Origin of the sequence: Bifidobacterium sp. MSTE12 (assembly GCF_000513015.1) — a bacterium.
Taxonomy (GTDB): domain Bacteria; phylum Actinomycetota; class Actinomycetes; order Actinomycetales; family Bifidobacteriaceae; genus Bifidobacterium; species Bifidobacterium dentium.
In genome coordinates, this window is sequence record NZ_AZYA01000019.1 from 1 (window position 1) to 57,036 (window position 57,036).

General features: G+C 54.9%; 58 protein-coding genes (1 of these 58 only partly in view). 36 read left to right on the forward strand and 22 right to left on the reverse strand.

The window, feature by feature from the left end; genetic code table 11:
* Window positions 1-89: 89 nt before the first annotated feature.
* The 5 genes from HMPREF1494_RS05170 to HMPREF1494_RS05185 form a co-directional block, all read right to left on the reverse strand.
* Window positions 90-659 carry a manganese efflux pump MntP gene (locus HMPREF1494_RS05170; protein ID WP_003838678.1) on the reverse strand — a complete coding sequence of 190 codons (570 nt, stop codon included), beginning with the start codon at window positions 657-659 and terminating at the stop codon, window positions 90-92.
* Between the two features lie 731 nt (window positions 660-1,390).
* Window positions 1,391-1,885 (reverse strand): inorganic diphosphatase, encoded by a 495-nt coding sequence (locus HMPREF1494_RS05175; RefSeq protein ID WP_003838679.1) that lies wholly within the window; start codon window positions 1,883-1,885, stop codon window positions 1,391-1,393.
* Window positions 1,886-2,197: 312 nt separating this feature from the next.
* On the reverse strand, window positions 2,198-2,749 hold the full coding sequence (locus HMPREF1494_RS11705; RefSeq protein ID WP_231495337.1) for a hypothetical protein: 552 nt from the start codon (window positions 2,747-2,749) through the stop codon (window positions 2,198-2,200).
* A complete protein-coding gene (locus HMPREF1494_RS11710; protein WP_231495338.1) occupies window positions 2,700-3,389 on the reverse strand; it encodes a hypothetical protein in 690 nt (229 codons plus the stop codon). The genes HMPREF1494_RS11705 and HMPREF1494_RS11710 overlap by 50 nt, the downstream gene beginning before the upstream one ends.
* On the reverse strand, window positions 3,365-4,015 hold the full coding sequence (locus HMPREF1494_RS05185; protein ID WP_051404718.1) for a LuxR C-terminal-related transcriptional regulator: 651 nt from the start codon (window positions 4,013-4,015) through the stop codon (window positions 3,365-3,367). The genes HMPREF1494_RS11710 and HMPREF1494_RS05185 overlap by 25 nt, the downstream gene beginning before the upstream one ends.
* A gap of 259 nt (window positions 4,016-4,274) precedes the next feature.
* Here HMPREF1494_RS05185 and HMPREF1494_RS11460 point away from each other — a divergent pair, with 259 nt between their 5' ends.
* The 3 genes from HMPREF1494_RS11460 to HMPREF1494_RS05195 all read left to right on the forward strand — a co-directional run bounded on the left by HMPREF1494_RS11460 (window position 4,275) and on the right by HMPREF1494_RS05195 (window position 5,777).
* A complete protein-coding gene (locus HMPREF1494_RS11460; RefSeq protein ID WP_155807160.1) occupies window positions 4,275-4,586 on the forward strand; it encodes a hypothetical protein in 312 nt (103 codons plus the stop codon).
* Window positions 4,587-4,702: 116 nt separating this feature from the next.
* Complete coding sequence (locus tag HMPREF1494_RS05190; protein ID WP_051404719.1) at window positions 4,703-5,383, forward strand: amidase domain-containing protein; 681 nt, start codon at window positions 4,703-4,705, stop codon at window positions 5,381-5,383.
* A 13-nt stretch (window positions 5,384-5,396) separates the two neighbouring features.
* A complete protein-coding gene (locus tag HMPREF1494_RS05195; RefSeq protein ID WP_003844284.1) occupies window positions 5,397-5,777 on the forward strand; it encodes a hypothetical protein in 381 nt (126 codons plus the stop codon).
* Between the two features lie 143 nt (window positions 5,778-5,920).
* Here HMPREF1494_RS05195 and HMPREF1494_RS05200 read toward each other — a convergent pair whose 3' ends face one another.
* On the reverse strand, window positions 5,921-8,113 hold the full coding sequence (locus HMPREF1494_RS05200) for an alpha-1,4-glucan--maltose-1-phosphate maltosyltransferase (RefSeq protein WP_034520507.1): 2,193 nt from the start codon (window positions 8,111-8,113) through the stop codon (window positions 5,921-5,923).
* Between the two features lie 269 nt (window positions 8,114-8,382).
* On the opposite strand from HMPREF1494_RS05200, the gene HMPREF1494_RS05205 reads away from it, so the two are divergent.
* From HMPREF1494_RS05205 to HMPREF1494_RS05215, 3 genes are all read left to right on the forward strand, one after another.
* Window positions 8,383-10,215 (forward strand): hypothetical protein, encoded by a 1,833-nt coding sequence (locus HMPREF1494_RS05205; RefSeq protein ID WP_034520514.1) that lies wholly within the window; start codon window positions 8,383-8,385, stop codon window positions 10,213-10,215.
* Between the two features lie 194 nt (window positions 10,216-10,409).
* Window positions 10,410-12,179 carry an oxalyl-CoA decarboxylase gene (gene oxc / locus HMPREF1494_RS05210; RefSeq protein WP_034520516.1) on the forward strand — a complete coding sequence of 590 codons (1,770 nt, stop codon included), beginning with the start codon at window positions 10,410-10,412 and terminating at the stop codon, window positions 12,177-12,179.
* An 84-nt stretch (window positions 12,180-12,263) separates the two neighbouring features.
* The gene (locus HMPREF1494_RS05215; RefSeq protein ID WP_034520518.1) at window positions 12,264-13,340 is read left to right on the forward strand and encodes an AEC family transporter; all 1,077 of its coding nucleotides are present in this window, start codon (window positions 12,264-12,266) and stop codon (window positions 13,338-13,340) included.
* A gap of 252 nt (window positions 13,341-13,592) precedes the next feature.
* On the opposite strand, the gene frc is transcribed toward HMPREF1494_RS05215, so the two are convergent.
* Window positions 13,593-14,903, reverse strand: coding sequence for a formyl-CoA transferase (gene frc / locus HMPREF1494_RS05220; protein ID WP_003843361.1), 1,311 nt, complete (start codon window positions 14,901-14,903; stop codon window positions 13,593-13,595).
* Between the two features lie 410 nt (window positions 14,904-15,313).
* Between frc and HMPREF1494_RS05225 the strand changes: the two genes are divergently transcribed.
* From HMPREF1494_RS05225 to HMPREF1494_RS05235, 3 genes are all read left to right on the forward strand, one after another.
* The gene (locus tag HMPREF1494_RS05225; protein WP_269319370.1) at window positions 15,314-16,048 is read left to right on the forward strand and encodes a ParA family protein; all 735 of its coding nucleotides are present in this window, start codon (window positions 15,314-15,316) and stop codon (window positions 16,046-16,048) included.
* Between the two features lie 3 nt (window positions 16,049-16,051).
* Window positions 16,052-16,270 (forward strand): hypothetical protein, encoded by a 219-nt coding sequence (locus tag HMPREF1494_RS05230; protein WP_034520522.1) that lies wholly within the window; start codon window positions 16,052-16,054, stop codon window positions 16,268-16,270.
* Between the two features lie 179 nt (window positions 16,271-16,449).
* Complete coding sequence (locus HMPREF1494_RS05235; protein WP_196321561.1) at window positions 16,450-17,304, forward strand: tyrosine-type recombinase/integrase; 855 nt, start codon at window positions 16,450-16,452, stop codon at window positions 17,302-17,304.
* A gap of 15 nt (window positions 17,305-17,319) precedes the next feature.
* Here the strand turns inward: HMPREF1494_RS05235 and HMPREF1494_RS05240 are convergent, their stop codons facing one another.
* The 5 genes from HMPREF1494_RS05240 to HMPREF1494_RS11465 form a co-directional block, all read right to left on the reverse strand.
* The gene (locus tag HMPREF1494_RS05240; protein ID WP_034520630.1) at window positions 17,320-17,889 is read right to left on the reverse strand and encodes a recombinase family protein; all 570 of its coding nucleotides are present in this window, start codon (window positions 17,887-17,889) and stop codon (window positions 17,320-17,322) included.
* A 174-nt stretch (window positions 17,890-18,063) separates the two neighbouring features.
* Window positions 18,064-18,489 (reverse strand): hypothetical protein, encoded by a 426-nt coding sequence (locus HMPREF1494_RS05245; protein WP_051404720.1) that lies wholly within the window; start codon window positions 18,487-18,489, stop codon window positions 18,064-18,066.
* Window positions 18,490-18,495: 6 nt separating this feature from the next.
* Window positions 18,496-18,918, reverse strand: a complete 423-nt coding sequence (locus HMPREF1494_RS05250; protein WP_034520524.1) for a hypothetical protein — start codon at window positions 18,916-18,918, stop codon at window positions 18,496-18,498.
* Between the two features lie 31 nt (window positions 18,919-18,949).
* Complete coding sequence (locus tag HMPREF1494_RS05255; RefSeq protein ID WP_034520533.1) at window positions 18,950-19,372, reverse strand: hypothetical protein; 423 nt, start codon at window positions 19,370-19,372, stop codon at window positions 18,950-18,952.
* Between the two features lie 43 nt (window positions 19,373-19,415).
* Window positions 19,416-20,051 (reverse strand): hypothetical protein, encoded by a 636-nt coding sequence (locus HMPREF1494_RS11465; protein ID WP_155807166.1) that lies wholly within the window; start codon window positions 20,049-20,051, stop codon window positions 19,416-19,418.
* Window positions 20,052-20,464: 413 nt separating this feature from the next.
* Here HMPREF1494_RS11465 and HMPREF1494_RS05265 point away from each other — a divergent pair, with 413 nt between their 5' ends.
* The 8 genes from HMPREF1494_RS05265 to HMPREF1494_RS05305 all read left to right on the forward strand — a co-directional run bounded on the left by HMPREF1494_RS05265 (window position 20,465) and on the right by HMPREF1494_RS05305 (window position 27,986).
* Window positions 20,465-20,860 carry a MobC family plasmid mobilization relaxosome protein gene (locus HMPREF1494_RS05265; RefSeq protein WP_034520536.1) on the forward strand — a complete coding sequence of 132 codons (396 nt, stop codon included), beginning with the start codon at window positions 20,465-20,467 and terminating at the stop codon, window positions 20,858-20,860.
* A 2-nt stretch (window positions 20,861-20,862) separates the two neighbouring features.
* Window positions 20,863-22,335 carry a relaxase/mobilization nuclease domain-containing protein gene (locus HMPREF1494_RS05270; protein WP_051404726.1) on the forward strand — a complete coding sequence of 491 codons (1,473 nt, stop codon included), beginning with the start codon at window positions 20,863-20,865 and terminating at the stop codon, window positions 22,333-22,335.
* Window positions 22,336-22,440: 105 nt separating this feature from the next.
* Window positions 22,441-23,361 (forward strand): DUF3801 domain-containing protein, encoded by a 921-nt coding sequence (locus HMPREF1494_RS11220; protein WP_231495339.1) that lies wholly within the window; start codon window positions 22,441-22,443, stop codon window positions 23,359-23,361.
* A 21-nt stretch (window positions 23,362-23,382) separates the two neighbouring features.
* Window positions 23,383-23,712, forward strand: coding sequence for a hypothetical protein (locus tag HMPREF1494_RS05285; RefSeq protein ID WP_034520540.1), 330 nt, complete (start codon window positions 23,383-23,385; stop codon window positions 23,710-23,712).
* Window positions 23,709-24,068, forward strand: a complete 360-nt coding sequence (locus tag HMPREF1494_RS05290; RefSeq protein ID WP_034520543.1) for a hypothetical protein — start codon at window positions 23,709-23,711, stop codon at window positions 24,066-24,068. Before HMPREF1494_RS05285 ends, HMPREF1494_RS05290 begins: the two co-directional genes overlap by 4 nt.
* Complete coding sequence (locus HMPREF1494_RS05295) at window positions 24,055-25,740, forward strand: VirD4-like conjugal transfer protein, CD1115 family (protein WP_034520545.1); 1,686 nt, start codon at window positions 24,055-24,057, stop codon at window positions 25,738-25,740. Before HMPREF1494_RS05290 ends, HMPREF1494_RS05295 begins: the two co-directional genes overlap by 14 nt.
* Window positions 25,741-25,898: 158 nt before the next feature.
* Window positions 25,899-26,480, forward strand: coding sequence for an NAD(P)H-dependent oxidoreductase (locus tag HMPREF1494_RS05300; RefSeq protein ID WP_034520655.1), 582 nt, complete (start codon window positions 25,899-25,901; stop codon window positions 26,478-26,480).
* A gap of 282 nt (window positions 26,481-26,762) precedes the next feature.
* Window positions 26,763-27,986, forward strand: a complete 1,224-nt coding sequence (locus tag HMPREF1494_RS05305; protein ID WP_034520549.1) for an alpha/beta hydrolase family protein — start codon at window positions 26,763-26,765, stop codon at window positions 27,984-27,986.
* Between the two features lie 16 nt (window positions 27,987-28,002).
* Here the strand turns inward: HMPREF1494_RS05305 and HMPREF1494_RS11715 are convergent, their stop codons facing one another.
* From HMPREF1494_RS11715 to HMPREF1494_RS11965, 9 genes are all read right to left on the reverse strand, one after another.
* The gene (locus tag HMPREF1494_RS11715; RefSeq protein ID WP_231495340.1) at window positions 28,003-28,704 is read right to left on the reverse strand and encodes a pseudouridine synthase; all 702 of its coding nucleotides are present in this window, start codon (window positions 28,702-28,704) and stop codon (window positions 28,003-28,005) included.
* Window positions 28,705-28,728: 24 nt separating this feature from the next.
* On the reverse strand, window positions 28,729-30,078 hold the full coding sequence (locus HMPREF1494_RS05315; RefSeq protein ID WP_231495341.1) for a CHAP domain-containing protein: 1,350 nt from the start codon (window positions 30,076-30,078) through the stop codon (window positions 28,729-28,731).
* Window positions 30,079-30,362: 284 nt separating this feature from the next.
* Window positions 30,363-32,804: a VirB4-like conjugal transfer ATPase, CD1110 family gene (locus tag HMPREF1494_RS05320; RefSeq protein WP_428890986.1), complete on the reverse strand. Its 2,442-nt coding sequence runs from the start codon at window positions 32,802-32,804 to the stop codon at window positions 30,363-30,365.
* A gap of 28 nt (window positions 32,805-32,832) precedes the next feature.
* Window positions 32,833-33,225, reverse strand: a complete 393-nt coding sequence (locus tag HMPREF1494_RS05325; RefSeq protein ID WP_034520667.1) for a PrgI family protein — start codon at window positions 33,223-33,225, stop codon at window positions 32,833-32,835.
* 18 nt (window positions 33,226-33,243) lie between these two features.
* Window positions 33,244-34,113: a type IV secretion system protein gene (locus tag HMPREF1494_RS05330; protein WP_034520555.1), complete on the reverse strand. Its 870-nt coding sequence runs from the start codon at window positions 34,111-34,113 to the stop codon at window positions 33,244-33,246.
* An 18-nt stretch (window positions 34,114-34,131) separates the two neighbouring features.
* Window positions 34,132-34,386: a hypothetical protein gene (locus tag HMPREF1494_RS05335; RefSeq protein WP_034520557.1), complete on the reverse strand. Its 255-nt coding sequence runs from the start codon at window positions 34,384-34,386 to the stop codon at window positions 34,132-34,134.
* Between the two features lie 266 nt (window positions 34,387-34,652).
* The gene (locus HMPREF1494_RS05340) at window positions 34,653-35,177 is read right to left on the reverse strand and encodes a WhiB family transcriptional regulator (protein WP_081442115.1); all 525 of its coding nucleotides are present in this window, start codon (window positions 35,175-35,177) and stop codon (window positions 34,653-34,655) included.
* 39 nt (window positions 35,178-35,216) lie between these two features.
* Entirely contained in the window at window positions 35,217-36,338 is a 1,122-nt protein-coding gene (locus HMPREF1494_RS11720) for a helix-turn-helix domain-containing protein (RefSeq protein WP_231495342.1), read from the reverse strand.
* Window positions 36,339-36,523: 185 nt separating this feature from the next.
* Entirely contained in the window at window positions 36,524-36,763 is a 240-nt protein-coding gene (locus tag HMPREF1494_RS11965) for a helix-turn-helix domain-containing protein (protein ID WP_034520561.1), read from the reverse strand.
* 90 nt (window positions 36,764-36,853) lie between these two features.
* Between HMPREF1494_RS11965 and HMPREF1494_RS05360 the strand changes: the two genes are divergently transcribed.
* Complete coding sequence (locus HMPREF1494_RS05360; RefSeq protein ID WP_231495343.1) at window positions 36,854-37,129, forward strand: helix-turn-helix domain-containing protein; 276 nt, start codon at window positions 36,854-36,856, stop codon at window positions 37,127-37,129.
* Window positions 37,130-37,182: 53 nt separating this feature from the next.
* On the opposite strand, the gene HMPREF1494_RS05365 is transcribed toward HMPREF1494_RS05360, so the two are convergent.
* On the reverse strand, window positions 37,183-37,545 hold the full coding sequence (locus HMPREF1494_RS05365) for a helix-turn-helix domain-containing protein (protein WP_034520564.1): 363 nt from the start codon (window positions 37,543-37,545) through the stop codon (window positions 37,183-37,185).
* Between the two features lie 107 nt (window positions 37,546-37,652).
* Between HMPREF1494_RS05365 and HMPREF1494_RS10965 the strand changes: the two genes are divergently transcribed.
* The 18 genes from HMPREF1494_RS10965 to HMPREF1494_RS05460 all read left to right on the forward strand — a co-directional run.
* Entirely contained in the window at window positions 37,653-37,949 is a 297-nt protein-coding gene (locus tag HMPREF1494_RS10965; protein WP_081724115.1) for a helix-turn-helix domain-containing protein, read from the forward strand.
* A 508-nt stretch (window positions 37,950-38,457) separates the two neighbouring features.
* Entirely contained in the window at window positions 38,458-38,787 is a 330-nt protein-coding gene (locus tag HMPREF1494_RS05380; RefSeq protein ID WP_034520568.1) for a hypothetical protein, read from the forward strand.
* 306 nt (window positions 38,788-39,093) lie between these two features.
* Entirely contained in the window at window positions 39,094-40,251 is a 1,158-nt protein-coding gene (locus HMPREF1494_RS05385) for a helix-turn-helix domain-containing protein (protein ID WP_034520570.1), read from the forward strand.
* The gene (locus HMPREF1494_RS05390; protein ID WP_034520573.1) at window positions 40,248-40,772 is read left to right on the forward strand and encodes a WhiB family transcriptional regulator; all 525 of its coding nucleotides are present in this window, start codon (window positions 40,248-40,250) and stop codon (window positions 40,770-40,772) included. The genes HMPREF1494_RS05385 and HMPREF1494_RS05390 overlap by 4 nt, the downstream gene beginning before the upstream one ends.
* Complete coding sequence (locus HMPREF1494_RS05395) at window positions 40,769-41,395, forward strand: ParA family protein (protein WP_034520575.1); 627 nt, start codon at window positions 40,769-40,771, stop codon at window positions 41,393-41,395. Before HMPREF1494_RS05390 ends, HMPREF1494_RS05395 begins: the two co-directional genes overlap by 4 nt.
* Window positions 41,396-41,401: 6 nt before the next feature.
* Window positions 41,402-41,626, forward strand: a complete 225-nt coding sequence (locus HMPREF1494_RS05400; protein WP_034520577.1) for a hypothetical protein — start codon at window positions 41,402-41,404, stop codon at window positions 41,624-41,626.
* Between the two features lie 270 nt (window positions 41,627-41,896).
* Window positions 41,897-42,802, forward strand: a complete 906-nt coding sequence (locus HMPREF1494_RS05405; protein ID WP_034520579.1) for a DUF4862 family protein — start codon at window positions 41,897-41,899, stop codon at window positions 42,800-42,802.
* Window positions 42,802-43,800, forward strand: a complete 999-nt coding sequence (locus tag HMPREF1494_RS05410) for an ROK family protein (protein WP_034520581.1) — start codon at window positions 42,802-42,804, stop codon at window positions 43,798-43,800. The genes HMPREF1494_RS05405 and HMPREF1494_RS05410 overlap by 1 nt, the downstream gene beginning before the upstream one ends.
* 94 nt (window positions 43,801-43,894) lie before the next feature.
* Window positions 43,895-44,566, forward strand: a complete 672-nt coding sequence (locus HMPREF1494_RS05415; RefSeq protein ID WP_034520583.1) for an N-acetylmannosamine-6-phosphate 2-epimerase — start codon at window positions 43,895-43,897, stop codon at window positions 44,564-44,566.
* Between the two features lie 377 nt (window positions 44,567-44,943).
* Window positions 44,944-46,494 (forward strand): ABC transporter substrate-binding protein, encoded by a 1,551-nt coding sequence (locus tag HMPREF1494_RS05420; RefSeq protein WP_034520584.1) that lies wholly within the window; start codon window positions 44,944-44,946, stop codon window positions 46,492-46,494.
* Between the two features lie 82 nt (window positions 46,495-46,576).
* Window positions 46,577-47,533, forward strand: coding sequence for an ABC transporter permease (locus HMPREF1494_RS05425; RefSeq protein ID WP_155807168.1), 957 nt, complete (start codon window positions 46,577-46,579; stop codon window positions 47,531-47,533).
* Window position 47,534: 1 nt separating this feature from the next.
* Window positions 47,535-49,565 carry a dipeptide/oligopeptide/nickel ABC transporter permease/ATP-binding protein gene (locus HMPREF1494_RS05430; protein WP_034520585.1) on the forward strand — a complete coding sequence of 677 codons (2,031 nt, stop codon included), beginning with the start codon at window positions 47,535-47,537 and terminating at the stop codon, window positions 49,563-49,565.
* The gene (locus HMPREF1494_RS05435) at window positions 49,562-50,413 is read left to right on the forward strand and encodes an ABC transporter ATP-binding protein (protein WP_034520587.1); all 852 of its coding nucleotides are present in this window, start codon (window positions 49,562-49,564) and stop codon (window positions 50,411-50,413) included. Before HMPREF1494_RS05430 ends, HMPREF1494_RS05435 begins: the two co-directional genes overlap by 4 nt.
* 44 nt (window positions 50,414-50,457) lie before the next feature.
* Entirely contained in the window at window positions 50,458-51,417 is a 960-nt protein-coding gene (locus tag HMPREF1494_RS05440) for a dihydrodipicolinate synthase family protein (protein ID WP_034520590.1), read from the forward strand.
* 75 nt (window positions 51,418-51,492) lie between these two features.
* Window positions 51,493-52,305, forward strand: coding sequence for a glucosamine-6-phosphate deaminase (locus HMPREF1494_RS05445; protein WP_034520593.1), 813 nt, complete (start codon window positions 51,493-51,495; stop codon window positions 52,303-52,305).
* A gap of 17 nt (window positions 52,306-52,322) precedes the next feature.
* Window positions 52,323-53,570, forward strand: coding sequence for an N-acetylglucosamine-6-phosphate deacetylase (locus HMPREF1494_RS05450; RefSeq protein ID WP_034520596.1), 1,248 nt, complete (start codon window positions 52,323-52,325; stop codon window positions 53,568-53,570).
* A gap of 623 nt (window positions 53,571-54,193) precedes the next feature.
* Window positions 54,194-56,464: a sialidase family protein gene (locus tag HMPREF1494_RS05455; RefSeq protein WP_051404723.1), complete on the forward strand. Its 2,271-nt coding sequence runs from the start codon at window positions 54,194-54,196 to the stop codon at window positions 56,462-56,464.
* A gap of 33 nt (window positions 56,465-56,497) precedes the next feature.
* On the forward strand, window positions 56,498-57,036 hold the 5' portion of the coding sequence (locus HMPREF1494_RS05460; protein ID WP_229059266.1) for a FadR/GntR family transcriptional regulator. Its footprint extends 286 nt past the window's final position; only the first 539 of its 825 coding nucleotides appear in the window; it begins with the start codon at window positions 56,498-56,500; the stop codon falls past the right edge of the window.

Sequence of the window (57,036 nt, forward strand, 5' to 3'; positions counted from 1 at the left end):
CAATCGGGGCGCAGTTCAATTGCGGACCCCTTCATCATGAGTGCCGGTGAGCTGGCCGTCGTGGGAAACGCATCCGAGGAAGGATGCCCTTAGAATGCCAGCATTCCCAGATGTTCCAGCAGCACCTTCACGCCAATCAGAATCAGCACTACGCCGCCTGCGATCTGCGCCGGCTTCTGCCAACGCAATCCGAATGCGCGGCCGATATACAGTCCCGCGGCGGAGAACAGGCCGGTGGTCACGCCAATGATGATTACGGAAATCCAAATGTTGAGCGTCATGAAGGCGAAGCTCACGCCGACTGCAAACGCGTCGATGCTGCATGCCACGGCGAGCGGCAGCATGTGGCGCCAATCGAATTCCGCAGTCTCCTTGGCGTTCTCTTCATCCTCGCCGAACGCTTCGCGCACCATGTTGCCGCCAATCAGGGCGAGCAGTCCGAAAATGATCCAATGGTCCACGGCGGTGACGTATTTACTGAAGGTGGAGGCCGCAAAATAGCCGAGTAGAGGGAAAAGCGCTTGGAATCCGCCGAACCACAGCGCGGTTTTGCATGCGTCGATGCCGCGCAGCTTCTTGACGGTCAGGCCTTTGCCGATGGAGACGGCAAAAGCGTCCATGGATACGGAAACGGCGATAAGTAGGGTTTGAATCAACATAGCTGGTAGATAGGTTCATCCCGCCGGTCTCCCCACGGGATGGGCCTCGACGGTTCGTTATTTCCGCCTACGCCTAGGGGTACCGACATAGAACTGCCGCACGCGGGCCAATGGCTTCCAGCGGGCTTTGAATTCAGCGAATACTGTTCGCATGCCGTGAATTACAAGACCCCACTATAGCGCATCTCGCGAAAATATGGCCATGTGGCGGGGCGAATCCTCCAGTCGCTGGATGATTCGGGTCGTTGCATGGGTTCTGAGCGGGGTGATTCCTCCAGTACATGGATGAATCATCCCGTTCGGAGAGGCCTGAGCGGGGTGATTCATCCACCGGCTGGAGGTTTTGGGTCACTGGGCGGGCTTTGAGTGGGATAATTCCTCCAGTGACTGGATGAATCTAGTTGCTGAGTGGGCCTTGAACGGGTGGATTGTTCCAGTGGCTGGCTGATTTGGGCCGCTGAAAGGGCCTTGAGCGGGGTGATTCCTCCAGCGTATGGGCGAATTATCCCGCTTAGGGAGGTCTAGGCGAGATAATCTCTCCAGTCACTGGATGAATCTGGACGCCGGGCGGGGTTTGAGCGGCTAAATTCCTCCAATCACTGGAGGTTTTGGGCCGCAGGTCTGGCCCTGAGCGGGGTGATTCCTCCAGTGTATGGAGGTTTTGGGCCGCTATGGGAACAGAAAAGGCTCGCCGATTGATATCGGCGAGCCTTACTCATTGTGGAAAAGAATCACTTCTCGGATTCTTCGAGGCGCTTGCGGGCGGCCACGATCTCTTCCTCGGCCTTGGCGACACCGGTCCAGTAATCGCCCGGCAGGACCTCCTTGCCCGGCTCCAGAGCCTTGTACTGCTCGAAGAAGTGCTTGATTTCAGCCTTGTGGTACTCGGAAACGTCATCGACGTCCTTGATGTCATCGAAACGCACATCGGCCGGCACGCACAGCACCTTGTCATCTCCACCGGCTTCGTCGACCATGTGGTACAGACCGACGGCGCGGCACTCGACCACGCAGCCCGGGAACACGGAATTCGGAATCATGACCAGGGCGTCGAGCGGATCGCCGTCCTCGCCCAGAGTGCCCTCGATGTAGCCGTAATCATCCGGATAACCCATAGAGGTGAACAGGGTGCGGTCCAGGAACACGCGACCGGTCTCGTGGTCCACTTCGTACTTGTTCTTGGAGCCGCGCGGGATCTCCACCACGACGTTGAAGGTTTCTGCCATTTCGTTTCTCCTTGAGATGGGGCAGGTTGTATTTCCGATACCCACAATACCTCTTTCCGCCGAAGTACGGCAGGCACGTCATGGGTAAAGATTTCTGTGACAGCGGGATGACATGGAGGGGGAATCCCTGCATAATAGCTACGCGTATGAACGACAGTGACGGAAATGAGGTTGAAATGCGGCGTCAAAATCATATCTTGAGACCGTGTATGGGTAAATGGGCGAGCACAGTTCTAACGGCATTGCTCGTCATTGGCTCACTGCAGATTGTCCCTGACGCTCCGGCGCGTGATGCGATGGGAGCGGATACGGTTACTCATTACATTGAGTGCCCGTCGTGGCTGCCGAAGTGGATGTGTTTATGAGTGGGATAGTGACAGTTGCCGTCCATAGGTGGTTTGCGGACCGGATAGTCATTGACCCGCCGTGCGCTTGCAGAATTTCCTGATAACGCAGTAGCCCGATAGTGGTAGGTTCCTCAGATTCGGAACGGGAGTTGATCGGAGCGTCGCATACGGAAATGACGATATCCTTTCCGGGGTTGCCGAGTGTAACGAAATAGCCTTGTTCTGGATCGGCATGTTTGATGATGTTGGAGAACAGTTCGTTGAGAATATCGAATAGCAGCTCGCCGTTTTCTTCGGACAGGCATTGCAGGTCAGTGATGGAGTTGATGATTTCACCTTGGAATGACAGTTGGCCCAATCGATGTCGTGCCTCGGAGATAATTGAGTCCAACTGCCTGAGCTGATGTGTATTGTTCGTAAGTGGCACGGTCTCCGCTGAATCGTCCGCGGCGAGATAGGAGATGACCTTACGCGTCTGTGACAGGGATTTTTGCAAAACAGTTCGGATTTCTTGCATGTCGGTCTTGGAGGGCTGCGTGTGCACGTTCGTCGATGAGCCGAATCGCGTAGGTGAGGTTGTTACATGTTCGGTCATGCAGCTCAATGGCCGCTTTTTGGCGATGCTTGAGTTGCATGAGCTGCCTGAGCCTATCTGCGTTTATCTGTGATCGGTGCAGAATGGAACCGGCGAAACAGCAAAGCATCAACGTCATGAGAAGGAGCAGCGCATCCGACCGATTGATTGGCATATGCCTTGCATAGGTGACGGAAATATGCAAGGCGAAGTATAGAAGGACTGCGCTGATGCCGTATGACAATCGGTTGAAGCCTAGTAGTGTGATTGCCAACATGCATCCGAAGATAAGGGCGGCGGATACGTGGAAAGGAGTGACAAGGCCGATCCAGGAGGTGAGGATGACGAGCCAGCTTCCCGGGATTTTCCATGTTGCCGCCAGCAGAAATACGACCACTTCACCGATACAGAGCATCGTATTCCAGTGTGCATAGGCTGGCATGATTTCCAGTCGTGTCTCGTCGATCAAGAAGATAAACAGGCACAGGAGGTAGAGGATGCTCGTCGCCATGGAGAAGCTGTTGCGGCGAATATGTTGTACCGACTCGCGAATGCGAGTTATAACAAATCGTATTTGTCGCATAATGTCAGTGCCTCGTTGCGGTTGTTGACCTTTAGTTTTCTGAGAATCCGGTGAACGTGGGTGAAGACCGTGTTATGGCTGATTCCAAGATCTTCGGCAATGCCCATGGTTGTTTGACCGCGTTTGTATCGATTCAGGATATCCCGCTCTTGATTGCTGAGTGCGGGGATGGATGCTGATTCACGGCTAAGGAGACGATGAGCTGTTACGGAATCGAGGAAACGATTATCGATAGGTTTTCCCTGAGACACCTGATCTAAGGCCGGGAGCAGTTGCTGCGTGAGACTTTCCTTCGCCAACAGTCCCTGAGCGCCAGCCGAAATCACATCGTTCTCATAGCGTTCCGTGGAGTAGGCCGTAATGCAGAGAAGTCCTATACTGCCGGTTTTCTGACGGATTCTGCGGCATACGATATCTCCGTTGATATCGCCCAAGGCCATGTCGACAATGAGTGTGGTGGGAGTTTTTGGGCCAAATAAACAACGGTGAAGCGTCTCGGCTCCGGAAAGGGAGACCCAGGCGATGGTGTAGTTACTCGTGGCACCGCTTATCCACTGGGACAGCAATCTCGCGGACCAAACATCGTTATCGACCAGTGCGATGTCAGTGCAGCTTTCTCCTATCACAGTGAGTAATGATAATGCGGTTGACAGCCTTTTGCCTGGAGAAGGGGAGTGGGTAGGGGTATTCCTTTTTTGTGTAAAGAAATGCGTTACATCTCCTTCGTGAAATGGAGAATATCGGCTAGCCTGATGGTCGCATCGTTGGTTAAGCACCGTTTGCGGTCATGAGAACATGAAGTTATCCATGTGGATATCGAAATAAAGGGAACATGGCTTAGTTAAGGGGCGATGCTGTTGCAAAGAGAATCTGGAGGGTGGCGAAATGCCAAAGTATATTGCAGCGTTTCTGACTATGGTCTTATTGCTTGGCGGAACAGCGCAAGTTGCAAGCGCCGAGTCTGATATAAGCCAAGGGCAAGTTCAAGAAATTCTAAAAGAATATAATGATTCATTACAATCTGCGTATTTTGCCTCTAACTCTCGGTCCAGTCAAAATGTGCCAGTTACTGAGAGCACACGTCAGGCTGAAGGCCTGCGAACTGAAAATGTAAATATATCTTCAGAAGAAATAAGTGCGCGCCATATTGACGATGGGTATGAAATACAAGCAGATGTCAAGTCGATTCAACCGTAAAGCCTGAGGAAGGGACCATAATCTATACTGCCGGACAGCAGCGTGAAATTATGACGACTTCATGGACGGACAGGCATGTGCTGAAAGTAGTTCCATCGGAAGGGGGATGGGACATTGTGTCTGACAAGACAATTGATGTAGCTGACGAGGGGAATGAGTCTCAGACTTCTGCAGAAGATACGCTTTCCGATGATGCACAGCCATCATCTACCGATGAGAAAGGCGCTTGGTCAAGCAGAGCCTTGGACATGGCTAAAAGAAATTTCGGTGATAATTCAGCCGGGGTAAACTATATAACCTTGTCGAGATACGCTGATACGTGGACGAATAAACAGCATGAAAAACAAATGAATCCCAAATATCCTGTTTTTAAAAACGGGAATTGTGCCAATTTTGCTTCGCAGGCGCTTCATGAGGCAGGCCTTTCGGTGACTCATCTGTGGAATTATTCGACGGTTAGTCCTGAACTTTTGACAACAAAATCGTGGATGAATGCAAACAGTAATTATTACTATATGAAAAAATACTCTCATTCTTACACAAGTCTCGATAATGTTTGGAAGGCTTGGCAAGGTAGCTTATTGTATGTTGACTGGGATTCAAAGGATCAGAAGAATGAGATTAATCATGCGATGGTTGTAATTGGTGTAGTAGTAAAGAACGGGAAAGCAAATCCTGTTATTTGTCAGAAAACGCCAAATAGAAATAGTATAACTTTGACTGAATCCTTGGAAAATGCTCATAAGCAGAAGAGGTATAACATGATTTGGTATGGGCTGCAGTACAAATATGAGTAAGAGACATATCAATATGACTAAGAAACGTATCGTGGCCATTGTGTTGGCGGTGTATTTCTGCCTTCTCGGGGCATCGTATTTCGGGTTACACCGGGCGCAGGATGACTGGCAGATAGCGTATTTGAGGTGGGATCAGGCTACGTTGATTTCCGGTGAAATTGGCGATATCAAAGCATTGAAGGCATCCTTGAAGGAAGCGGGGGCCAGGCCTGAGGCATCGGGATATTCCAGTCCGCCGGATACGAACAGTCTGCTGATTTGGGACGTGTGGATAACATGGTGGAATACACGTAAGAGCTACTACGCCGTCAACGACGAAACCGAGCAGCATCTTGACTATACGGATGCGGTGCTCAACGATCAGTGCCATTTGGAGCAAAACAAGTCGGAGTGACGACAGCAAAGCAACAGGAAATGAAGCGGGTGGCCGAATCGGAATCAACGATTCGGCCACCCGCTTCATTGTGGCGGTTGCGTTCGGGAGGCCGGGCCTCGGAGCGCAACCGCCATGCGTCTTGCGTTAGCGCATCAGCGACATCAGCGGACGATGTGGAGCACGTGCGCCACATCCGCCCATGGGGCGAGCGAGACGAAGTTGTCCCAGCCCCACGCGAAATCACGTCCGGTGAGTTCGTCGCGCACATGGGCGCCCCACTTCGGGTCGATGCCGAAGTCGGGCATCTCCAGGTGAATCACCGACTGGTGCGCGTTGTGCCCGTCGAGGTTCACCACCACGATCAGCGTCTCGGGCTTGCCGGTGCTCGTCAGCTCGGCGGGGGTGTGGCGGGCGAACGCGAGGATGTTCGGGTCCGACGACGGCAGGACGCTCACATTGTGGTAGCTGAAGGCCTCCACGTGTTCGCGGCGAATCCTGTTCAGGCTGGTCAGCAGCTCGGTGATGCCGTACTTATCGGCATCGGCCCAGTCGCGTACCTTGACCTCGTACTTCTCGTTGTCGATCTGCTCCTCGAAGCCGGGGCGCTGCCTGTTCTCGATGAGCTCGAAGCCGTTGTAGATGCCCCAGCTCGGGCTTCCCATGGCCGCCAGCACCGCGCGCACGGCATGGCCCGCCACCCCGTTGTCGCGCACGTAATCGGTGAGGATGTCCGGTGTGGTGGGCCAGAAGGTGTTGTGCTGATAGTAGCCGTCGTCGCCGTTGGTCTCCAGCAGGTACTTCTCCAGCTCCTCCTTGGTGTTGCGCCACGGGAAGTAGCAGTGCGACTGGGTGAAGCCCACATAGCTCAACGCGCGCATCATGCCGGGGCGGGTGAACGCCTCGGCCAGGAACAACGTCTCGGGGTGCTTCTTGGTGACCGCCGCGATCACGTCCTGCCAGAAACGTACCGGCTTGGTGTGCGGATTGTCGACGCGGAAAATGGTCACGCCTGCGGCGATCCACAGGTTCATGATGCGCTCGACTTCCTTTTCGATGCCGGGCATGTCGGTGTTGAAGTCGATGGGGTAGATGTCCTGATACTTCTTCGGCGGGTTCTCGGCGAAGGCGATGGTGCCGTCCCGCTTGGTGCGGAACCAATTCGGATGTTGCCTGACCCACGGGTGATCGGGGGAGCACTGCAAGGCGAAGTCGAGCGCGACCTCAAGACCGAGCTCGTGTGCGCGGGCGCAGAACGCCTTGAAATCGTCCATGGTGCCCAGCAGCGGGTCGACGGTGTCATGGCCGCCAAGCTCGGAGCCGATGCCGAACGGGGAGCCCGGATCGTTCGGGCCTGCGATCAGCGAATTGTTGCGTCCCTTGCGATTGGTCACACCGATGGGGAAGATCGGCGGCAGATACACGATGTTGAACCCTTCGGCGGCCGCACGTTCCAAGCCGGCCAGAGAGGTCTTGAGATTGCCCTGCACGATTTTGCCGTCTTCGCCGTAGTAGGCGCCTTCCGAACGTGGGAAGAACTGGTACCATGCGGCGAAGCTGGACTTCGGACGTTCCACGCGGAACCGCTGCGGATTCGATTCGGACAGGCCGTCTCGTAGCGGATTGGTCTCATGCAGGCGCTGGATATCAGCTGTTTCGGCGGCGGCGAGACGGTCGGCCGGAGACAGTGACTTGTCGGCCATGGTCTTGGCGGCCGCCTGCAGAATCTTCTTGTCGGCCGCAGAGAGTTTGGAATCCTTGGCGCCGGCCCAACGGGCGAGCAGTTGCGCGCCGCTTTCCAACGCGTTCTCCACATCGTCGCCCACCTCGACCTTGATGGCGGCGTCATGCAACCAGGACTGGTACGTGTCCTCCCAGCCTTCGACCACGACATTCCAATCGCCCAGCTGGCGTTTGACGGACGCATAGTCGGTGTCCCAAGGCTTAAGGTCACTGTGTTCACCGATGCTGACCATCGCGGTCCAACGGTCCAGACCGGGGTTCGAGCAGATCATCGGGGTGCGGCTCACTTCACGGCCGCGGGCGCTGCGTACCGACACGGTGGCGCCGGCCTTGGTGCGGCCTTCGATGAATACCTGGGCAGTCACCGTGAATGCTTCCCCGAGCTCCACCCTAGCGGGGAACAGGCCGTTGTCGGCGGCCGGGGTGATATCCATGACATTGACACGACCGAACTGTTCCGGTGTAGTGCGTTCGATAATGGGCGCAGGAGCCTCTCCGACCACCTGTGGTACCGCGGCCTTGGCCTTGGTCGTACGACGTTTGCGGACCGGCTTCTTGTCGGTTGCCGGTGCTGCTTTGCTGGTGTGCGCGGATGCGCTCTTTTCTACTGCCATACCGCCGATTATAGAGGCGTGATGCTCCCGAAGGGAATTCGATGCACCCTAAATCCATTTTTTCGGTGGATAACTTCGACGATTGCGTCGGGTGAATCGTTTTTTGTGGATAACTTGCGTTGTTTCGGCCACCAAGTTATCCACAACACGCCGAAGCAGACGTTGAGGCGTCCACAACCTCCGAAAATCGCCATCATCGCAACGCTCATATGGCACCCTCGACTCACCTCACGAAAAACGTGCGACAACATCTTCACGAAGGAAATGTCATGAATGCGATGAAGCAACGGAGCCTCGCCATCCTCGTCAGCATGGTGCTGGCGCTGATAATGGTCGTGGCCGCGGGATGCCCGACGGCGCAAGCCGCTCAGCTGGAAAAAGCCAGGGCGGGAACCTACTACCCATATACGCTCGATGGCAGGGAATACACCATTGGGGTAAGTGCCCGAGGTACACAAGGGCACAACTACTATTGTCGGCAAATCGCAATGGAAACGGACTACATCACCACCGATTCCGTCGTCATGGCCTCAGACGACACCTCACGTCGTCTGGCATGGTTGATTAACGGCAACCGTCTGAAAACCGATGCATTGCTGCATGCCGCCATCGGCGTACTCGTACATCGCGCCTACGATGATCAGACCGTCTGGAGCCGTCATGAGACATACCTGTTCGGCACCTACGCCGGGCTGGAACAGAAAGTGAACGAACTCTGGAAGGAAGCCGCGGCCAACGTCTGTGATTCCATGGTCGTCACACGGGAGAACACGAAAGGACTGAGTGAGGGCGACGTCAATATCATGGCCCGCAATGCCAACGGTGATTCCTTGGCGGGCATTCGTTTCACCGCCGTCATCAGCGGGCCCGCCGTATTCGACAATGACAAGGCCAAAGTGACGGGTGTCACGGCCAAGGAAGCGCAGAGACTGCATTGGAAAGCGACCGGCAGCGGCGACGTCAATGTTCAGGTGACCTATAAACGGCTTGCTTTGGAACAGGCCACCACCGCACAGCAGATGGTCACCTTCGACGATCAGACGCAATACAGTGCCGACCTGCTGACCTTCGACGTCGCCATGCCGACGCATCCGCGGATTTCGACGACGGTCGCCTCGAAGCAGGTCGATACAGGTCAGGAGGTGCGCGACACCGTACGTCTCGACATGCCTGAAGGCCAAACATGGCCGGAAGGCGCCGCATATCAGGCCACTGGCTGGTATTTCGATGGGCTGGAAGGCGAACGGCTCGGTCAACGCATCGTACCCGATGATGGCGAAGACGCGCAGACGTTTATAGCACGGCTTGCGATGGCCGGATACACCCCTTCGGCATACGGTTCAATCACGTTGAATGCCCAACAACCGCAGCGGGAGGCGCTCGCGGTCACCCAGCCGTCTGGATCAACGGCATATGCGGCGCGAGGTGATGGCGGCTTCGGTACATGGGTGTGGGCCATCGAACGCGACCTGCAGACGGATGCGGTCAAACGGACGTTGGAAGGCGATGTGGTCAGTGCGTTCCTCGACGCCGAGGAGACGAACGTGAATCGTGCACGGCTCGAGGTGCGATCCAAGGCGGATCGGCAAACCGCAACGATAGGGCAGGAGATTTCCGACAGCATCACCGTATCTGGCTTTCCGGACGATCATGGAACATTCTCCGGCAACGAAGACTATGGATTCGGTGCGGATACGCCATATGCGCAGGTAAGTGTGTGGTGGGCCGCCGATGATTGCGAGCCGGACACCCATGAAGAGCCTGAGGAGGATGACAATCACCGGTTGATCGGCACCTGGGACTACCCGGCCGTCAGCGGCACCTTTCGTGTGGGCGACGGTGAAAAGGATGCCCATGGCAATCCGGTGCACATCAGCGCACAGCAGTCGGGTTGGTACGTATTCGTCTGGAAATATGAAGGCGACAGTCGTGTCGGGGCGGCGGTCAGCTCATATGCCGATGAGCTTGAGCGCGTCAGGGTGGTGGCGGCCGACGAGATGCAGATGCCGAAAACGGGAAGCTCGTTCATGCTGGCGCTTGGTATAGTGATCACCGCGCTGGCGACGGGGGCATTCATGCTGTTTGCCGTGCAACGTCGATGAAGGGTGTTTCAATCCATGTGACAGGGGGTACTGTCGAAAGACTTCGGGGAGCCCCCTCCAAAAAAATCAAGCATATGACTTCGATACCGGGAAATCGTTGATTTTAAGCCACTGACGAACGGTTTTTACTACCGACGAATTCACATTTTTGCCTATCTACAATCATGACGTTGTCGTTTTGATTGGAGGTAACAATGACAGACGAAAACGAGAACGTGCAGCGTCAGAATCTGACCGATTCCCCTCACTACCTTGCAAGGGTTCTGATGGAGAACGGCATCAGGAACATGTACGGCGTGGTCGGCATCCCGGTCACCGATTTCGCCCGCATCGCCCAAGGCATGGGCATGCGCTACATCGGTATGCGCCATGAGGAGGATGCGGTCAACGCGGTCGCGGCCGATGGATTCATTACCGGCAGGCCATCGGTGGCCCTGACCGTATCCGCCCCCGGTTTCCTCAACGGATTGCCGGCATTGCTTGAGGCGACTACGAACGGTTATCCGGTCATCATGATCGGCGGATCGTCCACCCGCCACGTCGTGGATCTTTCCGAAGGCGAATATGAGGGTCTTGACCAGATGAGCTATGCCAAGCAGTTCTGCAAGGCGTCGTTCCGCGTGGACAGGATCGAGGACATTCCGCTGGTCGTGGCGCGCGCCATGCGTGTCGCTTCCTCCGGTCGCCCGGGTGCCGTGTACATCGATTTCCCGGACGATACCGTCGCCCAGACGCTGAGCCAGGATGATGCCGACAGGCTGCTGTGGACCGCCACCGATCCGGCTCCGTCCATGCCGCCGGCACGCGAATCCGTTGATGCGGCGTTGGAACTGCTCCATCAGGCCAAGCGTCCGCTGATGGTCGTCGGCAAGGGTGCGGCGATGGCCCGCGCCGAAGAGGAAGTGCGCGAATTCGTCAAGAAGACCGACATTCCGTTCCAGCCGATGTCCATGGCCAAGGGCGTGATTCCGGACGATGATCCGCACAGCACCGCCAGCTGCCGCTCCCTGGCCCTAGGCAGCGCCGATGTGGTACTGCTGGTGGGCGCACGCCTCAACTGGATGCTTTCCTTCGGCCAGGGCAAGCTGTGGAACAAGGATGTGAAGTTCATCCAGATCGACATCGATCCGGAAGAGATCGAGAACGCCCGTGAGATCGCCGTTCCGGTGGTCGGAGACATCAGGTCCGCCATGACCATGCTCAACGGCTCGCTGGCTGAGTTCCCGTTCAAGGCTTCTGAGGAATGGCTCGGCATGCTGAAGGAAGCCGGTGCCAAGAACGTGGCCAAGTTCGCGGCGAAGGAGAACTCCGATCAGGTGCCGATGGGGCACTACAACGCGCTTGGCGCCATCAAGAAGGTCTACGACCGTCACCATGAGGATCTCATCCTCACCAATGAGGGAGCCAACTCGTTGGATGACTGCCGCAACATCATCAATATGTACGAGCCACGTCATCGTCTGGACTGCGGCACGTGGGGCGTGATGGGCTGCGGCACCGGCTACGCCATCGGCGCTGCGGTCTCCACGGGCAAGAAGGTGCTGTACGTAGGCGGCGACTCCGCCTTTGGCTTCGACGGCATGGAAGTGGAAGTGGCTTGCCGCTATAACCTGCCAATCACCTTCGTGGTGCTCAACAACGGCGGCATCTACCGTGGCGACTTCGAAAACCTCGGCAATGATGGCGACCCGTCGCCGCTGACCCTAACCTATGAGGCACACTACGAGAAGATGATCGAAGCCTTTGGCGGCAAGGGCTATTACGCCACAACCCCTGAAGATGTCGAAAAGATGGTCGAGGAAGCGGTCAAATCCGGGCGTCCGAGCTTCGTGCACGTGCAGATCGCGCAATATGCGGGCAAGGAATCCGGCAACATCGGCGCACTGAACCCGAAGCCAGTGGTCGGTCCTCTGGTCGATTCCGAAGTCACCTCGCACGATTACGTCTCCGGTGCACGCATGTAACCAGGTGAGTGCGAGTCCGCGGGCGTGCGAACGGTGGGATGCGTGCGCCCGCGGGTCTGTGCTCCAGATCGAAAGAACTGAATAATGGTAAATATTCTGATAAACGATATTGTGCCGATCATCGTCATCATGGCACTGGGCTATATCTGTGGCAAATTCAGCTACTTTGACGATGATCAGCGTCAAGGTCTCAATAAAGTGGTGCTCAACATCGCCCTTCCTGCGGCATTGTTCGTATCCATCATCAAGGCCACCCGCGAAATGCTCGCACAGGACGCAACGCTGACCGCCATCGGCTTCATCGGCGTCATCGTCATGTTCATGGTCTGCTACTACCTGTGCCGTCTGCTGTTTCACCGCAGCATCCAGGAAGCGGCCGTCAGTGCGCTGATCGCAGGCTCTCCGACCATCGGATTCCTCGGATTCGCAGTGCTCGACCCGATTTACGGCGACACCGTGAGCACGAATCTGGTCATCGCCATCATCTCCATCGTCGTCAACGCCGTGACCATTCCTATCGGCATGTATCTGATCAATCTCGGCCAAGCCAAGGACCGTGCGAAACTGTCCGCCGAAACCGTGGTCGACGCAAAGGGTGATGTCACGGTCGATCCGTCCAAGGATGCCAAGACGGATAAGACGGCTGAACTCCTGGTACACGGCTCCTCGAATGCGGGCAAGAATAAGAACGGCAACCTTCAGGCTCTGCTCAATGCACTGAAGCAGCCGGTCTGCTGGGCGCCGTTGCTGGCCATCATCCTGGTGCTGCTGGGCGTCCACGTGCCGGATCAGGTGGCGCCGACCTTCGACCTGATCGCCAAGGCCAACTCCGGTGTGGCCGTGCTCGCCGCAGGCCTGGCACTGTCCACCGTGAAGTTCTCTCTCGGCTGGGAAACCATTTGGAACACGTTCTTCCGCCTGATTCTCACCCCGGCCGTGTTCCTGGGCGTGGGTCTGCTATGTGGCATGGGCGGCGACATCGACAAGATCTCCATGCTGGTCATGGCGGTGGCATTGCCGCCGGCATTCTCCGGAATCATCATTTCCAGCCGCTACAACATCTATGTCAAGGAAGGCGCTTCGACCACGGCCGTTTCGACCGTCGTGTTCGCAGCCACCTGCCTGCTGTGGATCTGGCTCGTACCGTTCTGCGTGCACTGAACCGTTTCCATAGGTTTGATGAGCCCTGTACCGAAAGGTGCGGGGCTTTTTGCTGCATGCGTGAACAACGCGCATAACGCAGTGCATGCCGATCATATGGTGGTTGCATCAGATGCCAGTGAATGCCCACTGCATTCGAATCGATATGAAAAAGCCACGCGACGTATGGGGCGCCAATCCACGGTAAAACATAAAAAGGGGCCGAACCGAAAGGATTCGACCCCTGAGGAAAGTCGCGACGAGCGGCAAAGGCTACTTCAGATCAGCCTTCACGCCATCATTGCCACCGATGACACCATTGGAAAGCAGCTCGGAGATCTGGTCGTCGCTATAGCCCAGACCCTTGAGGATCTCCTCGTTGTTCTCGCCAAGCTTCGGCGCACGCTGGTAATCAGGCGTGAAGTTGCTCATGGTGAACGGCATGCCGATGGTCTTGAAGTCACCACGGGCATCCTGCTGATCGATGGTGACGATGGTACCGTCATCATTCAGATCCGGATCGTTCTCCAGCTCGTTCCAATCCAGCACCGGACCGACCGGAACGCCCTTGGCGCCCAGCTCCTTGGTCAGCGTGTACTTGTCGTACTGCATGGTGTATTCCTCGACGCGCTTGTACACCTCTTCCTTATGCTCATCGCGGGCGTTGGCGGTGTTGAAACGCGGATCGGTGATCCAATCCTCGAAGCCCATGGCGTGGCAGAAGTTCTCGAAGCCCTTCTTGGACTGCTGGATCACGATATACACATAGGCGTTCTGATCGGTCTCCCAGCCCTTGGCGCGATAGCACCAGCCGAGCACCAGACCGCCCTCGGCATTGGCCGCACGCGGAATGGCCTTGCCCCACTTGTAGTTCGGATAGCAGTCATAATAGGAGAGCTTACCGAGACGATCGAGAATCAGCTGATCACGCAGCTTGACACGGCACAGATTCAGCACGGCGTTCTGCATGGACTGGTAGACGTAGCAGCCCTCGCCGGTGCGCTGGCGCTGCAGCAGTGCGGACAGGATGGCGATCAGCAGATGCATGCCGCTGTTGGAATCGCCCAAAGCCGCACCGGACTGGGTTGGCACATTGCGCTCGCCGTCATACCAGCCGGTGGTCGAAGCCGCACCGCCGGCGCTTTGGGCGACGGGCTCGAATGCCTTCACATGCTCGAAGCGGCTGCCCTTGTTGAATCCTTTGAGGGATGCCATGATGCAGCGAGGATTGATCTTGTGCACTTCGTCCCAGCCGAAGCCGAGCTTTTCGACATCGCCCGGGCCGATGTTCTCGACGAATACGTCGGCATCCTTCAGCAGATCGGTGAGGATCTTCTTGCCTTCAGGATCCTTCATGTTCAGTGTGATGGACTTCTTGTTGGCATTGAGCTGAAGGAAGTACAGGGAATACGATCCGTCCACGTCGTTCATTTCGTTACGCGTCGGGTCTCCGCCCTGAACCTTCTCCACCTTGATGACTTCAGCGCCCATCCAGGCGAGCATCTGCGTGCAGGAAGGACCGGACTGCACCTGAGTCCAGTCGATGACCTTGATTCCCTTGAGGGGAGCGGTATCTTGTGTCATTTGTGACCTCCTTGTTGTAGTCAACGAGGTCAATGTATCCCGTTGAACCTTGGAGATTGCGGGATTTTCAGCCAGTAGGAACAACCTTTGGCTTTGGGCGGATTGCTGAGGCGCGCCACGCGGCTGGATCTCGCAAAAAGCGCGGGAAACCACCTGGTTTCCGTTTTCCGTGATTGAGTGGCCCATTCCCATAAAAAGTGGTCTGATTCCAGCGCTTGATGTCATAGACAGGTCGGTTTTTGTGGAAACGGATCGGTTTTCCGTGGGAATGGGCCAATTTGTGCGGTGATAACGGCGCTATGTGGTGCTGGAGTGTGCAGTACCCGGTCGTAGTGTGAAACTGCCATTGCCGTGAACGAAAAAGCCGCCAGATTATTCATCTGACGGCTTATCTCAATTGGTAGCGGGGCATGGATTTGAACCATGGACCTCTGGATTTGCTTTTATTTCCAATGTCTTACGAATATTCAGAAGAACCTTTTCTTTTCCTTAATAGTAGTACTACAACACTACCGCACTACAGTACTTCTTTACTCTATTACTTTAATACCGTGCAAGGGAAAAATATGAGAATCACAATAGCAAACGCCAAGGGTGGCGTCGGTAAGACCACATCAAGTATCTACCTCGCGGCTACGGCAACAGCGCGAGGCCACGAGGTTGTGCTCCTTGATGCGGATCCCCAGGGATCCGCGAGCCAATGGGCGTTCATGGCGGAAAACGAAAACGATCCTCTTGGTTTCGAGGTTCAGGCAGCGAACCCAGCAACACTACGCCGTCCGCAAAAAGAAAACGTGATGGAAATCGTGGATGCCGCGCCAACGGGGCAAGGATTGCAGGCGGCATTGGAAACCGCTGACTTCGTTATTGTTCCAAGCTCAGATAGCCCACTTGATGTCCAGCAGGCATGGAGTACACTATCGGCCACGGACAAGCCAGCAGCGGTGCTTCTCGTACGCGTAGAGTCCGGCACACGTGCCATGAAAGCCGTTATGGAAGCCTTTAACCGGTGGGCGACGCCATTGTTCGATGCGCAGATTCACAAGCGCCAGGACATCAAGACCTCGACGGGGCATAATCCCAGAAAGCTGTGGGAATATGCACAAGCGTGGCAAGAAATAGAGCTTATGATGAAAGGCGAATAAGACATGAAAAACATGAACCTGACCCCACAGTCGCAGAAAAGGACAACAGTGGCACAGCTTGCGAACGTGCCAGATAACACACGTTCCTCTGCGTACTGGCAGACGACGAGTATCAAAGTGGATCCTGAGCAATGGAAAAGGGTGAAGCGTGAGGCGTTCGAACGGGATCTCACCGTGCAGGAATTCGTCCATCAAGCATTAGAAGCGTGGCTTGACCAATAAGCGTATCTCACCCCGAAGGAGCGGGGAACCGGTCCGGGTATCGCTTCGCAGACGGCCTATGGATCCCGATTCGCATGATCGTTCCCGTACGTTACCTGGACCGGCCGTCGCTTCGCGTTTCGGTTGAATGGCGTAATGGATGTTATGGCGTGCTGCCTTGTTCCCTAGCGTGGAAAGGTATGTGCACAACGCAACGAAAGACACTCGTATGGCCACGCGGATGGGCATACAGAGTTACAAAATGGGAAAAGTACTTACGCGCCGCAGGCAAAAGCCAAGAAACCATTAAAAGCCGTATCTATAAGCTACACTATTTCGCCAGTACGATGGGCAAGCCCTTCAGCCAGGTCGGTTTTGATGACATCGTCTCTGTTCTCGCCCGTAAAAATTGGGCGGCAGAGACGCGATACTCGTACAAGGAAACCATCACCAATTTTTACCGTTACCTCATCCTATCCCATAACATCAGCCGGAATAGTGACCCCACGGCGAATCTTCCCACGGTAAAACGCAGCCAGGGCGTTCCGCATCCTATTGGCGACATGGCATTACGTGAGGCCTTTATGAAAGCAAACGGTCAAGAGCGCCTTATGCTCCTTCTAGGAGCGGACGCGGGGCTGAGACGCAGCGAAATGGCTGCCGTACACAGTGCTGATGTGAGCGAGACCGCCGGGCAGTACTCCTTGCTGGTCCATGGTAAAGGTGGAAAGGAAAGGATCGTTCCCGTCACCCAACGACTCGCCGCTTCGGTCCTGCAAGCCCATGGTTATGTTTTCCCTGGACGCTTTGGCGGACATGTCGAAGCAAGCTACATATCGCGCCATCTGAAAAGGATCCTCCCGAAGGGGTATTCCGCGCATAGCCTAAGGCATAGATACGCTACTCGTGCCTATCAAACGAGCCATGACATTTACGCTGTGGCGGCCTTGCTCGGTCATAAAAGCGTGGAAACAACACAGGTGTATGCGCAGCTTGACGATGCCCATTTGAGGGATGTGGCCATGCGTGCACAACTTGAGATACCACCACAGTAAAGAAATACTACATTACTACCGTACTACAGTAATACGGTACTGTCTTAAAACGTTGTAAATCGTCTTTCTCGACACGTGATATTGCTGAGCCATCTGGGTGACGGTCAGTGTTTGACTGGTGTAGAGGCTTTGAATGGCCTTAATCTGGTCCGGGGCGAGTTTAGCGGGTCTACCACCTTTCCTACCGCGTGCCCTGGCCGCCGTGAGACCGGCCCGGGTACGTTCGCGGATAAGATCACGCTCAAATTGCGCCATGGCAGCGAAAACGGTAAAGATCAGAATTCCCCCAGGGGTAGAGGTATCCATATTCTCTGTCAGTGACACGAACTCTACGCCATTGTCTTTGAAGTGGTTGATCAAGGAAACGAGGTGCTGGGTGGAACGCCCCAGCCTGTCGAGCTTCCATACCACCACCGTATCCCCGGCGCGTAGAAGATCGAGCATGCGGTCAAGCTCAGGCCTGCTTGTCTTCGCGCCTGACGCATGGTCGATAAAGATTTTCTCACATCCTGTCGCTTGGAGTGCGACGGTCTGAAGGGACTCGTCTTGGCCGAGTGTGCTTACTCGTGCATAACCGATTCTCATATTGCTCAGTGTAAAAACTGGTGGGACAGATGGGTGTTTCTCCTCGCTGTTTTTTACATGGGTTGTTTCACACTTTTCCCGGCGTGTTGGGCGGTGGCTACGGAACATAAAAAAGTGTGCAGTAAACGTTCGTTTGCTACACACCTCCAGAGCAGTGTACGGAGTAGATGAATTCTATCCATGATGGTGGGAGGTCTTCGGCTCCGTTGATCTTGGCCGGCTCCTGTTGCGTGCCTCCCTGGTGGCTCGTGCCATGCGAGAAACCTTCTCGTAGTCGGAACCGAAATGCTTGACTTTTCTGGTTGTGCGTGCGCTGAGTTCCATATTTTGAGTGATCGTGGAAACCTGGAACCCTTCGATGCATGCAGCGATCTCTGGATTTTCACGTATGAACTGATCGTGGAGCCTGTAGATTTCACGATCGGTCAGTGGTGAGCGGGAAAGATACCCAGATAATTGGTCATGGTCAAAACCATGCCCATCCATCCAGGAACGGATGCGACGATAGGCAGCGGAGGAGTCCATATGAAAATATTCCAAGCCTTCTTGGAGCAGATCAAAATGGATGAGTCTTCGCGATGAAGTGCCGGCCATGATCATCAGCGTCTAGTTTTTTGGGAAGAAATCATCGGGGTCCGACTCGTGGTTCCAGCCTTTAGCGTCCCATTCATCTAGTGAATGGAATACATCTTCCACGCTGGAACCTGGTTCGTAGGAAATAACACTGCTGAAGTAGCGTCGGAACCATGGCTGATATTCCAGATCAACAGCATTCCAGCCCAGACTTTCTCCTGCGAGTTGAGCATTCTCGGTCTGAATGCCATAAAAAAGATGAATGTCATCCTCAAACCTGTCGACGCGTGCGTTCAGGAGCTTCCTATCCAAGTAAGTCTTGAACGCCTCCACGGTGGCCCCGTCCGCGTGCAGCGCATCAGCATCAATGAAATATTCACTCGCATAAGGATGCGTGTCAATGAAATGCCGTACATCTTCCGTGGCGCGTGTCTTCTCCATTACTGCCTGCATCATAGCCTCCGTAAACCCATTGAAAACTTTTCCACTATTCTACAGTGTCCTCATGCTGGCGGGCGGCTTGTTTAAGCTCACGCCTGACCTGACGATGCTGCGCACGCTCAATGGCTTTCTGTTTGAGCCAGTCACGTCCCACTTCACACGATGCGCTGGTAAAACCAGCGAGAACCGCCCCCGCAAGAATAAGCCCACCGTGAAGACGATGCCCGGGGAAGAACAGCCAGATGAAACCCCACAACGCCGCAAACGATGCGGCGATAAGAAGCAGCCACTTAACCACCCACAAGATCGATTGAATAGGGCGAGTGATCAGATTCATGATGCCGGCGAGAATCCCGGCACCCGCTGCAAAAGCGAGGGCAATGGCACCGATGACGAGAGCGAGCAAGACAATGATAAGAGGAGATATGAGAAGCAGTAACGCGACGGTATCGCCCCAATCCATCGTCATGATAACCTCCTATCTTTCCCTTGCTTCTTTTGTATTTCCCGATTCACTCTTGGACCATGTCTGATTGCGGTGTTTCGTTTTCTTCACTGTGCTGAGCTTCCTCGCCTGCCTGTGCTTCGAGGCTGGTCGAAGCGGACATAATATAACGCAACTCAGCAGTAGTGACTCCGGCCTCCAAAACCAAGCGTGCCTTATTCCCATTCAAATACGTATCCCGGTATGCGTTCATTTTTTCCTGTAAAGAATCATGCAGAGAACGCAACGCGAATAAGTCACTGACCAAGTCGGAAAACTCAGCCTCCTGTTTCTTTAACGCGGCCATCTTATCCGCGAAAGAATCCTTAACGATCTTGCGCTGTACGGCCTTCAAATCATCAGCCAACATGGCTTCCCCTTCCTCAAAATTGCCTATCGCATGTGACATCATCCATTCAATCACGGACCACACAGAGACAGGGGCATAAAAGCATATGATTCCCCATCGCCGAGCAAGATACGGATTAGCTCCATGAATATGGTCCATGTATGGTTCGTTGTTGCCTTTTTGTTTAGGCGGCATGACCGTTGGAACGCCTTTGATTATGAAACACGTCAATATGGAAGAAACAAGACGATCGCTTGAAGAGATGCCGCGCGTCTTGCCCGAACCGACCCGTAAGGATTGAAAACTCGTGGACACGAAGCAAGCTCCCTCGCGGCAAATCTTTACCGTGGACACTAACCACGCACGACTCTTATAGGAGGGTCAGACCCTAACCGGTCTGGCTCTCTTTTTCCATACTCATTTTGCACAAGGCAACGCGTGAAACCTCTTGCTTTTTCACTCCGTGCCATTCCCATAAAATTGACCGGTTGCCGACCGGTCATCCCACGACAGCCTTCGGCCGTGTGGGAATAGCAAGGATAGCCTAGAGTACGTACTCTAGGCGCAACGATAGAAATCGTTGTCCTTGTGGGAGACCCACACCCCTCGCAGTCTTTCATTGCCAGCAACGAAAGAAGATGAACAATCCCTTCGTATTTTATGTTCCTTATACGTGTGCGATCGTGTGCATGATGAGAATGTAGCTACACATGAATAGGGGCACATGAATGAGTTGGAAAGGCAGCCGAACCAGAAATATTCGGAGAACGGTTCTCTTCACTGACGAGGAGTGGAATCATGTTTATGAGCGCTACCAAGTTGAAGCGGGGGACGGCCAATCCTTTAGTAAATGGGCGCGCTCTACTCTCTCGGAGCCTTTTACCATCACGGTAGAAATCAACGCTGACACCGATAGGCTCCACGAACAAATCAGGGGAATGGCAAACAATATTAATCAAATCGCGCACGTCGCTAATGCGAGGAGAAACATCAGTCAGGAAACGATACGCGAGGCCACACTCCTACTCCGACTCGTACAGGAAAAACTCGATAGACTCCATGAAGAGAATCTCATTCTCATCGAAAAACAAGCAGCCCACGCGTACGGAAAACAGGCGGAATGATCATGGCGATTGTCAAGGTCGGGCAGATAAAAACGAGTCTGAATAAAGCTATTGCCTACATCACCAGAGATGACAAAACACAAGACAAATACTACGTGACCGTTTCCTGGTTATTCCCCGATGACCCCGATATTCGGAATCCAAGCAATCTTGCCGAGGCGATGATGACGGACGATAAAAACAGCATGGCAGGCGTGAAGAAGAACACGACCTTAGCTCGTCACGTGATCCAATCCTTTGACCCCAAAGACGATGTTGACCCGGTCACGGCGCATGGGCTGGGAATGGAATTCGCCAACAGAATCACGGACAATGGAGCCTACAAGTATGTGATTGCCACGCACATTGATAGGAACCATATCCATAATCACATCATCATCTGCAATACGAATGGCAAGACGCATTACAAGATGCGCTTGGATAAGAACACACTCATGAAAAGGTGGACACCTATCAGTGATGAACTGTGCCAAGAATACGGGTTCAATGTCAGTCCACGCCACGGACAAGACATGAAGACGAGCCAGAACCCAACCTTGTGGTTGCGTAGTGGCGACTATTACGCGAGCCTTCGTGGGGAAGGGCAGAAGCAACGTATTCGTGACATGATTGACCGTGCATGCACGGAATCCAAAACCTTTACTGAGTTCAGCAATACGCTCAAAAAATATCAGGTGGAGGCGAACATTCGTGGCGCACACATCACCTATACTGACCTGGCAACGGGGAGAAAGTACCGTGATAATCGCCTCGGCATGGCCTACGATGAGAGTGCCGTGATGATGAAACTGAACCATCAAGCCTTGAAGCATATCAGTGTCAATCAGAAACTCATAGACTACGAAGACCCCGAAAAAATCCGCATCATCATCCCGCACACCAAGGGCAACAAACGTATCACTGTGCCAAAAACCATGGCGACAAGAACCGGTACGACCATCCGTATCTATTTCGGCCAGGACACCGGGATTCCTGTCTCCGACCGGCAGGGGAAGGGCATGGGAAAAATGAGTATGCGTGACTTGTACGCGGCATTCGGACAGCCTGCGCAAACCTGGAATGACCTTAAAGACGTGCGACGCCATATGCCACGGATCGAATTGCATGGAAGCGCGAAACAGAACGGATGGATGAGAAATCAGATGCGTATGGCAGGTGAGATTTCCAGGCAGGCAACAGCGCTATCCCTGATCGCACGCAATGGTGGCAGTGCGAATAACGTGATACAGGAATTGACCGGTACGCTCCAACAGGCTGATGAAACACTGACCAGTTTGATGATTGCGCGCCAAGACGTCATCAGCAGGATCGCGTTGGATGAGGATAACGAGGATAGTGAAATGCAACTCTTTGAAATCGATGAGCACATGGACAGACTGGAAGACACCATCAGCACACTCCGGACACGGATTCAAGCCGTCGACGAGTCAATACGTGAACACGATCAGAGGCAAAGACCGGGATTCTCCCGCTAAAAATCCGTGTCCACAGGCAGATGTCCTATGACCCTAAAATCATGAAAAAACGAGGACGATAAAAAGTAAAAGAGAACCAAGGAAATTAACGCTAAGGAGTCACAAATGCCGTTGGAGGAACAAACGACCCAGGCCATCAAGGAAGGAACCGAGGCCGTGGCACGCGTAGCGGTAAGACTGACAGCCCATGGTGCCCAGGCACTTATCCAAGCAGTTTTTGGAATCTCGAAAGCAGCGGTCCATAAGACCCATCAGGCAATCAAGAAGCATCAGACGACAGGAAAGATGAGCCTGAAAAACCTGAATCGGAAAACAGGCGGAGCCACCGCACGCCTTGACTTTGACCTCGAGCAAGGCAATAAACTCGCAGCTGAGCTGGAAAAGAGCGAGATTGATTTTCATATCAGCCAGAACAAGAAAAACGGTACGGCTCTTGTTGATTTCCCGCTGCAAGCATCGCAATTCGTGCAAGATACACTCTCGCGCATACATCCGACTATGAGCGCGGACGACATCAACCAAACGATCGCCGACGCCCAAGAAACAGTCAGGGAACTGAATGATCCCGATATGGAAAAGGTCGATGAACAGTCCCTTGCCCGCGAAGAGGCTGAGCTGAAAGAAGCAGGAATCCCCGTAGAAGTGGAGAGTGCAACCGTGTCGGTCGAACGGCCGGATTACTGGCACGCAACTCCCGCCACCTCGCGGCAGAAAGAGCTTATCGGTGAGCAAGTAGCCCAAGGATTCATCCCAGAAAAAGAGGCGCGGGAATTCCTCCAAGGCGAGCCGACCATCAGCCAAGCGAACGAGTTTTTGAATCAGCATCCACAGACGGTAGACCATCTCGACCTGTACGGCCAAGACAACATCGGCCAGGTCAAAGCCCGGAAGAAAGGGCACAAGCTCACGAAAAAAGACGTGCAAAAAGCGGTAAAGAAGGGCGCCCAGGCCCGCTCGCAAGCACGCCGCGCAACCGGCAACGCACAACGCCACACCATGAAGAAACCCGCAACAATAAAAAAGTAACAGCGAAAGGAGCAGTGCGTGATGCAAGCGCATGTCGGTGACATGGTATGGTGTGACGGCAAAATCGTGACGGTGCCGACCAAATACACTCCAGATGATTCGACAGTCGTCTATTATCTCACTCTTGCATGCCATGACGAGCGGGGAAATACAACATATGTGGATGCAAAAGCCGTCAAAAAGACAGCCCAATGGGTCAGCCTCCAGGAATGGGTGAAAGGTCAAGATGTCATCATCAAAGGCGTCGTAACCGGCCCAGAAACCGTCGGCCTCGACGGTAGAAGCGAAAACATGAAAATTCGTATCCTGAACATGGCCACCCACACCAGCAGACAAGCGGGACAGGCATGAGCATCACCATCGCAGACAGCTTGGCCAACCCGCATATCGTATGTATGAGCGAGCATCATGTGCAGCCTGAGGAGCCAAGCCATGCTCTCATCCACGGTCGGCTCAGGGACGAGACCCCCATAGTCGATGATGCCGCACAAGAGGATGCACATGAACCCTACGCTCCAGGAGCGCGCGGCAAATTCCAACCGCCAGAAGGGCAATGGACGAAAACAAGTCTCATCGAGAAAATCAAACATGAGGCACAGCGGCGCCAACGTGCGAAAACCCCGCCACTATCCTCCATGAATCCATGGGCGGACTTGGCCACCGTGATGACGGACGACGATCAAGGAGGCACTAATGACATCGAATAAGAAAATGAGCCCCATCACATGGCTCATCCTTACTCTCATGGGCTTTTATGCGGGCAATATCGTCAGCAGGCCAGTACGCGTATCCTACATAGCGTCCCACGATGTTCCAGCCGCGATAAATGCAAGCTTGGAGGCGTATAAAAACCCGGTCCCCAGTATGAACCGCATGGACCTCATCGCAGGCGCCGCCATAGCAGCCATTGTGCTCCTGGCTTTGCTCTACCACTACAGCGGGCAACACGTCACAAGAGACGGTGAGGAACACGGCAGCGCCGCTTGGGCAAGCAGCACGGACATGCGACCCTACAGTGACAAGAACCCGGGTAACACACTCCTCATGACCCACAGTGAAGCCCTCGCCCTGGATACATATAAGACGAGGCGTAACCTCAACGTCCTGGTCACCGGGGCATCGGGTTCGGGCAAGACGCGCGGCTATGTCCTACCAAACATGACCAACATGGCCACCCATCACACTCCAATCAGTCTTGCCATCACTGATACGAAAGGCGAAATCCACCACCAAACGGCCGAAAAGATGCGTAAGGCCGGGTGGCGGATCAAAACCTTCAACCTCATCGACATGGCCACCTCAGACCACTTCAACCCGCTGAACTATATGAATCCCGATGATCCAGAAGGAAGCCTCATAAGGCTTGCCGATAACATCATCACCAACACAGGAGCGAACACCAAAAACCATGGCGACTTCTGGGATAAAGCGTCCAAAAGCCTGCTGACCAGCCTGCTTGCCTACACGTATTTTGCGGAGGATCCGGAAACGCGCAACATGAACACCGTCATGAATATGCTCAGCCAGATGAGCGCAAGTGAATCCGACCCTGACCAAGCGAGCCCTATCGATGACCTTATGGCGGAAACGCGCGCCTTCATCGAGGACGCCGAGAAATCCGCGGATGATTATGACGGGGAAAGCCTTGCCATGCTTGAAGGCCTCGACTTCGCCTGCAGCCAATACCGAACCTACGAGCAAGGCCCCGCAGAAACCCGCGCCTCCATTATCACGACACTTGCGAACCAAACAGCAGGACTGCACGCAAGGCGTATTAAAACCATCCTGGATAATGACACCATGCAGCTCGACCAGGTAGGGGACAAGCCCACCGTCATCTACATTATCATCAGTGACACGAACCAGACATTCACGTATCTGGCATCCATCTTCTATCAATGCTTGTTCGAAACCACCATGTATAAAGCAGACCATAATGCGAGCGGCGCATTAACCATTCCGTTGCATTGCATGCTGGATGAGTTTGCCAACATTGGCAGGATACCAGGATTCCCGATCCTCATCTCCACCATGCGCGGCAGAAACATGAGCGTGTCGGTCATCCTCCAGACGATCAGCCAAATCAAGGCGCTCTACAAGGACGAGTGGGAAACCATCACCGCCAACTGCGACAGCAAGCTCTTCCTGGGCGGCAATGATGAGACAACCACGAAATGGTATAGCACAATACTGGGCAATCAAACCATTTGGACAACATCAACAACGGAGAACAAGGGAATGAACGGCTCCTACAGCATCCAACAATCCGCACAGAAGCGAGAACTCCTCACCGCGGACGAGCTCGGACGATTGGATAATGCGATGTGCGTCTATATTTTGCGCGGTCTCAAACCGTTCTACAGTCGAAAACTAGGCTAAATCCCCTAGGGTGGGGCGAAAGGCGATGCCTTGGCAGTAATCGAGGGCCTTGCTTCCCAGGGGGGCGGTATCTCAATGATACGGCCTTGCTCATCAAGGATTAAGCTATCGGGACATGTCCATGACAACAGGTGCGTCCCGATTCATACAATAGGTTCATGAATATCGCAGTGCTTTACGCTTATCCCAATGACAACGGATACAACCACGCCATCCTGAACTCCGTCATGCAGGGGCTGGAAGATAACCCCGCCAGACACTCGGTAACCGTGGTTGATCTGTACAAGGAGAACTTCGATCCGGTCCTGCGCTTCGATGAAAACCATCTGCGCCGCAACCTGAACATCGACCCGGATACCGAGCGGTACCGTCGGATCATTACCGACGCGGACCTGCTCGTATTCATCTACCCGATCTGGTGGTCCGGCATGCCCGCCATCCTTAAGGGTTTCATCGATCGTGTCTTCTCCAAAGGGTTCGCCTACGTGTATCGGGGAGTGCTTCCCAAGGGGCTGCTCAAGGGCAAGAAGGCATGGGTCATCACCACGAACGATACTCCGGGGTTCTACGCACGCTTATTCGAGCCCGACTATGGTAAGGTCCTCCATCACCAGATTCTCAAAATCATGTGCGGCGTCACGACCATCAAACACCACCAGATGTCCTACTTACGTAGATCAACCCCACGCAAGCGCACACGATTCCTCACCAAGGTACGAAACTACGCAAGCAAATTGTAGCCAAACCGGCCACGCCGGAATCGAGGGTCCCGCTTCCCAGGGAGACGATAGCGTCGCATCGCCAGCTCGTTCATCCTGAATCCGAGAGCCGTCTTCCACCTCTCCGAGGTGAGGTGTATCCGCTACGTCGCTGATTGAAGAAGACAGGGACAGGGGTGCTTGGCAGGATGGGCGGAAAAGAGTCCCCTCACTTATTATAGTGCCACACTTGATATACTGGATGGCAACCATTTAGTTACTGAAATTTCCCGTATGAAAAATCCAGAAAATAGGAGGTAAGTGATGAAGGAAAATGAGGTCATTTTAAAAAGGCAATCCACCCGAATATTTTTCAAGAATGGTGATACGGATTTTTTCTTTAATTGGTTGTTAGGTATTGGCGAAGTTTTTGGCTTCTCTCACGGAGAACTTTATTATCTTGCCCAAAAGTTGGGAAAATCACCAAAGCCCGATGACTGGAAAAATGTCTTTTTATCACATGGGGACTATCTTGAACAAAAAGTAAGCAATTCGGCTTTGAGTGGGCAAACAGAAGCACAGTATTATCTGGCACAGACCTATTCATTTCGTTCAGCAATCCAGTTTATCAATCCATATTCTGACGAATATCTGTCTACCGTTCATCAAATGGAGAGAGCGTTTTCTGACGCAGTCCATTCGCTGGGAGCCCCAGTCGAAAAACTAGCGATTGATTATCAGGATTCCTATTTACCGGGTTATTATCTTCACAGCGGCAATAATTGTCCAACCTTGATCATGGTTGGTGGCGGGGATACTTATCGCGAAGATTTATTTTACTTTGCTGGCTATCCTGGATGGAGGCGAAGTTACAATGTTTTAATGGTTGACCTTCCTGGTCAGGGGACTAACCCTGGTAGAGGGTTAACTTTTGATGTGAATGCCGCTATTCCAATTTCACTGTGCATAGACTGGTTGGAAGGCAGGAATCCCGAGCTGAATGATTTAGCCATTTATGGTGTCAGCGGAGGGGGGTATTTTACCGCACAAGCTGCCGAAGAGGATTCGAGAATTCATGCATGGATTGCGAGTACAGCCATTTATGACATTGCGGAACTCTTTAGAAAAGAATTTGGGTCAAGCTTAAAAGCTCCAGGTTGGTTAATGAATGTCGTTTTAAGGTTAGCTGGAGATTTGAATGAGTCTGCGGATTTAAATCTAAAAAAATATGCCTGGCAGTTTGGCGCTTCTGATTTTAAGAGCGCTATTACTGAGGTGTTTAGCCGTGCAAAGGTTGTAGACTATCAAAAAATTCTGTGCCCTTGCTTATTTATCATGGGAGAAGGTGAAAGCGTCGAATTGCAGCGCCAGACCAGGACGATTTACGAAGCGCTTAAGTCTAAAAATCCGCAAACTAAACTTCAAATATTTGAGGCGGAAAGTGGTGCGGACGCCCATTGTCAGGTCAACAATTTGAGACTTGCCCATAATGTCGTTTTTGATTGGTTGGATACTTTATTTGAATGGAATCAGAAAGGGATGAATTAGGGTTGGGAAGTTTTAGTTAATTATTTCCTTGCTGCTTAATATCCCGCTGATAATCACTAGGGTTATAAATCGTGGACATCACGAACCATGCGGAATCCTTATCTTTACGGTTCAGTTGCAAATAGAGAACACCGGAATCCGGATACGGGTCAGAACTGTTGGGAATATTTTCCTTACCATGTTCCTTGCCGTCCAAAGAGACCACGCAGCCGATAGCATTATCGTCTATCTTCGTACCCAACATATCGGCAGCAACATCCACGGATACTGCCGTAAAGGGCGGATCACCATGGTTGATCCAGTGAGCGGTGGACTCCGGATCGACATCCGCGCTGACAAGGTTAGGCAGGAAGAACCGCTTATACAGCTCTTCCTCACGCTGACTGCCTGAACCACTGATGAGCCAGTATGCCGCTTCCACGCCTGCCTGCGTGCATGCGCGTTCCTTATCCATGCCCGGATACACGCCCTCGCCGGATTTGCGAATATCCTTTCCATGCCACAAATCCGCGGAATCACCCGTCGTGCCGCTCATGCCCGTAGACGGCGAATTAGCTGAACTGGAACCTGACGCCTGGGTAGTAGACACCGCCTGCTGCTGCGAAGCGGCCATGTGAGTGCCAATCATCACACCCGCACCGATACCTGCTATGAGCAGGACAAGAACCGCGATAATACCGTAGAGAATAACGCGATTCCTCCGACGTGAATCACTCATCATAAACTCCTTATACTGTGATGTTCAATACCAGTTGGTTTGCTGGCTATGCCTCCATGCCCCCGATGGCGTACCGTACCTGTCCTTAATATACTTCAATCCCCAATTGATCTGGGTTTGATAATTCGTGCGCCAATCAACACCCATGGTCGCCATCTTATTACCAGGCAGACTCTGTGGAATACCATACGCGCCAGAAGACTTATTTTCTGCCTTGTAATTCCATCCGGACTCCTTATTCCACAGCTTCAGGAGTGCTTGATACTCATCATCGCCCCACCCGTACTGCTCCTTCATGGTCTTCTTCGCATACTCTTGAGCGGTCTTCGCATCCGCGGACGCCGCACCCGTATTTCCACTACCGTCTCCTACAGGGCAGCCCATAGACGCATACGAAACCTCACTCGTATCCGACGCACCAGCAGGGGTTGAAGGATCGGAGCCAGTCGAATAAACGTACGTGTACTTACCCCGAGCTGCATCTAAGGCCGCTTTGGAATACTGATCGACAACAGGAGCGCCATACGTATTAAAGAATCCGGTGCCTGACTCAGACACCCAGATGCTACCATCCGAATCAATCTGCTCAACGACAGCGACATGCCCGTAAGGGCCGGCAGAAGCGCCAAGGACGCCACCTGACATACTCACGATAGCGCCAAGACGTGGCGTATCTCCCGTCGGATACCCGTGTCTTTTCGCGGACGCAGCCCAGTCGACACCATTGCCCATGTGATGGTCGACATGCAAGCCCAGCATCTTCCACCGGTTAGCGACCCACCACGTGCACTGCTGAAACTGGTACGCGGAAGTATCATCCTCGAACCATGAAGGCTTGATACCTAAGGCCTGATAATCTACCGCGGTCACGCCGCGAACCTGTGTGGTCTTTAACCCCTCAAGCTTGCCACTGGTAGCGCCAAAACCACCCGCCGCAACGGCATTCCCAGCATCGCATCCCGATTGGCCACTAAAGAAACTCATCAGTAAACCAATGGCGGCAATAAGCGCAACAATAATGCCGGCAAGCGGAAGAAGCGCTAAACCGATACCACTCAAGCCAGAAGCAACCATCCGGGCGACCGCCTTGACCGTTTGCATGGTAGAGCGCGCATACTTCAACTGTTTTGCGGCAAGCTGGGCACGCCTGACTGACCCATGGGCCTTCCTGAGAGCCTTTGCGCCTGAGCGGATGGTTTTCACCCCCGCGCGTGGAGCCTGGGAAACAAGACGAGATGAGGATGCAGACAGCCGAGTAAGCTCATCATCCGCACCCGACTCCGTGCCATGCATAGAAGCGCCTACCGCGTTCGACACGCCTTTTCCATACGCTCCAGGAGACCTCCTCAGTCCTGTGCCTACGCCCTTGAGCATGGATCGAGGAGACTCCTTCAACCCTTTTCTCAACAGGAAAACACGACGAGACACGCGGCCCTTAAATGTCATCTTAGGGCCGAGAGGCTTACCATATTTCACCCTTCCGACCACGGTCCTGATACCCTGATATGTGTGAGCGGCAGTACCACCCACAGCACCGGCGACCCCTTGGACGGCTTTCACACTCGTTTTCGCACCCATTCGAGTGACCTGGGTTGCGCTCGTCACCTGATCATACAGGCTGTCCGATGCCTGATGCCCTCCGGGCTCATACGCAGGCATCAGAGCACACCTCCCGCTTGCGGTAGGCCGTCGCCGAACCTGGTCGAATACGATTTCGCTAAAAGATTCCTTTGATTCATGCGATTATTAAAACCGAGGGAAACACCGTTCGTGTTGAGCAGACCACATCCCGCTTGCGCGGTCGTCATCAACCGCACCTGTTCATCCGACAGTTCGAGGAGATCCTGGAGCATTTCCGCATCCGTCGTCTTCTGATTCATCAGCAGAAGAAAATCCGCATTCGACAGCATCAAACGTGCTTGATCGTTGCCCAAGAGCTCATCGATGTTCTGAGTGATACCGGTAACGCCCAGGCCATATTTGCGTGCCCTCTTATAAATATCCAGGAAAGTGCGGATGGAATACTCGTTATGGAAGAAACGGTGGAACTCATCCACATACAACCATGTGCGCAAACCGGTATCACGGTTCGCACGTACCAGGCTCCAAATCTGGTCGAGAATGACCATCATGCCGAACGTTTGAATCTGACCGGCCAAAGCGGACACGTCAAAAACAATGAACTGTCCGGAAAGATCAACATTCGTCAGGTGTGCGAAACCGGAAGAGGAACCAGTCGTAAACATCTCCAGCTCGGTGACGAGATCCTGTGCTTCGGGAGAAGGGTTCTCCACGTCCACATACACGCGTTTGATCTGCTCCTTCAGATCCACCAAGGTCGGCTGCGTATACGATCCGGTCGAATCCAATTGAGCGCGCGTATCCCTGTACACGTTCATCGCGGCCGTGTCGATCATGCTTCGTTTGAGCTGGCTTAAACCTGTCGTGCCGCCCATCAGGGCACCTAACAGATCCAAGACGACCGATACCTTGGAGCGTACGGGGTCGGTATCATCGCTACCCGTCAGATCAATATCCATCGGATTCATATGTTGCGTCGAGTCCGCGGAAACGGTGATGACCTGTCCGCCCAAAGCCTGTGCCAGCGGCACATACTCATGTTCGGGATCGATGATGACCACGCGATCGGCGGAATTCAATACACGCTGCACGATCTCGGCCTTAGCGGACTGGCTCTTACCTGAGCCGGTCGTTCCCAGGATGAACCCGTTGGAATTCATATGCTCGCTACGATTCACGATCACGGGGTTGCCACTGCGTTCGTTGACCCCATAGAACTGGCCGTGAGGCTCCATGATTTCCTGAGCGGTGAAAGGGATGAGAATCGACGCACTATCCGTTGTCAATGCTCGCCTCATCGGCAGTCTATCGACGCCCAATGGCAGCATGGCGTTCAGGGCTTCGGGCATCATGTAACGCGTCACGCTCATCTTGCATGACAGTCGACGTGCGACACGTTCCACTTCCAGAAGCGTTTGCTTGAGCTCGTCCTCACTATCGGCGCTCATGCTCACCAAAACAAGCGTGTCCAGTATACGCTGGTTCGACGTACGAAGCTGATCAAGCAACGTAGTCATTTCATCCACACGCTCGGTAATGGAATCAGGCACGCTCTCCGCGCCCAATCCTTGCCTGGCGAGCTTTTGAACGGTCCTGTCATATTCGCCCTTGACGCCTGCCTGCTTCGTCTTGACCTTTTCCAAGCCGGATGCGCGGTCCCATGGCGCGATATGCACGTTGACCACTATCGGAGCGGTGATATCGGCCAGATCGGAGATAAGGGTATCCGTTAACTGTGCCGGCCATGCCTCCAACCACACATGGGTCATGAACGTCTCACTTCGGGACGATAGAGTGATCTGATCCTTATTCCTGAAATCCATGCTCCATGGAGTGACGAAATCCTTCGCCCGCATATTCTTCGGCGCTTGCTCGAAGAGCTCCTCGCTAAAGGTGAAGGGCTCATCCGGTTGCAGCATCGAGCCCAGGACACGAAGGCGCTCACCGCGATCAAGACGATGTGCCGTGCAGCCACTCATGGAAGCAAGCTGCGTCTTCAACCCTGACAGGAGACGATTGAGCCTGACGACTGCCTTGTCCTGGCCGATCTCCTTGACGCTCACGGTAATATACTTGTCCGTCACCGTGCTTGACGCCAGGCCTTTGAGTTGGTCGGCGGCGAGCTCATTAAACGACCGGCGATACGAATCCAGACCATCACGACCCTCGGCATCCATGTACACGCCACGCGTGACGCTACGCCCGTTGAGCATACGATTCGCACTCGTCACCTGAATACGCGTATTCTCATCAAACATGTTCAACGTACTCATCCATGCGTTCAAGATCTTCTTCCGCGTATCTACGGAGGCAAGCTGATAATTGACGTCGCTAATCAGTGCCGTCGCGCTCCACCAGCCAGCCCCGACATAGGCGATGCCATCCTTACGGATACCATGCAGAAACACCATGGATGCCGCAGTCAAAGCTTCCTTCTTCGCCTTCCGAGCATGCCCCTGATCCACATGAGACCCACGATTCCCACTCAATCCAAACATTGAAAACTCCTTAAGAACCATATTTTTTTAACCATTGACTGATGAACGTTCAAGCGTCCTGGACGGTAGGCGCCATTTCGACGTGCTCGTTGACGATCTTGAGTTCGCGCCGCGTGGCATGCCTGTCATGAGGGATCTCTCCCTCACGGATGAGAGGCTTACGCGTCAACACGATGCGCCACTGCCAATACCGGACAAGAAAATCCTCCACAGGCAGTCCGGATTTTTTGAACCAGCCCACCAATACCAAAAGCACGATGGGAATGATGATGACCTGATTAACAGCCTGACTCACCTGGCTGGGGGCGAGGAATTGGCAGACGATCGCGCCCACGGCGCATACGACGACACCGGACACGCACAGGAACTGGCGACCAGTAAGCCCGAACCATTGCTTCGGATCAATCTGGTTGATATCCGTGGGAACATCCATCACAAGCATGAAACTTCTCCTGTTCATTTAGGCTTGACCGAACAATGCCTTAGATGCCTTCTGGCTGATGAGGACGAGTGCAACCATCAACACGCTCACCGTGATGAGCTGTCCCCAATTATCGAAAACCACCTGATTAAGATTCATCTTCATCAGATCTTGATTGCGGGTAAGCATGCTGTTGGCAACAGGCTGATATACGGCTAGGCCTATCAGGAGCGTGATATTGCTAAACGCACACGACGCATACTCGCGGATATACGCCTCACCCCAACTTTTCGTCCCGTCATACGACAGGAAAGCGATGGGAAGAGCGCCAAACGCCGTGAGAATCAAGAGCTCAACAAACCGCGCGATGATAAGGATTTGCACCGCCTGCGTCGCCAGCTTGGAAATCAAGAAGGGAATAAGCAACATAATGATCGCGACCAATTGTTGGCCAAGATTCGCTTGGCCAAGAGCGCCGCTCGACTCAAGAGCATTTCCCAACAGGTGCTTGGGAGCATCAGATGATGTTCCAGGAAGCGTTATGAGCCTGCTGACCCCCGTGCCGATCTGCTGAATCAGATACGTGATAAGCTCACACAGCCATGACGCGTTCATTGCAGCCATATACACGATAATGATCTTGAATAACGACTTCGTAATCGTGCGTACACCCTGCGTACCATCCTGATCGATGCCCTGGCTGGCATGAAGGATTTCCAGACTGAACACTACCGCCAACACGGTCATGGCGACGGGCTTGACCGCGGTGGTAGCGATATTCGTCACCGTCCGATAGGCATCGGGATATTTACCCGCCGGAGTCTGAGTCAACAGGCTTGATATTGTCGGATCCATCCCCTGGCTGATCTGGTTCAGCAGGGATCTTAACCCATCCTTGAAATCAAACATGATACGGTCGGACCTTCGTTACACAAGAGTCTTGAACAAGGCGGCGGCGGCAATGATGATCGCGCCGCCGACGATCTTCCACACGCCATTTTGAATCTGGGGAGAGTTATGGTCGGACAGACCGCCACCCAAGGTGACGGCACCCCACACCGCCCAGAAACCGCCACCGACAACGACCCAGGTCGCAAGCGTGCTCAACACGTTCGTCACGACACCATTCGCGTCGGCGGCAAGAACCGCCGAACCCGCCTCAATAACCGTAGTGGTAAACATTATCTTCTCCTTAGCGATCTTTTTCCAATACCCGTGAGCGCACATGGGTGCGCTCACGGCCTGCTCATTCATCATCCCCGAAACGTTCCGGGGATGAAGGACATAAGGACAACGATGAATTTTTCAGCGGTCGAACGTTCGACGAGCCATGAGACCCGCCCCGGCCAGGACCATCAAACCGGCCGAGACGGCGGCGGCAACACGTGAATGATTCCTGATCATCCTTATTTCCTCCTTGGATCGATTGGTGGTAAAACTCAAGAACCTTAGAAAAGAGCCGGCTGGACGCAACGGCCTGGAACAGGCTCGATGTCGGCTACGCGAATGATCCCGTTAAGTTCGATATCCCCAGCCTGGACACTGACCATGCGTGCACGCTTCCTCCGCCAGTACGCGCGATTATGCGAGTGGCTGGCATGATGAATGGCCCGACCGATCACACTGGGATCCTTTTCTATCCATTCGGCGAATCTCGTGAAGCGTTCGTCTTCGCTCAATGCGGCCGTGTCCTCATCGGGATGAGCCTGCCGGTACAAACTCACCAGACTTTTACGCGCATACGACGGCACGCCGCCATAGACGCCAAACTCGGCATTGATGGCCGCGCCCCACGCAGCACACTGAGCCTTGACGGGACACGTGGAGCAATACGTTTTCGCATGCGCCACCGTGTCGGGATGCGCGCCATCCGCGAAAAACAACTCATCGGCACGAGCCGGTGGGAGTGTCGAACACTTCGATGCCGAACGCCACGACCGCGTTGAACCGGTTGATCCGAATCCTTCCATCATTAACCCCTTAAACCTTGGGAAAACATTGAAAACATGGGCTTATCGAGCCATGGGAGTGGCTTCGCGCGCGGCAAGGGTCTCACGAATCCGTTCGACGCCATAGCCGGATCGAAGCAAATCCAGGACGTGCGTTGCGCGTGAATCCGCCACGCAATCCCCGGGATTCGTGTATCCCAGAACCTGCTGCACGTGCTCGCAGCCACGGGAATGCACATGGACACGGGAGACCGGGGAGGAATCCGCGAAAGCCCCTGTGGAAGGCCGTGGAACACTCATCTGGCTCGTCACCTGTGTCCAGTTACGCTCCAACCGTTCGGGAGTGAACGCCACGGACCTCCAAAACGGCTGGCCGGCATCCAACGCCCACCGAGCGGTACGCTCCACCCGCTCCACGCCAAACGCGGCCACAAGACGGGCAGCCGCCGCAAGCTGCCTGCGCTCGAACCTCGTATGGGACTCCTCGGATTTGAACGGCGCGAGCTCAACACGAGCGGACTCACGCAGTGAAGCCATCAACGAAACAACCCGCTGCGCATCCCCACCCGCATCCCGAGCGGTGGGAGCATCGTCCCCACGGATGGCATCGGGCATCCGTCCGTCAGGCCCATCCGGGAAACCACCGTCGGAAATCGCCACCACATCGCCTTCATCCCCTTCAAGGGGATAAAGAGGTTTAATGGATGGTTTAATGGATGGTTTGTGGTCCACCAGTGAACCCCCGCTCCGTGCACCGGTGAACCCTCGCTCACGATTCTCACGCATTTCCCCACTGAGCGGGGGCTCATTTTGAACCCCCGCGGAAACCGCGGAATCATGCGATTCCTCACGAGGGGTCATTTTGAGCCCCCGCCCCTCCCGTGAGTCGTCCACGGTCAATTCCACATGCAGATCCCAGACCACGGGACGACGGTCGATACGATAATGGGCGACCTTTAACTGGTCGCCACGACTGATGAGCCCCTGCTCTTCAAGGCGCCTTAAAATACGCTTGATGGTGCTTCTGGACAGGTGGGACTGCTCGACAAGAGTGGCAATGCTCGGGAAGGCATCCCGCCCTTCATCGTCCGCACGGTCCGCAAGATACACGAGTACCAGACGCGCGGACGCATCCGCACCTACAGGGGCTCGCCTCAACGCCCAATCAACTGCCGCAACACTCATTAGTGCTTCCTAACCATAAAAGTTCCGGTATTCATCGACCATCGTCCGCAATGAACCACTTCGGCCCTAGAATCGTGTATAGTGAGAAGCGGTTCATGGGTTTCCTCGCTTTGGGCCCATGGCCAAAACATTGAAAACTCTCCCTCCTGCCTAACCCCGGGAGGGAGCTTCCATATGCAAGCTGATCACGCATTTTTCATATCCTGTGAGCGACCTAATAGTGAATCTGTAGAAATCTGAAATAAATCTGCAATGATGTTTATTTCCGCTGTTGTAAATGCAGTCTGATTATTGATTTTTCTTGTTACTGCTGGTCTAGATATATTGAGTGCTCTAGCTAAGTCGGATTGTGACATGTTATTTGCAATTAGTAGAAGTCTGATAGTTTTACCTATCGTATCTGATGATAACTTTATGTAACTCATGGTCACATATAATAGTCACCATTGGTTATTTCTGAGATCATCGGAGTGTCGTCTTGCTAATTTAGGGAATTTCTGGTTACCATATGTAATGTGAAAACAGTCGAAAAGAAACCAGCGGCGACGAAGAAACGCGGTTTGCAAGACCTCGTTAGTTTTAATCTGCGAATGATGATGGCCGCAAGAAGCATGAACCAGCAGGATATGGCGGATGTCCTTGGTGTTACAAGGCCAGCAGTTTCGCAGAAGTTCTCTGGGAAACATCCGTGGAGCTTGGACGATATAGAAAAAGCCTCCGAATTCTTTAATGTGAATCCGGAGGCGTTGGTAGCGGGGCATGGATTTGAACCATGGACCTCTGGGTTATGAGCTTCATAAACCTAGATGAGCCTAGGAACAAGGTTGCGGTCTAACGTGAGTTTTCAGGCCGTCAAAATCCATGCCCTGCGTATTCGACTGTCGTTGATTGCATCAACGACAGATGAACCTCCTTCGTAATCGTCTTCGTACTTGCTGATGATGGCGATTGCCTTCGCTGGAGTAAGAGATGGGTCGGTCAGGACGTCAAGGGTGACGCCTACGAACTGCGCAGCCTTGAACATATCGTTTATTGCCCAGTTACTGTCGCCGTTCATCATTCGCGATAGGTTCTGAGGTTTACGTCCGATGTAGGTCGCAAGATCTTTGCGATATTTGCCCTCAATTTGCATCAGCATATTGAGGTTAAGGATGGCTACATCCTGCGGGCTGACCTCAACGGCTGGCATTGTAGTTGTAGTTGTCATGCTAAGAATTGTACTTATGAGCGATTAGTTATGCAATTCTGACCAAATAATTATCAAAATCGACACTCCAATAATCATAATAGATTAGTTGTGTTATATTTATCTGCATGGTGACTAATCAAAATCAATTAAATATGCTCAAGATAAGCAAGAGGGCATCGGGGCTTATCAAGGAAAACGGACGCACTCAACGAGAAGTCGCCGAGGCGATTGGCTTATCCGAACAGGTCTTCTCCAACAAACTCACTGGCGTTCGTTCTTTCACCATGAAAGACATTTCGGTACTTGCCGATTTCTTCAAGGTGTCGACCGATTACTTGCTTGGACGGATTGATACCTTGTGGCCGATTGTTGGGGGCGGGCCGGGCTCGGAGAGTGCCGATGATGAAGTGCGATGTCCATGAGTTTCTGCGACCAGTGGCGGAGAAAAGGAAGGCCCCGTTCCGTCGGAAGTGAAAGACCACGGAACAGGGCCGGGGTACGAACCTCCCGCGACCGATAACCGGCGAAAGTACCGGTCAGGCATTGTCTCTAACGAAGAAAGGTCCACACAATGAACATAGTAGCCGAAACAGTCATCCATGATGTCGCCGATCCGAGTCATTCGGCTCGACATGCCGTCGGGCGAGATATGCCGCTCACGGGTTCAGTGCCGGATGAATCGGATTATTGGATGTGCCTGTCCATCCGTTATGGACACGGAGCGACGGTCTGTCTCCTCTCGGCTGTGGCTTTGTCCGATGTCGGCACTACGGCCGGCATAATGGTATCCATCCTGATTCTAATCCCGTTGGCTCTCCTCGGGGTCCTCCTTGTAGCCATGGGTCTGTGGTGCCATGGGAACCCACTGGACGCTCGTGACCTGTCCATGTGGTCCATGGGAACACACATTGAGGAAGTAGGGAAGCAGAGATGACCGTCAATCATAACGATCCCATGTCGGAACAGTTCTATGCCGACCTCGACCACATTATGGAGCGTATCACGGGCATCGTCGGTGAGGTTGACGCCACGATGACTATCGGCGAGATCGTTCGTCTCGCCTATTTACAGGGTATCGGGGACACACTCCGTGGATTCAGCCGGCTCATCAGCCAGCATTCGTCCATCAAACCAACCGTCCTAGGTGGCATCGTCGATGCCGAATCCTATGGGAAATCCATGCATGAGCTCGATGCCATGACCGATAGAGGCGGACGCATCGCATCCATGCTCGCCCATCCCGCGTGGAAGGAGAACTGACCCATGTGGACCGTATGTTTTATCCTCCTTGCCATTCTGCTCGTTCCCGGTCTGCTCATGACATGGAGTTTGTGCCGACCGGCGGCGGTCGGTGACGAGATCGCATCCCGGCTTGTGAAGTCGCATACGGCCTCACAAGCAACGGAAAGGGAAGACTGACATGGAAGCCATGTATCTGGTATTCACTATCGCGGTATTCTGCTGCCTCGGCCTGCTTACCCCGCTCCTATACGCCGTCCTGACGGCGGGAAGTCTGCTCGCGCGTCTCCTGCACGCCATCATGACACTCATCGGAAGGGGTGCGCGATGAGTTGGCAGTGCACGAGCTGGGCGTTGCGCGAGGCCCCGTGCCCGACCGCCACGTCACGCCTTGTCCTGATTGCCCTGGCCGACCGCTGCCAGCCCGACGGGCGTAGCGCTTGGCCCACGATTGACACGCTGATGCTCGAGGCCCACTGCTCAGAGGCCTCGGTCCGTCGCGCCCTGCGTGATCTCGAGAAGGCCGGCGTGATCCGCCGTGGCAACCAGAGCCTCGCACAATGGAACGAACACGGCGAATACATCGCCAAACCATACCGTTCCATCGTGTGGGAATGTTGCATGGGCGTCACATTGGAGAAAGTCGCCCTGAAACCCGGCCGCCAAGCGAGACAGGCCCGCACCGAGAGGAAGGAGATCCACGGCACTGTCAAAATGACAGGGCTGGAAAACGTTGGGGGCAAGCCGATCCACGACATCGACGAAAGAACAGGACCGCACGGGCTCGGCTCCGACAGCCCTGTCATCGGTGACAATACAGCCCTGTCATCGGTGACAGACCCATATATGAACAAATATATAAACAAATACCCCTCTCTCCCTATGGGAGATCTCCCCGCAAGCGGGAAGGACCTCGCAAGCGGAACACGAAACGGCATAATCGGCGGACGGGAGGCGGCACGGAGCGTGGTGGACCGGCTCACGCTCGTACGTTCCGGGCTCTCGCTGCCCACACCGGAACCATCCGGACGGGACCTCGCCAAGGCATCCGGGCTCATCGCCCACATCGCTGATGCTGCCGGCATCGACGAGACGGTCGCGGCGGCCCGTGTCGCCGACGTCATTGATTGGATTCCTGCGAACACGTACTGGCTGGCCCGTATCCTCACGGTCCGGGACCTCGCCCGTGTCTGGGACCGTCTGGCGAACGACTACGCGGTCTCCCGGATCGAACGCCGACGTTCGTTCGACGCCTCGACACACACCCATGACGGGCAGGCCCATGCGACTGCGCCGTCCGGGCCGCATGTGACACGTCACGTGCATTCCGTGACCTGCACGCACGTCCTGGCCGACATGAAACCCCACGAAAGCGAATATAGCCATGAAGGAAGCTTACGCCATGGCAAACCTAGCGAATGGTACACGGCGTGCAGGCGGCATGCCGACGAACTCAACCGTCGGGAAGGGATCGGGATGACATGATGAACGAGACGAACGGCCGGGTGGCGGGGGTTTGTGCCGGTCTGCCGTTGGGTATCCAGGACCTCATGTGGGGCACCGACAACGAACGGGTCAAGAACAAGTCCGACCGTCGCGTCCTGAAGACCACCGCGCGGATCCTGTGCGACATGTGCCCCATCCAGGCCGAATGCATCGCGCAGACCATCATCTCCCGTGAACAGCACGGGCGCGTGGGCGGGATCGACGTCAAGGCAAGGCGTCTATTGCGCCACCGCGCCGAGGAGGACGGCGTGGACCTGTCCGACTCCAGTCCCGCCCGTCTCCGGAACCTGACGGTATGGGTGCGCGAGCATCCCGAACTCGTCAGGGAGGTGCGCATGCAGTCCTCGACCCGCGAGGGCCGCCGGCGCAGGAGCGAGGACCAGTACGCCTATCGGCAGAGAGTCGCGGTCCGACGGTCCTCCGATTGGATCCGGACCCATGCCGACAACGGCGGGAGCGAGAGGGAAACACAACCAGACGGAAAAGGAGACCGGACATGAGCCGCACAGCGCGTATTCCACGCATCATCGCCATGGCGAACATGAAGGGCGGGGTCGGCAAGACCACCAGCACCATCTGCACCGCCCTCGCCCTCAGCCGTCTCGGCCGCAAGGTCGAGGTCAGGGACATCGACCCGCAGGGCAGTGCGACGCTCTGGGCGTCCAAGGCCCGCGCCGCGGGCGACCCTCTGCCGTTCGACGTACTGGTCGCCAACCGTTTCACGGTCGCCGTCCCGCCATCGGATCCGGACACGTGGGTGCTCGTCGACACCCCGCCCAGCCAGTCCGACCTGATCGCAGCTGCGGTCGACGCGAGCACGCTGGTCGTGCTCGTCAGCACGCCCGGCGGTCTCGACCTAGACCGCATGTGGGAGACGTCCCAAGCCATCGACAGGCCCAGCAGCGTGCTCCTGACCCAGGTCAGGGCGAACACCGTCGCGTTGAGACGGGCCGAACGATACCTCGCCGAGCGGGGGCTGGCGCGGTTCGACGCGATGATCCCGTTCAGGGAGTCGATACGCAGGTCGAGCGAATCCGGCCGCCTGCCGAACGCAAGCGGGTACGGGCTGGTGGCCCACGAGCTCATCGAAGCGTTCGCGGGACTCGAACAGGGAAGGATGTGACCCGTTATGAACATCAGCAAGCCGATCGACACGGCATCCAGACTCCAGGCGACCTTCACCGCGGCATCCTCCGACGGGTGTGACGCGCGGGGTGCCGGACGGACCGTTCACGCGACGTTCAGCCTCGAGGCGGAACTGCATCGCCGTCTCAAGCTCACAGCCGCTATGAAAGGTGTGACCATGAGCGACATGGTCTCCTCATGGATCGAGTGGCATTGTCCCCCAGTCTAATCACCATATGGGTCGGCTCACCCGAGCGTCGGATGAAGCGTATAAGCATTTGAGTGTATAAAGAGCATCATGGAATGGCAGGGGAGACGGAGCGGCGGTATTCTGCCATTGCTGGAGGAAACCAGGGCAATAAAAAGAGGGCGCCGGAGTGCGTCTGTGATGCACGGGAATGTGACTATACGGTGGGTAGCGAGTAGCAGGAGCGACAGTTAAGAGGTATGATGTCTGATGAATAGTGGTGTCGCGCCACATCGAATTCAAGGAGGAATCATGGCGGAATCGGTATTCATTGTCGGGGCATATGCCTCACTGCCTCGGTCCCGTGAGGATCAGTGCGACTACTACCGGCTTCTCGGTCGCCAGAGATGGATTAACGGTGCCGAGATTCCCTTTCCAGGAGATTTAGCTGATGTTGAGTCGCGGCGGTGGTTGGCCAAGGTACTGCCCACACATTGGCATGCCAATACCATCACCGCTATTCCCGGTACCATGCAGCACGTATGGAAGAATCCGAACTTCGGCCTGGCCAGTCCCGACGTGGACGGCCGCATGGCCGCGTTGATGATGATGGGTGATCTGCATACGGCGTTCGAAGATTTCACCCAACGCAGGGGTTCGGCCGACGTGGCCTATGTAGAAATCCACACTGCGCCAACCAGGTTGAGTGATGCCAGTGCTATGGCCATGTCTTTGGAAGCCATGGCTGACTGGGACTGGCATGGCGCCAAGCTGGTGATTGAGCACTGTGACCGTTACGTCGAAGGGCAGAAACCGGAAAAGGGCTTCCTTCCAATCGAGTCGGAGATTGAGCTGGCACGAGACACCGGCATCGGAATCATCATTAATTGGGGACGTTCGGTGGTTGAGAGTCGTGTCGCCCGAACAGCCGAAGATCATGTCCGTGCCGCCCGTGAAGCAGGAGTACTTAAAGGGCTGATGTTTTCCGGAGCAGGCCCTGATGAGACGCAATATGGCTATGCCTGGATTGATGGTCACCTGCCGATGGCCCCTGATGAACCAACCTCGCTGATGGATGTTGAACGGATTCGTGCCTGCGTATGTGCGGCGGACGATGCCGTAGACTATATCGGCGCCAAAGTCGTGGTGCCCGAGGACGCCACGCTGACCGAACGTCTCGAATTCCTATCTCACATTCACGATGCGGTGGTGCTCTGATGACCGCACGAACCTATCTCACCTTTGATATTGGTGGTACCAAAATCGCCTCAGCCTTCGTGACATTGCCCGACCGTATTCATCAGGGTAAGTACGAGCGCGACGAAAAGCCGCAAGTGCAGGACCTCCAAGAAATACCCACCCAAGCTGACCTCGGGGGGACAGTGCTGTGTAGGAGGTTGGTCGACTGCGCCCGCGGACGACTGAAAGAGGCGGCAAAACCCGGTGGAATGCCTATCGCCGGCATCGGCATTGCGACTGCCGGTGTTCCCGACTCGCGCAATGGCGTAATCCTCTCGGCCACCGATATTCTGCCGGGATGGCGTGGACAGCGCGTCTATGACGCGTTCGCCGCGGCTACCGACATCCCGGTCCATATGATTGGTGACGTCGGTGCCCATGGTATTGGCGAAGCCATATTCGGAGCGGGAAGTGGCAATGAAGTGGTGCTGTCGCTAGGAGTGGGTACGGGTATCGGCGGTGCGCTGATTGTTAATGGACGTCTTTTTACTGGTGCGCATGGCGCGGCCGGACACTTGGGTCATGTCGCTAGTAGGTTGGGCAAGGGATTCCGTTGCTCCTGCGGCACTATGGAAGGCCATATTGAGCCGGTCGCCTCCGGTACGGGACTCAGAGATCTTTACAACGTTACGTTGCCGGTCAATGTCGCCGACGCCACCATGGTCCCTGACGGAGTCGAGGTTGCACGCCGCGCTATGGCCGGCGAGGAACACGCCATGCGTACGATTGAGGCCAGCGCTCATGCTCTGGGCTTCGTACTTGGTGGCATAGCTAATACTGTCGATCCCGATGTGGTCATTGTCTCCGGCTCGGTGGTCAAAGCGGGCCCGCAGTGGTGGGATGCGCTGCGCAGCGGATTCGTGGCCTCGGCCCTGCCCTTGATTCGTCCGACACCATTAATTGAAGGCGAACTCGGTGGTTCGGCCCCACTGATCGGTGCCGCTGTCGCCGCCGAACGATCTTTCTTCCATGCGTGATCCGCTGGGTGCGCCGCCGCTCCGTTGAGCGCGACCAAAGCGCGCATGTCTATAAATAATCCTGTACATCGAAACCAAGTGAAGGGAACTAGCTATGCATCCTGCGATCGAAGCAATAAAAGGTGGACTGGTGGTCAGTTGCCAAGCATATCCGGGCGAGCCGCTGCGCCATCCGGAGACCATGGCGCAGATGGCGATGGCGGCTGTGGAAGGTGGCGCGGTCGGTATCCGCTGCCAAGGCCTATCCGATATCGCCGCCATCAAGGGACAGGTTGAAGTGCCGGTGATTGGCATCTGGAAAGACGGCCGTGAGGGAGTGTATATCACGCCGACACTGCGCCATGCTCGTTGCTGCGCATCCGCTGGCGCCGACATCGTCGCCATCGATGCGACCGGTCGGCCACGGCCTGACGGCCGCACCTATGCCGATACCGTCCGTGCGTTGCATGACGAAGGCATCGTTGTTATGGCTGATTGTGGTTCCTTTGCCGATGCTGAGCGTGCGGTCGAAGCCGGCAGCGATATTATTTCCACCACGCTGTCCGGATACACAGGGGAGCGCAAGAAAACCGATGGTCCGGATTTCGACCTGCTCGGGCGGATGGTCGCGGCCTTTGGCGATGCCACGCCAGTACTGTGCGAAGGTCGTATCCATACACCTGACCAACTCACCCAGGTGATGGCCATGGGAGCGTGGGCAGCGGTTGTCGGCACCGCCATCACACATCCCACATCGATTACGCGTTGGTTTGCGGCGCGTATGTGAGACATAGCATCCTTGTGACCTCGGTGTTCGGAATCGCCCGGATATCAGCATGAGGAGGCCCTCCCGCCGACTGGTTAAGTAGCCAGGTATTAGAGTTACGTCTCGTTGAGATGATGCGCGTGCACCGGCGCGATGGCGGATGGAAGAGTGCCTCCCGATACACGGTTGTGGCGAGCCGACGGATGTCAGCGTGCTGAGGAACCAGAAAGAGACACAATTTGACAACAGACATCAGACATCATATGATTTTGATAGTTCTGACGTCAGATAACTATCCGTGGCAGAGAAGCCTAGCTGGGGAGTGTCCGACGGTCCGGGCGGCAATCGTCTGGCGCCGCAGAACAGGTTCGCAACAAACTCGAGGAAGAGGAGTGACCATGAAACGTAAAATGTTCAGAGTAGCGGTCGCCGCCACGGTGGCCGGGTTGATGGCGTTGGCTGGTTGTGGTTCGTCGGGTGGTACCTCGGCATCCGGTACGGTGGTGAAGGACACCATTACCGCGCAAGTGGCGTATTCCAGCCGTGACTTTAATCCGTTGTCAACGTCGATGGCCCTGCCGATGAGCGGTAACTGGCATGTTACCGAGGCCTTGTACACTCTTGATATGTCCACCGGTAATTTGACTTCCGGTTTGGCCAAGGGCGATCCCGAGAAGATTTCCGACACCGAGTACAAGGTCGCCATTCGTGACGGGGCCAAGTTCTCCGATGGCAATTCGGTGACCGCCAACGATGTGAAAACATCATTCGACCGCATGATGGTCGAAGGCAGTGTATATCAGCCGATGCTGAAATTCATCGACACCATCGAGACCGACGGGGATAACGCCTTGACCTTCAAGCTCAAGACCCCATTCAACTTGGTCAAGGAGCGCATGTCGCTGGTGCACGTGGTACCAGCCTCGCAATCGGACGAAGATCTGAAAAAGAAGCCGATCGGCTCGGGTCCGTGGAAGTACACGGAGATTAATGATCAACAGGTCAAATTCGACAGGAACGACCTGTATAACGGCGACTTCCCGGCGCAGGCCGCCCACATGGTATGGAATGTCAACGTGGATGACACCGCCCGTGTCACCGCCATGCAATCGGGACAGAACGACATCATGGAGAATGTGCCCGCTAATGCCTTCCAGACCTTGAAGTCTGCCGGTTCCGACATTCAGACCGTCGGCGGCTTCAACCAGGCCTTTATCATGTTCAATACGAAGAAGAAGCCCTTCGATGACAAGCGTGTGCGTCAGGCAGTGTTCTATGCGATCAATGTGGACAATCTGATTAAGAACCAGCTTTCCGGAGAGGCCAAGCCGCTGACCGGTTTCATGCCGGAAGACAGCAAATACTATAATAAGGCCTCCACCGTGTACTCTTACAACGTGGATAAAGCCAAGGAGCTGATGGCGGCAGCCGGTGTGACGTCCCCAATCAGTTTCACGCTATATACCACTGATCAGACTTGGATTACCCAGCTGGCTCCGCAGATCAAGAATGATTTGGCGGCCATTGGCATGAATGTGGATATCCAGTCGATGAAGTCTTCCGCACTGTTCCCGACAATTACCGATAAGGATGACGCCGATTTCTCAATGGTGCTCGCCCCCGGAGATCCGACTGTGTTCGGCAACGATCCCGATGTGCTACTGAATTGGTGGCTTGGCGATTCGACATGGACTCGCCAACGCACTTTCTGGTATGGCACGGATGGATACAACAAGCTTCACGAACTCATGGAGAAGGCCACTGCGACCTCAAGCACGGACCAGCGCCAAAGCTATTGGAATCAGGCGATGGATGTTGTCGCCGACGAAGTACCGATATACGGCCTGTTCCATCGTAATATCTCCACTGCCGTCCGTCAGGGGTCCTTCTCCAAGGTCAGCCCCATCGGTACCACGGGTCTGTACCTACTCAACAGCAAAATCGGCTGATGCATCGTTCCCGGGCACGGTTTGGGACGTTACCGTGCCCGGGGCGCACATCAATTTTCATATGAGAAATGAGGGTTGACATTTGAGTAACTTACTCCGTTTACTGGGGCGACGATTGGTCTCCTTGCCATTCGTGGCGTTCGGCGTTGTCTTCTTGGTATTCTTCCTCATGTCGTTCTCACGGTATGATCCGGCCGCCACGGCGCTCGGTGAGAATGCCACCGCGGCCCAGCTCGAGGCCTATCGCCATGAGATGGGATTCGACCGACCATGGTATGCGCAATTCCTCTCCTATCTGGGAGGTTTGTTCCGAGGGGATCTCGGCACATATGGCGTTAATCGTGACTCAGTATCATCACGTATCGCCCAGGCCTTCCCGATTACACTGCAACTGACGTTCATCGCATTGGTGATTGCGGTGGTCTTCGCCGTGATCTTTGGCGTGCTCGCAGCCCTGTACCGCGATACATGGGTTGATCAGGCCATACGAGTGATTTCCATCGTTGCGATTGCGACCCCGAGCTTCTGGCTGGGTGTTTTGATGATTTACATCTTCCAGATCAAGTTGTCTTGGCTGCCTGGAGCTGGTATGTTGCAGCCATTTCTCGATAATCCGACCGCTTATCTGAGGCGCATGGCCATGCCGGCCTTCTCGCTGGGATTACCGGTTGCCGGCCAGCTGACACGCATCATCCGTACTTCGATGGTCGAGGAACTGGACAAGGACTATGTGCGCACTGCCATCGGTTCCGGCGTACCTAAGAGCGTTGTGATTGCGCGCAATGTGTTTCGTAACGCGCTGATCACCCCGGTGACTACCCTCGGCATGAAGATCGGCTACCTCATGGGAGGCGCAATCATCACTGAGATCATCTTTGCCTTGCCCGGCATGGGTACGGCGCTGTTCGAAGGCATTAATGGCAATGAGCCGATTCTGGTCCAAGGCGTGGTACTAATCGTGGCGCTTGCGTTCGTCGTGATCAATATCGTCGTTGATCTGCTCTATGTCCTCATCAACCCGCGTATCAGGGAGGTCTGATATGTTATTTGGCAAACGAACAATCGCCGACGCCGTTTCCAAGCCTGGTGTCGGGTTCCATAAATTCGGCAATATGACAATCGGTGCCAAGCTGGCTCTGACCTTCATGGGTTTATTGGTTTTGGTGGCTGTGTTCGCTCCGTTGATCTCCCCACAGGATCCGTTGGCGATCACCTTGAGTTATCAGCCACCTAGCAGCGATCATCTTTTCGGAACCGACCAAGTGGGTCGTGACGTGATGTCGCGTGTTTTCTACGGTGCCCGCTATTCGTTGGTGATCGGTCTGCTCTCGATCCTCTTCGCCCTGATTCTTGGCGTGATCATCGGTGCCGTCGCAGCGGTGAGCCGTACGTGGATTTCCGAGATCATCATGCGAGTTCTCGACGTGTTTATGTCGGTGCCGGGCATCGCCTTGGCCGCTGTGTTCGTTTCGATTCTCGGCCAGTCGATGATTGGCATCATCATCTCCATCGGCATTCTGTATGTACCGCAGATCGCCCGCATCGTGCGTGCCAATATCATCAGCGAATATGGCAAGGACTATGTGCGTGCCGTAATCGTTTCCGGTGCTCGCGCCCCGTGGATTCTCTACAAGCACGTCACGCGTAACATCGCTGCCCCGGTGATGGTATTCACCACGCTGTGCGTTGCTGATGCCATCGTATTCGAGGCTTCACTGAGCTTCATCAACCTGGGCATTCCTGAGCCGACCCCCACTTGGGGCAATATCCTGTCCTCCGCCAAGGAAGGTGTGATTTTCGGCTACTGGTGGCAGGCGATGTTCCCTGGTTTAGCGATTATGATCACGGTACTTTGTCTCAATATCCTGTCCGAAGGCATTACCGATGCCATGGTGGCCGCACCCACTGCGACCGTTACCAAGACGGCCGCGGACGCTGAGGCTGAGCGTAAGGAGGATCGTATCCTCACCGATCCCGTTGCTGCATACAAGGAGCAGCATGAGGCGCTGGTCGAATCCTTGACCAAGCTGCGCGAAGCCGAGTTGAAGCGTACGGACCGTTTCCAACCAACGAGCACCGAACCCCCAGTGATCGAGGTCAAGGATCTATGCATCCAGTTTCCTCGTCATGGAGACGTCAATGTTGTGGATCACCTGAGCTTCTCGGTGCGTCCCGGCGAGACGATGGGCCTGGTCGGCGAGTCCGGTTGCGGCAAATCCATCACCTCTCTGGCCATTATGGGCCTTCTGGATCCCAAGGCCAAAATCAGCGGGCAGATTCTGTTCGATGGCAAGGATTTGGTCAAACTCAGCGCCAAGGAGCACAATGCCTTGAGAGGCCACGAGATGGCCATGGTCTATCAGGATGCCTTGAGTTCGTTGAACCCCTCAATGCTTATCAAGTCACAGATGAAGCAGCTGACTCGTCGTGGCGGCACGCGCAGTGCTGAGGAATTACTTGAACTGGTAGGACTTGATCCCAAGCGTACATTGGAGTCTTATCCCCATGAGTTGTCCGGCGGTCAGCGTCAGCGCGTGCTCATCGCCATGGCCCTGACTCGTGACCCTAAGCTCTTAGTGTGTGATGAGCCTACTACTGCGCTTGACGTAACCGTGCAGAAGCAGGTCATAGAACTCTTGAACGAGTTGCGCGAGAAGTTGGGTTTCGCAATGATTTTCGTGTCTCATGATCTCGCTCTGGTGGCCAAGGTCGCTCACTCGATCACCGTGATGTACGCCGGTCAGGTCGTCGAACAGGGCTCCACCAAGGAGATTCTCACAGATCCCCGTCATGAGTACACCCGCGGCCTGCTAGGTTCGGTCACATCAATTGAGGCTGGTGCCGCCCGCTTGCATCAAGTGCCTGGCACGGTACCCAGTCCGGCCGACTTCCCGAAGGGCGATCGATTCGCCCCACGTAGCAGTCACCCTGATGTCGGACTCAATACCCGACCCATTATGAAGCAGGTGCCTGGAACCTACCATTGCTATGCGGCATTGCCATTGCCATCAGACTCTGATGCGACGTCCGGCATAGTCGCCACTGTCGAAACCGAAGGAGGTGCACGATGAGTCAGGTCATGTCAGATCACACGCAGGCTGATCCCCGCGCTCCGATCATCGAGCTTAAGGATGCGGAGGTGGTTTTCACAACGCGAGCCGGTTCGGGATTGTTCCACAAGAACAGAATCACCGCGGTCAATAAGGTGAACCTGAAGCTCATGCCCGGTCAGACCATCGGCATTGTCGGCGAGTCCGGCTGCGGTAAATCCACCACCGCTAACATCATGTGCGGACTGCAACAGGTTACGTCGGGCAAGGTCTTCTTCAAAGGTCAAGACGTGACCCACCGCACCGCCAAAGAACGCATGGCCATCGGTCGCGTGGTTTCCGTGGTCTTTCAGGATCCGGCGACTGCCCTCAACGCGCGCATGAGCGTGATCGACCAGCTCATTGATCCACTGGTCGTGCATAAGCTGGGTGACAGGAAAGCCAGACTCAATCGGGCTGAGGAACTGATCCATATGGTCGGACTCCCTAGCCAGGTGCTGGGTGCTTTGCCGGGCCAGCTGTCCGGCGGTCAGCGTCAGCGTGTGGCTATTGCGCGCGCCTTGAGCCTCAACCCGGATGCCATCATCGCCGATGAACCGACCTCGGCACTGGACGTGTCCGTCCGTGCGCAGATTCTCAACCTATTGAGTGATCTGAAGAAAACATTGGGCTTGTCGATGGTGTTCATCAGTCATGACATCCAAACCGTGCGCTACATCTCGGACCAAGTCGTGGTAATGAACAAGGGCACGATCGTCGAACGTGGCGCAACCATATCGGTGATGCGCGATCCGCAGGATGACTATACCAAAATCCTCATGGGCGCCGCGCCCTCGCTGTTGCATCCGACCGCCGCTGAATGCGCGTGATCCTATCAATCACCACATCCATTAATCACTAAGGAGACACTACTATGACCCAACATTTCCACGGCGTCATTCCCCCCGTCGTCACTCCGTTGACTGCCGACGGTCAGCTGGATCTGTCGAGCTTCCGGCGTTCGTTGGATCGTATGATTACGGCCGGCGTGCATGGTGTATTCACCCTCGGTTCATCTGGTGAGGTCGCTTTCTCCACCGATGGGCGACGCAAAGACATCATTGAGGCCGTTATGAAGATCGTCGATGGCCGTGTTCCGGTGTTTGTCGGCTGCATCGATACCGAGACCGACCGTGTTATCGAACATGCCATTGAGGCCGAAAAACTCGGTGCCTCGGCCATTGTCGCCACCGCGCCTTTCTATGCGCTGGGCGGATTACCGGAAATCGAGCGCCACTTTCGTCTCATTCACGAGGCCGTGCCTGAACTGCCGTTGTTCGCCTATGACATTCCGGTGTGTGTGCATGTCAAGCTATCGAATGACATGCTGATTCGGCTTGGTAGGGATGGTGTTCTGACGGGCGTCAAGGATTCCTCAAACGACGATGTGGCGTTTAGGTTCCTCGTGGATGCCAACGCGGATGCGGGCCACCCACTCACCCTGCTTACTGGTCAGGAGATCGTAGTCGATGGTGCCTATATGGCGGGTGCCGATGGTTCGGTGCCGGGGCTGGGCAATGTGGAGTGCACAGGGTACGTGCGCATGTGGAATGCCTATCAGTCCGGTGACTGGGAGACCGTACGTGCTGAGCAGGCCAAATTAGCACGGCTGATGGCCATTGTGAATGTGACGCAAGGAGTTTCCGGCTTCGGCGCGGGTGTCGGCGCATTTAAGACGGCAATGGCACTACTGGGCGTATTCGATACGAATCAGATGCCTAACCCCGTATTGCCGCTTCAAGGCGAGAATGTTGCGGCTATCGCAAGAGTGCTTGTCGATTGCGGTATGGAGCTGAAACGTACACCGGCCGAGGTGAGCGCATCGACGCGCTAAGAGTCGATGATCCCCCTAGCCGGAATGGTCCCGCTCCAACTGGGGGATATCGAGAATCGTTGGAAAGGAACCGCCATGGCGGAAGTAGTCATTGTCAAAAATGAGGATGAAGCAGGCGAATTGGTCGCTCAATGCGCCGCCACGCTCATCGAATCGAAGCCGGATGCCGTACTGGGTTTAGCCACGGGCTCTAGTCCTCTTAAGGTTTATAGGCATCTGGCCGGAAGAGTCAAGGCCAACCACATCGATGTGTCTCAGGTCAGCGGCTATGCGCTCGACGAGTATCTCGAGTTGCCATTGACTCACCCGGAGTCGTATCACGCTACCATCAAACGTACGGTTACCGATGTAATCGGGCTTGATCCGCAGAAGGTTCATGTGCCGGGTGACGCGTTAAATGGCGCATCAATGAATGATGCCAAGGTGATGCGTGGTGCCGGGGCGGCTTATGATCGCGCCATCGAGGCGGCTGGTGGCGTTGATATGCAGATTCTCGGCATAGGCACCGACGGCCATGTGGGTTTCAATGAGCCAGGCAGCTCACTGGCTTCCGGTACGCGCATCAAGACGTTGGCCAGACAGACTCGTGTCGACAACGCACGATTCTTCGGCGGCAACCTCGACGAAGTGCCCACCCATTGCATCACCCAAGGCATCGGCACGATTCTTAAAGCCCGGCATCTGGTATTGCTTGCCTTCGGCACGGGCAAGGCGAATGCTGTGGCCGCAACGGTGGAGGGACCGGTGTCCGCCAGTTGCCCGGCCTCAGCGCTGCAGTTACATCCACATGTCACGGTGGTTATCGATGAGGCGGCGGCCGGCAAACTGCATAATGTCGACTATTACCGCTGGGTCACTGACAACAAGCCGGACTGGCAAGGCATCTGAAACGGGAAAGCAAGACCATGATCGGACATATCGAGGAGGGTCGCCGCATCGATAAAGCCGTGTGCGGATCCGCACAGACTTTCGCGATTAAGGGAGTTGAGCTGGTCGATGCGCGTGGCGTGATACCGCATAGCTGGGTAAGCGTTGTCGATGGCGCCATCGATGCGTCAGGCACCTTCGATGATGATCTCGCCACGCACATTGAGATGATGGGCGGTGCGGATCATATCCGCGTGATCGATGGACAAGGGGCATGGCTGGCGCCCGGTTATGTGGATATTCACGCCCATGGCGCTTGGGAATGTTCCTTCGATGATGGGGCCGACGCCATCGCTGTGGCGCGTGCCTGGCATATGAACCATGGAACTACGCGGCAAGTGCTGTCCCTCATTACCAATCCGCTCGACGTGATGTGCGCCAACCTCGCCGTCGTCGCGCGCGAGACGTCGCGGCGCCCCGATGTACTGGGTGCGCATCTGGAGGGACCATTCCTTGCGCTGGGGCGCAAGGGCGCCCACGATCCGAATTGCCTTGTTGATCCTACACCCGGACGGGTGGACGCATTGCTGGAAGCCGCCGACGGATGTCTGCGTCAAATCACCATCGCACCCGAGCGTGAGTATGGCCTCGAAGCCATCTCCCGGTTCGCCGGGGCCGGTGTGACTCCCGCGGTGGGCCATTGCGATGCCGACTACGACACGGCCCGCCGTGCCTTCGATCGGGGTGCGCGGATCATGACCCACATGTTCAACGCGATGAATGGCATGCATCACCGCGAACCTGGACCCATCCCGGCGGCCGTCAATGATTCGCGCATCATCATCGAACTCATTAACGACGGTTTCCACGTCCGGAACCCCATGGTCGCCCTCGGTATGTCGATGGCCCCCGGCCGCGTGGCCTTCGTCACCGATGCGATGGCCGCGACCGGCTGCGCTGACGGAGCCTATAAACTCGGTGCGTTGGATGTCGCCGTAGTTGATGGCCATGCTCGTCTGATATCCAATGGTGCGATTGCCGGTTCCACTCTGACACTTGAAGTCGCCGTCCAACGTGCCGTCAAGGAGCTAGGTATAGGACTTCCTGACGCGATCGCCGCCGTTACGCTGACACCTGCCCGGGCAATCGGACTTGATAGACCAAATGCGATCACCGGTGCCCCGCTCGGCTTGGTGGCCGCTGGGTACGCGGCCGACCTGCTGCTGCTTGATCCAGCCACTCTATCCGTCGATCATGTCTGGTGTGCGGGACGTCCGATCCGCTAATACCCGCACCCCTCCAAGGCCTCGACCATGGAACAGTGTTCCGTTTTGCTAGGTGTTGTTTGTGAAGATAGAGGGGCCAGGCCGCGAGGGACATGCCCTGGAGGAATTCCGTGGCATGTCCCTCGCAGCCGTATCCGATGTCATATGTTCCAACGCATAATGTGTCGGACCTGGCCTTGGATCGCTCGTACGAGTCAAACTCGTTGCACAGTGTAGAACCGGTCTTTCGCATGGCCGAACATCTGCTCGGTGGTGGTGTCGCCAAGAACCATCCTTGCTGCTCAGGAGGCTGATAGCCGCCCTAGCGCCAAGATTGGGACCTTATGGTCGATCCAACAGAAGAATACGGAGCACGCTTCGTTGGTTCCCTCCGCGAAACGGCACGCCATCCACCGGCGGATTCAGCCACCTCGCCTTGTCTGCTTGGCGGTTCGTCTCATATAAGAGTCATGCAAGTCGAGATGCCCCGCAACACTATCGTCAAAGTGGACATTGATGGTCGTTGAATATGAGCCATAGCGCTTCTTGGCGTTGATTCCTTTGTGTTTCAGAAAGTCATGATACACTTGTTATGTCATCAGACATCATATGTCTGGGTGGTGACCAAGAACGAAGGAGTTGCCGTGGTCTCGTCATACGCATGGTCCGCCAATGATTTTCCTCATCAATCAGGCTCTATATCAATACGATTCGAGACGTCAGTCGACACGCCGCTCATGGTGATTCGCTCGGACGACGCGGTGTTGATGTCAGTCGCGGTCAGACATGCCGCGTTGTGGGTCGAGTCTCCGTCCAATGAGCCACCCATTGAACTCGATATCGAGGACACGTTTGGCGTTGGCCTTGGTGGTAGGCATGACCTTACCTTGACCTTCGGCGAATTTGGCACGCGTGTGTATCTTGACGGTTATCAATGCTTCGCTAATGCCACTAACCTGGTGCCGACCCGTTATGCCGAACAAGGCATCATCGAGACGGCGAAGGGCGTCGTCTCCAATATGACGATTCATGACGAGGCCTTGAATAGCGAATGGATTGCCGCCTCTACCGTGTCGCCGATCGCCGATGTCGAATTCGCCGCCGCGTATTTGGCTGGACATGACCTACGACGCATCGAGAAACTGTCTGCCGGAACCATTTACGCCTGCTTCCGCGTGCGCGGCATGAATCAGTTCGGCACCATTGTGGCCGCGGCCAATGAGCAGGGCGAGGCGATGAACGTGTCCATCGACGACGAAGGCTTCACCTACAGAATACTGGTAGATGGTGAATGGGCCATCTACCATGCTGCCGGCCTATGGAATGACGGCGGGTTCCATGACCTGGCCATCAGGGCTTTCCGCGGCGCCATTGACATCTATGTAGATGGCTACCTGCAGTTGCATCAGCCAGGACAGTTTTTCCTAGATGCGTTGAACGGATTGACTAAGTTTTCCATCGGCGAGGACACATCTGGTTCTCGACTGTATGGCGAAGTGCGTAATGGCGGCATATTTGGCTATGCGCTAACTGATGGACAGATTAAGGCCCTTGCCGGTGTCGAACCTACGACTGATACCGCCATTTTCGATAAGGGGTACGAAGGGTCCGCCAGCTACCGCATCCCTTCATTAATCACCACTGCGTCGGGCGTACTGATCGCAGGCGCCGATCAGCGTGTGACGATATCAAATGATTCGCCCAATGAAATCCATTTCGTTATTCGTCGTTCGCTTGACGGCGGCGCGACTTGGTTGCCAATGCAGACGGTGATTGCTTATCCCGGCAAGGGATTGAATGGAGCTTCCACCATCGACTCCTGTCTGGTGGCTGACCGGGAGACCGGCCGCGTGACGGTTTTGATTGATCATTTTCCTGGCGGCGTCGGATTCGCGAATGCCGAACGAGCTATGGGCGTCGATGCTGAAGGCCGTTTTGTGCTGCACGATACCAATGGCGCGCAATACCTGTTGCAGGAGGATGGTTCGGTTACTGATTTAGAGGGCGTCGCCACTCAGTATCGCGTTGATGATAAAGGAAATGTGACCCAAGGCGACAAGCCGCGAGGCAACATCTACCTCAAGTCGGGTATCGATCCTCATGAGAGTCTGCTGACCCAACGAACAAGTTATCTTGTGGAGGTGCATTCTGATGATGACGGCGAAACCTGGTCCGCTCCGCGGGTAATCAGCCACATGGTTAAGGAGGAGTGGATGGGATTCCTTGGCGTTTCACCGGGCAATGGCATCCAGCTGTCGCAAGGGCACCACAAAGGGCGTCTGCTGATTCCATACTATCTCACAGGCGATTCAGCCAAGTATAATGCTGGCGGTGCGTTGTATTCCGATGACCATGGAGAAACATGGCACCGTGGAATGTCGATCAATGAAGGACGAATCAACGATGGTCGGATCATTGACGAACGACACATCGATCGTGACGAAGACACCACACATGAGTCAGTGTTCATAGAACGCGCCAATGGTGATGTGGTTGTGTTCTTCCGTAATCAACATCCTTGCGGTCACGTGGGCCGGGCCATCAGCCATGATGGAGGCCAGACTTGGGATGAAGTTAAATTCGATCCCGTGATTCCCGAGATTTTCTGCCAGCCGAACGCCGTCATGATGCCCGACCCCACCCGCAAGGATTGGCGGATTGGCGAAGCCTCGGATACTGTCGTCTTTGCGAACGCCTCGATGATGCGTCCGTATCGTGGCTGTGGCGTACTGCGTTTAAGCCATGATGGCGGCAACACATGGGATGTAAATCGCTGTTTCAATCCATATCACTACGTATATCAGTGCATGTCCGTTCTCCCGGATCATTCACTAGGATTGTTATGGGAGCGTGAAACCGCGGGATTGTATTTTACCATTCTGCCGTCCCAATGGTTCGGCAAAAATGCGTTGTGATGATGCGTCCGTCGGAGAGGAAAGGAAATCGCCATGATAGGAACTGCGACAAACAGGGAAGAAGAGAATCATACCGTCCCCCCGTCTTTAGTATTTCTGTCTCGTGTCGCGGCAGATGACCTCACTCCCGCGATAGCGACACGTGCTTCCCAACGCAGCCGTTGTGATGAGGCGATGGATACGATTAAGGCATATATCGTCCGTAAACGATTGCATCCAGGCGATTCACTACCCACTGAAACTGAACTTTGCGAGATGATGAAAACGTCGCGTTCCTCCGTGCGGGAGGCGGTGAGCAAACTCGAAGCATTAAATATCGTCAGTGTGGAGCATGGCAAAGGAACCTTTGTAGGGTCATTATCGCTCGATCCAATGGTGGAGACCCTTGCGTTGCGTTCAATGGTATCCGTTGGACAGAATTTCGAGGACCTACGTAATGTTGTGCAACTACGTCGCTTCCTCGACATCGGATGTGCCGACGAAGTGTGCATCGCGTTACACGGGATTCCGCAGCCGGAACTGAGTGCGATCGCGGCACAAATGACACAAGACGCACTTGCCGGCAAGACTTT

Excerpts from the sequence above, each read along its gene's own strand:
- HMPREF1494_RS05340 (WP_081442115.1), bottom strand. The coding sequence starts at position 35,177 with ATGATGGAAGGATTCGGATCAACCGGTTCAACGCGGTCGTGGCGTTCG.
- HMPREF1494_RS11460 (WP_155807160.1), top strand. The coding sequence starts at position 4,275 with ATGCCAAAGTATATTGCAGCGTTTCTGACTATGGTCTTATTGCTTGGC.
- HMPREF1494_RS05405 (WP_034520579.1), top strand. The coding sequence starts at position 41,897 with ATGGCGGAATCGGTATTCATTGTCGGGGCATATGCCTCACTGCCTCGG.
- HMPREF1494_RS05365 (WP_034520564.1), bottom strand. The coding sequence starts at position 37,545 with ATGACAACTACAACTACAATGCCAGCCGTTGAGGTCAGCCCGCAGGAT.
- HMPREF1494_RS05285 (WP_034520540.1), top strand. The coding sequence starts at position 23,383 with ATGCAAGCGCATGTCGGTGACATGGTATGGTGTGACGGCAAAATCGTG.
- HMPREF1494_RS05325 (WP_034520667.1), bottom strand. The coding sequence starts at position 33,225 with ATGCTTGTGATGGATGTTCCCACGGATATCAACCAGATTGATCCGAAG.
- HMPREF1494_RS11715 (WP_231495340.1), bottom strand. The coding sequence starts at position 28,704 with ATGAGTGATTCACGTCGGAGGAATCGCGTTATTCTCTACGGTATTATC.
- HMPREF1494_RS11720 (WP_231495342.1), bottom strand. The coding sequence starts at position 36,338 with ATGAGTGTTGCGGCAGTTGATTGGGCGTTGAGGCGAGCCCCTGTAGGT.
- HMPREF1494_RS05380 (WP_034520568.1), top strand. The coding sequence starts at position 38,458 with ATGACCGTCAATCATAACGATCCCATGTCGGAACAGTTCTATGCCGAC.
- HMPREF1494_RS05170 (WP_003838678.1), bottom strand. The coding sequence starts at position 659 with ATGTTGATTCAAACCCTACTTATCGCCGTTTCCGTATCCATGGACGCT.
- HMPREF1494_RS05395 (WP_034520575.1), top strand. The coding sequence starts at position 40,769 with ATGAGCCGCACAGCGCGTATTCCACGCATCATCGCCATGGCGAACATG.
- HMPREF1494_RS05445 (WP_034520593.1), top strand. The coding sequence starts at position 51,493 with ATGGCGGAAGTAGTCATTGTCAAAAATGAGGATGAAGCAGGCGAATTG.
- HMPREF1494_RS05300 (WP_034520655.1), top strand. The coding sequence starts at position 25,899 with ATGAATATCGCAGTGCTTTACGCTTATCCCAATGACAACGGATACAAC.
- HMPREF1494_RS05390 (WP_034520573.1), top strand. The coding sequence starts at position 40,248 with ATGATGAACGAGACGAACGGCCGGGTGGCGGGGGTTTGTGCCGGTCTG.
- HMPREF1494_RS05430 (WP_034520585.1), top strand. The coding sequence starts at position 47,535 with ATGTTATTTGGCAAACGAACAATCGCCGACGCCGTTTCCAAGCCTGGT.
- HMPREF1494_RS05440 (WP_034520590.1), top strand. The coding sequence starts at position 50,458 with ATGACCCAACATTTCCACGGCGTCATTCCCCCCGTCGTCACTCCGTTG.
- HMPREF1494_RS05245 (WP_051404720.1), bottom strand. The coding sequence starts at position 18,489 with ATGATCATGGCCGGCACTTCATCGCGAAGACTCATCCATTTTGATCTG.
- HMPREF1494_RS05235 (WP_196321561.1), top strand. The coding sequence starts at position 16,450 with ATGTGCACAACGCAACGAAAGACACTCGTATGGCCACGCGGATGGGCA.
- HMPREF1494_RS05420 (WP_034520584.1), top strand. The coding sequence starts at position 44,944 with ATGAAACGTAAAATGTTCAGAGTAGCGGTCGCCGCCACGGTGGCCGGG.
- HMPREF1494_RS05320 (WP_428890986.1), bottom strand. The coding sequence starts at position 32,804 with ATGGTTCTTAAGGAGTTTTCAATGTTTGGATTGAGTGGGAATCGTGGG.
- HMPREF1494_RS05230 (WP_034520522.1), top strand. The coding sequence starts at position 16,052 with ATGAAAAACATGAACCTGACCCCACAGTCGCAGAAAAGGACAACAGTG.
- HMPREF1494_RS05250 (WP_034520524.1), bottom strand. The coding sequence starts at position 18,918 with ATGATGCAGGCAGTAATGGAGAAGACACGCGCCACGGAAGATGTACGG.
- HMPREF1494_RS05270 (WP_051404726.1), top strand. The coding sequence starts at position 20,863 with ATGGCGATTGTCAAGGTCGGGCAGATAAAAACGAGTCTGAATAAAGCT.
- HMPREF1494_RS11710 (WP_231495338.1), bottom strand. The coding sequence starts at position 3,389 with ATGCGACAAATACGATTTGTTATAACTCGCATTCGCGAGTCGGTACAA.
- HMPREF1494_RS05215 (WP_034520518.1), top strand. The coding sequence starts at position 12,264 with ATGGTAAATATTCTGATAAACGATATTGTGCCGATCATCGTCATCATG.
- HMPREF1494_RS05175 (WP_003838679.1), bottom strand. The coding sequence starts at position 1,885 with ATGGCAGAAACCTTCAACGTCGTGGTGGAGATCCCGCGCGGCTCCAAG.
- HMPREF1494_RS05335 (WP_034520557.1), bottom strand. The coding sequence starts at position 34,386 with ATGTTTACCACTACGGTTATTGAGGCGGGTTCGGCGGTTCTTGCCGCC.
- HMPREF1494_RS11705 (WP_231495337.1), bottom strand. The coding sequence starts at position 2,749 with ATGCAAGAAATCCGAACTGTTTTGCAAAAATCCCTGTCACAGACGCGT.
- frc (WP_003843361.1), bottom strand. The coding sequence starts at position 14,903 with ATGACACAAGATACCGCTCCCCTCAAGGGAATCAAGGTCATCGACTGG.
- oxc (WP_034520516.1), top strand. The coding sequence starts at position 10,410 with ATGACAGACGAAAACGAGAACGTGCAGCGTCAGAATCTGACCGATTCC.
- HMPREF1494_RS05295 (WP_034520545.1), top strand. The coding sequence starts at position 24,055 with ATGACATCGAATAAGAAAATGAGCCCCATCACATGGCTCATCCTTACT.
- HMPREF1494_RS11220 (WP_231495339.1), top strand. The coding sequence starts at position 22,441 with ATGCCGTTGGAGGAACAAACGACCCAGGCCATCAAGGAAGGAACCGAG.
- HMPREF1494_RS05315 (WP_231495341.1), bottom strand. The coding sequence starts at position 30,078 with ATGCTCAAGGGCGTAGGCACAGGACTGAGGAGGTCTCCTGGAGCGTAT.
- HMPREF1494_RS11965 (WP_034520561.1), bottom strand. The coding sequence starts at position 36,763 with ATGAGTTACATAAAGTTATCATCAGATACGATAGGTAAAACTATCAGA.
- HMPREF1494_RS05195 (WP_003844284.1), top strand. The coding sequence starts at position 5,397 with ATGACTAAGAAACGTATCGTGGCCATTGTGTTGGCGGTGTATTTCTGC.
- HMPREF1494_RS05265 (WP_034520536.1), top strand. The coding sequence starts at position 20,465 with ATGAGTTGGAAAGGCAGCCGAACCAGAAATATTCGGAGAACGGTTCTC.
- HMPREF1494_RS05305 (WP_034520549.1), top strand. The coding sequence starts at position 26,763 with ATGAAGGAAAATGAGGTCATTTTAAAAAGGCAATCCACCCGAATATTT.
- HMPREF1494_RS05330 (WP_034520555.1), bottom strand. The coding sequence starts at position 34,113 with ATGTTTGATTTCAAGGATGGGTTAAGATCCCTGCTGAACCAGATCAGC.
- HMPREF1494_RS05200 (WP_034520507.1), bottom strand. The coding sequence starts at position 8,113 with ATGGCAGTAGAAAAGAGCGCATCCGCGCACACCAGCAAAGCAGCACCG.
- HMPREF1494_RS05205 (WP_034520514.1), top strand. The coding sequence starts at position 8,383 with ATGAATGCGATGAAGCAACGGAGCCTCGCCATCCTCGTCAGCATGGTG.
- HMPREF1494_RS05240 (WP_034520630.1), bottom strand. The coding sequence starts at position 17,889 with ATGAGAATCGGTTATGCACGAGTAAGCACACTCGGCCAAGACGAGTCC.
- HMPREF1494_RS05450 (WP_034520596.1), top strand. The coding sequence starts at position 52,323 with ATGATCGGACATATCGAGGAGGGTCGCCGCATCGATAAAGCCGTGTGC.
- HMPREF1494_RS05385 (WP_034520570.1), top strand. The coding sequence starts at position 39,094 with ATGAGTTGGCAGTGCACGAGCTGGGCGTTGCGCGAGGCCCCGTGCCCG.
- HMPREF1494_RS05400 (WP_034520577.1), top strand. The coding sequence starts at position 41,402 with ATGAACATCAGCAAGCCGATCGACACGGCATCCAGACTCCAGGCGACC.
- HMPREF1494_RS05435 (WP_034520587.1), top strand. The coding sequence starts at position 49,562 with ATGAGTCAGGTCATGTCAGATCACACGCAGGCTGATCCCCGCGCTCCG.
- HMPREF1494_RS05290 (WP_034520543.1), top strand. The coding sequence starts at position 23,709 with ATGAGCATCACCATCGCAGACAGCTTGGCCAACCCGCATATCGTATGT.
- HMPREF1494_RS05255 (WP_034520533.1), bottom strand. The coding sequence starts at position 19,372 with ATGACGATGGATTGGGGCGATACCGTCGCGTTACTGCTTCTCATATCT.
- HMPREF1494_RS10965 (WP_081724115.1), top strand. The coding sequence starts at position 37,653 with ATGGTGACTAATCAAAATCAATTAAATATGCTCAAGATAAGCAAGAGG.
- HMPREF1494_RS05415 (WP_034520583.1), top strand. The coding sequence starts at position 43,895 with ATGCATCCTGCGATCGAAGCAATAAAAGGTGGACTGGTGGTCAGTTGC.
- HMPREF1494_RS05410 (WP_034520581.1), top strand. The coding sequence starts at position 42,802 with ATGACCGCACGAACCTATCTCACCTTTGATATTGGTGGTACCAAAATC.
- HMPREF1494_RS05225 (WP_269319370.1), top strand. The coding sequence starts at position 15,314 with ATGGATTTGAACCATGGACCTCTGGATTTGCTTTTATTTCCAATGTCT.